The organism is Micromonospora sp. NPDC007208 (assembly GCF_042869175.1).
GTDB lineage: Bacteria > Actinomycetota > Actinomycetes > Mycobacteriales > Micromonosporaceae > Micromonospora > Micromonospora foliorum.
Window position 1 is genome coordinate 1 of sequence record NZ_JBIAFG010000005.1, and the last position, 55052, is coordinate 55052.

52 protein-coding genes, 1 tRNA gene, 2 pseudogenes and 1 riboswitch (1 of these 56 running past the window's edge) are annotated in these 55052 nt (G+C 71.1%); of the genes and pseudogenes, 28 read left to right on the forward strand and 27 right to left on the reverse strand.

Translation table 11 applies throughout. The features are described 5' to 3' along the window. Positions 1–167 precede the first annotated feature (167 nt). The 3 genes from ACFYL6_RS11800 to ACFYL6_RS11810 all read left to right on the forward strand — a co-directional run bounded on the left by ACFYL6_RS11800 (position 168) and on the right by ACFYL6_RS11810 (position 3668). Positions 168–1493, forward strand: a complete 1326-nt coding sequence (locus ACFYL6_RS11800; RefSeq protein WP_387170426.1) for a hemolysin family protein — start codon at positions 168–170, stop codon at positions 1491–1493. Then, a complete protein-coding gene (locus ACFYL6_RS11805) occupies positions 1486–2487 on the forward strand; it encodes a hemolysin family protein (RefSeq protein WP_238659890.1) in 1002 nt (333 codons plus the stop codon). The genes ACFYL6_RS11800 and ACFYL6_RS11805 overlap by 8 nt, the downstream gene beginning before the upstream one ends. A 167-nt stretch (positions 2488–2654) precedes the next feature. Next, entirely contained in the window at positions 2655–3668 is a 1014-nt protein-coding gene (locus tag ACFYL6_RS11810; protein ID WP_387170428.1) for an NlpC/P60 family protein, read from the forward strand. Between the two features lie 55 nt (positions 3669–3723). Here ACFYL6_RS11810 and ACFYL6_RS11815 read toward each other — a convergent pair whose 3' ends face one another. Next, positions 3724–5706: an N-acetylmuramoyl-L-alanine amidase gene (locus ACFYL6_RS11815; protein WP_387170430.1), complete on the reverse strand. Its 1983-nt coding sequence runs from the start codon at positions 5704–5706 to the stop codon at positions 3724–3726. Positions 5707–5941: 235 nt separating this feature from the next. Then, positions 5942–6077, forward strand: a riboswitch (cyclic di-AMP (ydaO/yuaA leader). A gap of 76 nt (positions 6078–6153) precedes the next feature. On the opposite strand from ACFYL6_RS11815, the gene ACFYL6_RS11820 reads away from it, so the two are divergent. Then, the gene (locus tag ACFYL6_RS11820; RefSeq protein ID WP_387170432.1) at positions 6154–7131 is read left to right on the forward strand and encodes an NlpC/P60 family protein; all 978 of its coding nucleotides are present in this window, start codon (positions 6154–6156) and stop codon (positions 7129–7131) included. Between the two features lie 101 nt (positions 7132–7232). On the opposite strand, the gene dcd is transcribed toward ACFYL6_RS11820, so the two are convergent. After that, positions 7233–7811 carry a dCTP deaminase gene (gene dcd / locus ACFYL6_RS11825; RefSeq protein WP_089018323.1) on the reverse strand — a complete coding sequence of 193 codons (579 nt, stop codon included), beginning with the start codon at positions 7809–7811 and terminating at the stop codon, positions 7233–7235. Positions 7812–7910: 99 nt separating this feature from the next. Here dcd and ACFYL6_RS11830 point away from each other — a divergent pair, with 99 nt between their 5' ends. The 4 genes and pseudogenes from ACFYL6_RS11830 to ACFYL6_RS11845 form a co-directional block, all read left to right on the forward strand. Beyond that, the gene (locus ACFYL6_RS11830) at positions 7911–8468 is read left to right on the forward strand and encodes a pyridoxamine 5'-phosphate oxidase family protein (protein WP_387170434.1); all 558 of its coding nucleotides are present in this window, start codon (positions 7911–7913) and stop codon (positions 8466–8468) included. Between the two features lie 276 nt (positions 8469–8744). Beyond that, positions 8745–8818, forward strand: a tRNA-Gly gene (locus ACFYL6_RS11835). A 530-nt stretch (positions 8819–9348) separates the two neighbouring features. Next, positions 9349–9654: a peptidase inhibitor family I36 protein gene (locus ACFYL6_RS11840; protein ID WP_387171139.1), complete on the forward strand. Its 306-nt coding sequence runs from the start codon at positions 9349–9351 to the stop codon at positions 9652–9654. Positions 9655–9956: 302 nt separating this feature from the next. After that, positions 9957–10043 (forward strand): annotated as a pseudogene (locus ACFYL6_RS11845) (transposase); the annotation flags it as partial. On the opposite strand, the gene ACFYL6_RS11850 reads toward ACFYL6_RS11845, so the two are convergent. Further along, positions 10039–10641, reverse strand: a complete 603-nt coding sequence (locus tag ACFYL6_RS11850; protein WP_387171196.1) for a hypothetical protein — start codon at positions 10639–10641, stop codon at positions 10039–10041. The pseudogene ACFYL6_RS11845 and the gene ACFYL6_RS11850 sit on opposite strands and share 5 nt — an antisense overlap. A gap of 35 nt (positions 10642–10676) precedes the next feature. Between ACFYL6_RS11850 and ACFYL6_RS11855 the strand changes: the two genes are divergently transcribed. Next, positions 10677–10928: a hypothetical protein gene (locus ACFYL6_RS11855; protein WP_387170436.1), complete on the forward strand. Its 252-nt coding sequence runs from the start codon at positions 10677–10679 to the stop codon at positions 10926–10928. 49 nt (positions 10929–10977) lie between these two features. Here ACFYL6_RS11855 and ACFYL6_RS11860 read toward each other — a convergent pair whose 3' ends face one another. From ACFYL6_RS11860 to ACFYL6_RS11875, 4 genes are all read right to left on the reverse strand, one after another. Further along, positions 10978–11190, reverse strand: a complete 213-nt coding sequence (locus ACFYL6_RS11860) for a hypothetical protein (RefSeq protein ID WP_387170438.1) — start codon at positions 11188–11190, stop codon at positions 10978–10980. Between the two features lie 944 nt (positions 11191–12134). Then, positions 12135–12386 (reverse strand): 2'-5' RNA ligase family protein, encoded by a 252-nt coding sequence (locus ACFYL6_RS11865; RefSeq protein WP_387170440.1) that lies wholly within the window; start codon positions 12384–12386, stop codon positions 12135–12137. Between the two features lie 223 nt (positions 12387–12609). Then, complete coding sequence (locus ACFYL6_RS11870; protein ID WP_387170441.1) at positions 12610–13203, reverse strand: class I SAM-dependent methyltransferase; 594 nt, start codon at positions 13201–13203, stop codon at positions 12610–12612. A gap of 166 nt (positions 13204–13369) precedes the next feature. Further along, entirely contained in the window at positions 13370–14308 is a 939-nt protein-coding gene (locus ACFYL6_RS11875; protein WP_387171141.1) for an LD-carboxypeptidase, read from the reverse strand. A gap of 241 nt (positions 14309–14549) precedes the next feature. Between ACFYL6_RS11875 and ACFYL6_RS11880 the strand changes: the two are divergent. Further along, positions 14550–17691: pseudogene (locus tag ACFYL6_RS11880) on the forward strand (BTAD domain-containing putative transcriptional regulator). On the opposite strand, the gene ACFYL6_RS11885 reads toward ACFYL6_RS11880, so the two are convergent. Together ACFYL6_RS11885 and ACFYL6_RS11890 are read right to left on the reverse strand one after the other, a co-directional pair. Then, positions 17675–18424, reverse strand: coding sequence for an ABC transporter permease (locus ACFYL6_RS11885; RefSeq protein ID WP_387170443.1), 750 nt, complete (start codon positions 18422–18424; stop codon positions 17675–17677). The pseudogene ACFYL6_RS11880 and the gene ACFYL6_RS11885 overlap by 17 nt on opposite strands. After that, entirely contained in the window at positions 18421–19365 is a 945-nt protein-coding gene (locus ACFYL6_RS11890) for an ATP-binding cassette domain-containing protein (RefSeq protein ID WP_387170444.1), read from the reverse strand. The genes ACFYL6_RS11885 and ACFYL6_RS11890 overlap by 4 nt, the downstream gene beginning before the upstream one ends. A 166-nt stretch (positions 19366–19531) precedes the next feature. Between ACFYL6_RS11890 and ACFYL6_RS11895 the strand changes: the two genes are divergently transcribed. Next, positions 19532–19873, forward strand: a complete 342-nt coding sequence (locus ACFYL6_RS11895; protein WP_387170446.1) for a VOC family protein — start codon at positions 19532–19534, stop codon at positions 19871–19873. Between the two features lie 24 nt (positions 19874–19897). On the opposite strand, the gene ACFYL6_RS11900 is transcribed toward ACFYL6_RS11895, so the two are convergent. From ACFYL6_RS11900 to ACFYL6_RS11910, 3 genes are all read right to left on the reverse strand, one after another. Then, entirely contained in the window at positions 19898–20542 is a 645-nt protein-coding gene (locus tag ACFYL6_RS11900; RefSeq protein WP_387170448.1) for a dihydrofolate reductase family protein, read from the reverse strand. Positions 20543–20646: 104 nt separating this feature from the next. Then, the gene (locus tag ACFYL6_RS11905; RefSeq protein ID WP_387170450.1) at positions 20647–21075 is read right to left on the reverse strand and encodes a hypothetical protein; all 429 of its coding nucleotides are present in this window, start codon (positions 21073–21075) and stop codon (positions 20647–20649) included. 34 nt (positions 21076–21109) lie between these two features. After that, entirely contained in the window at positions 21110–21247 is a 138-nt protein-coding gene (locus ACFYL6_RS11910; protein ID WP_387170452.1) for a hypothetical protein, read from the reverse strand. 229 nt (positions 21248–21476) lie between these two features. Between ACFYL6_RS11910 and ACFYL6_RS11915 the strand changes: the two genes are divergently transcribed. After that, entirely contained in the window at positions 21477–22358 is an 882-nt protein-coding gene (locus tag ACFYL6_RS11915; RefSeq protein ID WP_387170454.1) for an LLM class flavin-dependent oxidoreductase, read from the forward strand. 34 nt (positions 22359–22392) lie between these two features. On the opposite strand, the gene ACFYL6_RS11920 is transcribed toward ACFYL6_RS11915, so the two are convergent. Both ACFYL6_RS11920 and ACFYL6_RS11925 read right to left on the reverse strand, forming a co-directional pair. Then, positions 22393–22824 carry an ASCH domain-containing protein gene (locus ACFYL6_RS11920; protein WP_387170456.1) on the reverse strand — a complete coding sequence of 144 codons (432 nt, stop codon included), beginning with the start codon at positions 22822–22824 and terminating at the stop codon, positions 22393–22395. Between the two features lie 79 nt (positions 22825–22903). After that, positions 22904–23455 carry a phosphoribosyltransferase family protein gene (locus ACFYL6_RS11925; protein ID WP_387170458.1) on the reverse strand — a complete coding sequence of 184 codons (552 nt, stop codon included), beginning with the start codon at positions 23453–23455 and terminating at the stop codon, positions 22904–22906. Between the two features lie 187 nt (positions 23456–23642). On the opposite strand from ACFYL6_RS11925, the gene ACFYL6_RS11930 reads away from it, so the two are divergent. The 4 genes from ACFYL6_RS11930 to ACFYL6_RS11945 all read left to right on the forward strand — a co-directional run bounded on the left by ACFYL6_RS11930 (position 23643) and on the right by ACFYL6_RS11945 (position 27962). Then, entirely contained in the window at positions 23643–24281 is a 639-nt protein-coding gene (locus ACFYL6_RS11930) for a septal ring lytic transglycosylase RlpA family protein (RefSeq protein WP_387170460.1), read from the forward strand. A 104-nt stretch (positions 24282–24385) separates the two neighbouring features. Further along, positions 24386–25510 carry a PP2C family protein-serine/threonine phosphatase gene (locus tag ACFYL6_RS11935; protein ID WP_387171143.1) on the forward strand — a complete coding sequence of 375 codons (1125 nt, stop codon included), beginning with the start codon at positions 24386–24388 and terminating at the stop codon, positions 25508–25510. A gap of 129 nt (positions 25511–25639) precedes the next feature. Then, positions 25640–27496: an acyl-CoA dehydrogenase gene (locus ACFYL6_RS11940; RefSeq protein WP_387170462.1), complete on the forward strand. Its 1857-nt coding sequence runs from the start codon at positions 25640–25642 to the stop codon at positions 27494–27496. A 196-nt stretch (positions 27497–27692) separates the two neighbouring features. Beyond that, on the forward strand, positions 27693–27962 hold the full coding sequence (locus ACFYL6_RS11945) for a DUF6458 family protein (protein ID WP_030487564.1): 270 nt from the start codon (positions 27693–27695) through the stop codon (positions 27960–27962). Positions 27963–28019: 57 nt separating this feature from the next. Here ACFYL6_RS11945 and ACFYL6_RS11950 read toward each other — a convergent pair whose 3' ends face one another. Beyond that, a complete protein-coding gene (locus ACFYL6_RS11950) occupies positions 28020–28559 on the reverse strand; it encodes a SixA phosphatase family protein (protein WP_387170464.1) in 540 nt (179 codons plus the stop codon). 112 nt (positions 28560–28671) lie between these two features. Here ACFYL6_RS11950 and ACFYL6_RS11955 point away from each other — a divergent pair, with 112 nt between their 5' ends. Beyond that, complete coding sequence (locus tag ACFYL6_RS11955) at positions 28672–28959, forward strand: DUF6458 family protein (protein WP_238657100.1); 288 nt, start codon at positions 28672–28674, stop codon at positions 28957–28959. A gap of 184 nt (positions 28960–29143) precedes the next feature. On the opposite strand, the gene ACFYL6_RS11960 is transcribed toward ACFYL6_RS11955, so the two are convergent. Continuing rightward, positions 29144–29821, reverse strand: coding sequence for a hemolysin III family protein (locus tag ACFYL6_RS11960; RefSeq protein WP_387170466.1), 678 nt, complete (start codon positions 29819–29821; stop codon positions 29144–29146). A gap of 107 nt (positions 29822–29928) precedes the next feature. Here ACFYL6_RS11960 and ACFYL6_RS11965 point away from each other — a divergent pair, with 107 nt between their 5' ends. From ACFYL6_RS11965 to ACFYL6_RS11975, 3 genes are read left to right on the forward strand one after another with little or no spacing between them, the layout of a single operon-like run. Continuing rightward, entirely contained in the window at positions 29929–30738 is an 810-nt protein-coding gene (locus tag ACFYL6_RS11965; protein ID WP_387170468.1) for an allophanate hydrolase subunit 1, read from the forward strand. Further along, entirely contained in the window at positions 30636–31598 is a 963-nt protein-coding gene (locus ACFYL6_RS11970) for a biotin-dependent carboxyltransferase family protein (RefSeq protein WP_387171145.1), read from the forward strand. Before ACFYL6_RS11965 ends, ACFYL6_RS11970 begins: the two co-directional genes overlap by 103 nt. Beyond that, positions 31582–32331, forward strand: a complete 750-nt coding sequence (locus tag ACFYL6_RS11975; RefSeq protein WP_387170470.1) for a LamB/YcsF family protein — start codon at positions 31582–31584, stop codon at positions 32329–32331. Before ACFYL6_RS11970 ends, ACFYL6_RS11975 begins: the two co-directional genes overlap by 17 nt. Before the next feature lie 87 nt (positions 32332–32418). Here the strand turns inward: ACFYL6_RS11975 and ACFYL6_RS11980 are convergent, their stop codons facing one another. From ACFYL6_RS11980 to pdhA, 6 genes are all read right to left on the reverse strand, one after another. Further along, positions 32419–34251 carry an NHL domain-containing thioredoxin family protein gene (locus ACFYL6_RS11980; RefSeq protein ID WP_387170472.1) on the reverse strand — a complete coding sequence of 611 codons (1833 nt, stop codon included), beginning with the start codon at positions 34249–34251 and terminating at the stop codon, positions 32419–32421. Between the two features lie 127 nt (positions 34252–34378). After that, the gene (locus ACFYL6_RS11985; protein ID WP_387170474.1) at positions 34379–37111 is read right to left on the reverse strand and encodes a hypothetical protein; all 2733 of its coding nucleotides are present in this window, start codon (positions 37109–37111) and stop codon (positions 34379–34381) included. Positions 37112–37453: 342 nt separating this feature from the next. Further along, positions 37454–37591 carry a hypothetical protein gene (locus ACFYL6_RS11990; RefSeq protein WP_165435866.1) on the reverse strand — a complete coding sequence of 46 codons (138 nt, stop codon included), beginning with the start codon at positions 37589–37591 and terminating at the stop codon, positions 37454–37456. A gap of 218 nt (positions 37592–37809) precedes the next feature. After that, positions 37810–39309 carry a dihydrolipoamide acetyltransferase family protein gene (locus ACFYL6_RS11995; RefSeq protein WP_387171147.1) on the reverse strand — a complete coding sequence of 500 codons (1500 nt, stop codon included), beginning with the start codon at positions 39307–39309 and terminating at the stop codon, positions 37810–37812. Between the two features lie 5 nt (positions 39310–39314). Then, positions 39315–40304 carry an alpha-ketoacid dehydrogenase subunit beta gene (locus ACFYL6_RS12000; RefSeq protein WP_387170475.1) on the reverse strand — a complete coding sequence of 330 codons (990 nt, stop codon included), beginning with the start codon at positions 40302–40304 and terminating at the stop codon, positions 39315–39317. Beyond that, positions 40304–41479, reverse strand: a complete 1176-nt coding sequence (gene pdhA, locus ACFYL6_RS12005) for a pyruvate dehydrogenase (acetyl-transferring) E1 component subunit alpha (RefSeq protein WP_387170477.1) — start codon at positions 41477–41479, stop codon at positions 40304–40306. Before pdhA ends, ACFYL6_RS12000 begins: the two co-directional genes overlap by 1 nt. 523 nt (positions 41480–42002) lie before the next feature. On the opposite strand from pdhA, the gene ACFYL6_RS12010 reads away from it, so the two are divergent. Both ACFYL6_RS12010 and ACFYL6_RS12015 read left to right on the forward strand, forming a co-directional pair. Beyond that, positions 42003–42926: a hypothetical protein gene (locus tag ACFYL6_RS12010; RefSeq protein ID WP_387170479.1), complete on the forward strand. Its 924-nt coding sequence runs from the start codon at positions 42003–42005 to the stop codon at positions 42924–42926. 65 nt (positions 42927–42991) lie between these two features. Then, entirely contained in the window at positions 42992–43615 is a 624-nt protein-coding gene (locus tag ACFYL6_RS12015) for a phosphatase PAP2 family protein (RefSeq protein WP_387170481.1), read from the forward strand. 93 nt (positions 43616–43708) lie between these two features. On the opposite strand, the gene ACFYL6_RS12020 is transcribed toward ACFYL6_RS12015, so the two are convergent. The 3 genes from ACFYL6_RS12020 to ACFYL6_RS12030 are packed head-to-tail and all read right to left on the reverse strand — an operon-like array spanning position 43709 to position 48492. Beyond that, on the reverse strand, positions 43709–44932 hold the full coding sequence (locus ACFYL6_RS12020; protein WP_387170483.1) for a hypothetical protein: 1224 nt from the start codon (positions 44930–44932) through the stop codon (positions 43709–43711). 57 nt (positions 44933–44989) lie between these two features. Then, positions 44990–46675: a GTPase gene (locus ACFYL6_RS12025; protein ID WP_387170484.1), complete on the reverse strand. Its 1686-nt coding sequence runs from the start codon at positions 46673–46675 to the stop codon at positions 44990–44992. After that, positions 46672–48492: a GTPase domain-containing protein gene (locus ACFYL6_RS12030; protein WP_238659019.1), complete on the reverse strand. Its 1821-nt coding sequence runs from the start codon at positions 48490–48492 to the stop codon at positions 46672–46674. Before ACFYL6_RS12030 ends, ACFYL6_RS12025 begins: the two co-directional genes overlap by 4 nt. Positions 48493–48712: 220 nt before the next feature. Here ACFYL6_RS12030 and dnaK point away from each other — a divergent pair, with 220 nt between their 5' ends. From dnaK to ACFYL6_RS12055, 5 genes are all read left to right on the forward strand, one after another. Continuing rightward, positions 48713–50572 (forward strand): molecular chaperone DnaK, encoded by a 1860-nt coding sequence (gene dnaK, locus ACFYL6_RS12035; protein ID WP_238659018.1) that lies wholly within the window; start codon positions 48713–48715, stop codon positions 50570–50572. 48 nt (positions 50573–50620) lie between these two features. Beyond that, positions 50621–51382, forward strand: a complete 762-nt coding sequence (gene grpE / locus ACFYL6_RS12040; RefSeq protein ID WP_387170487.1) for a nucleotide exchange factor GrpE — start codon at positions 50621–50623, stop codon at positions 51380–51382. 85 nt (positions 51383–51467) lie between these two features. After that, positions 51468–52649 (forward strand): molecular chaperone DnaJ, encoded by a 1182-nt coding sequence (dnaJ, locus tag ACFYL6_RS12045; RefSeq protein WP_387170489.1) that lies wholly within the window; start codon positions 51468–51470, stop codon positions 52647–52649. 30 nt (positions 52650–52679) lie between these two features. Next, a complete protein-coding gene (locus tag ACFYL6_RS12050) occupies positions 52680–53120 on the forward strand; it encodes a heat shock protein transcriptional repressor HspR (RefSeq protein WP_088952117.1) in 441 nt (146 codons plus the stop codon). Positions 53121–53257: 137 nt separating this feature from the next. Further along, complete coding sequence (locus tag ACFYL6_RS12055) at positions 53258–53452, forward strand: hypothetical protein (RefSeq protein ID WP_387170491.1); 195 nt, start codon at positions 53258–53260, stop codon at positions 53450–53452. 188 nt (positions 53453–53640) lie between these two features. Here the strand turns inward: ACFYL6_RS12055 and ACFYL6_RS12060 are convergent, their stop codons facing one another. After that, a complete protein-coding gene (locus ACFYL6_RS12060) occupies positions 53641–54072 on the reverse strand; it encodes a hypothetical protein (RefSeq protein ID WP_030332093.1) in 432 nt (143 codons plus the stop codon). 172 nt (positions 54073–54244) lie between these two features. Here ACFYL6_RS12060 and ACFYL6_RS12065 point away from each other — a divergent pair, with 172 nt between their 5' ends. Further along, positions 54245–54703, forward strand: a complete 459-nt coding sequence (locus ACFYL6_RS12065; protein WP_387170493.1) for a GNAT family N-acetyltransferase — start codon at positions 54245–54247, stop codon at positions 54701–54703. Here the strand turns inward: ACFYL6_RS12065 and ACFYL6_RS12070 are convergent. Then, on the reverse strand, positions 54692–55052 hold the 3' portion of the coding sequence (locus ACFYL6_RS12070) for a cation:proton antiporter (protein ID WP_387170495.1). It continues 854 nt past the right edge of the window; 361 of the gene's 1215 nt are visible here — the last part of the coding sequence; the start codon falls outside the window, past its right edge — the gene reads right to left on this strand; the stop codon is at positions 54692–54694. The two genes, ACFYL6_RS12065 and ACFYL6_RS12070, sit on opposite strands and share 12 nt — an antisense overlap.

Here is a 55052-nt window from a genome sequence, read left to right on the forward strand (position 1 = left end):
GCGGGTTGGGTAAACGCCCTCGCGCCGGCGGGGGTTTGGGTTGCCGGGGCGTTGGGGGTGCTTTCCCGCTAACCCGTGGTTTTTTTACCCCGCGGGGGGGCCCCCCGGCGGCCCCCCGCCGTCGTGCAAGAATCTCGCCGAGGTGAGGCGACATCGACGGCCTACTCTTGACGACGCTGTTGCCCCTGGTCGGCTTCGTAGCCCTGACCGCGGGCAACGCGTTCTTCGTCGCGGCCGAGTTCGCCCTGGTCACGGTCGACCGGGCGGAGATCGACCGGCGGGCCGCCGCGGGCGACCAGGCCGCCCTGACGGTACGCACAGCGTTGCGCGAACTCTCCTTCCAGCTCTCCGGGGCACAGCTCGGCATCACCATCACCGCGCTGCTCACCGGCTACCTGGCCGAGCCGGCCCTGGCTCGGCTCTTCACCCCGCTGCTGCGCCCACTGGCCGGAGACAGCACCGAGCGGCTCACCCCGTTCATCGCGTTGGCCCTGGCCACGCTGATCTCCATGCTCTTCGGCGAGTTGGTGCCGAAGAACGCGGCGCTGGCCCGGCCCATGCCGGCGGCGCTGGCCACGGCCGGCCCGATGCACACCTTCTCCCGGACGTTCGGCTGGGTGATCCGAGGGTTGAACGGCTCGGCGAACCGACTGGTCCGGGCGCTCGGCGTGGAGCCGCAGGAGGAGTTGGCCAGCGCCCGCTCACCGGAGGAGCTGGGCCTGCTGGCGGGCATCTCGGCGCGGGCCGGTGCCCTGCCCACGGACACCGCGATGCTGCTGCGTCGCACCATCCGCTTCGGCGACAAGCGGGCCGCGGAGGCGATGACCCCCAGGGTGGACGTGGTCGCGCTGCGCGCCACCGCCACCGTGGCCGAGCTGCTGGAGGAGTCGCGGCGGACCGGGCGAACCCGGTTCCCCGTGTACGAGGAGACCCTGGATCTGGTGACCGGTGTGGCCGGCGTGCCCGACGCGCTGGGCGTGCCGCTGGCCGACCGCGCGTCGACCCGGGTCGCCTCGGTGGCCCGCGAGCCGGTGTACGTGCCGGAGAGCCTGAACCTGGACGGCGTCCTGGCCGCGCTGAAGGCGGCCGGGGCCGACCTGGCCATCGTGGTCGACGAGTACGGCGGCACGGACGGCGTGGTGACCGTGGAGGACCTCGTCGAGGAGTTGGTCGGTGAGATCGCCGACGAGTTCGACCCGGCGAGCGTGGACGACGACGGGTCGGCCGAGCTGACCGTGCCGGGCGGTGAGCGCACCGTGCTGGTCGACGGTGTGCTCCGCTCCGACGAGTTGGCCGAGCAGACCGGCTTCCGGCTGCCCGAGGGGCCGTACGAGACGTTGGCCGGGTTCCTGATGGCCCAGCTCGGGCACATCCCGCTCGCTGGCGAGACGGTCGAGGCGGACGACTGGGAGTTCACAGTGGTCGAGGTGGAGCGGCACCGGATCGAGCAGGTCCGGGTGTTGCGCCCGGCGGATCCGGACGACGATGACTGAGCTGTTGGTGACCGTGCTGTTGCTGCTCGGCAACGGGTTCTTCGTGGGCAGCGAGTTCGCGCTCATCGCGTCCCGCCGGACGGTGATCGAGCCGCTGGCCGCCGGGTCGAAACGCGCCCGCTGGGCGTTGTCGGCGATGAACCAGATCCCGTTGATGATCGCTGGCGCGCAGCTCGGCATCACGGTCTGCTCGTTGGGTCTGGGCGCGATCGCCGAGCCGGCGCTGGCGCACCTGCTGGAGCCGCCGTTCCACGCGGCCGGACTGCCGGAGCGGGCGGTGCACCCGGTCGCGTTCGTGCTGGCGCTGGGTGTGGTGGTCTTTCTGCACACGGTCGTCGGGGAAATGGTGCCGAAGAACATCACGCTGGCCGGTCCGGAGGTCTCTGCACTCTGGCTCGGCCCGGCGATGTTGGCGTTCTGCGTGGCCACCAAACCGTTGTTGCTCGCGATGAAATGGGCGGCCCGGCGGGTGCTCGCGTTCTGGCGGATCGAGGCGTCCGAGGCGGTGAAGACCGTCTTCACCGCCGAGGAGTTGGCCGGATTGGTCTCCCAGGCACGGACCGAGGGGCTGCTCGACGCGGAGCAGCACGCGCGGATCACCGGCGCGCTGGCCCTGCACGCGCGTACGGCGGCGGACGCGCTGCAACCGTGGTCGACGGTGGTGACGGTGGCCGAGGACGTCTCGCCGGCGTCGTTGGAGGTGCTGGCGACCCGGACCGGCCGGTCCCGGTTCCCGGTGGTGCAACGGTCGACCCGTCGCGTGCTCGGCTTCGTGCACGTCAAGGACGTGCTCGGGTACGCCGGACAGGGTCGCCGGTCCCCGGTGCCGGCCGACGTCTACCGGCCGCTGGCGGTGGTGCCGCCGGAGCGTACGTTGGCCGACCTGCTGCTGGCGATGCGCCGCGAGCGACGGCACATGGTGCTGGTCAGCGACGGGCGCCGGCCGCTCGGTGTGGTCACTCTCGACGATGTATTGACCGCAATCGTTGGTTGATGGACCAATACCCTTGGTGTGCAAGCGGTTGCACGACAGTGATGGTTACCGCGCTCGCCTTGATTACCGCCCCGAGCTTCCCTAATGTGGGGCACCGACCGCTGTGGGTCGTCTGCCTCGGCCCTTCCCTCACGCGAGGCGCCCGGCGGTCGGTTGCAAAGGAGTCGGTGCCGGTGGCAACCATGCCCCCTCATCGTCACGACCTGAATGCGTCTGCTCGCTCTGGTGGCCTGCGCCGCGCCGCGCACCGGGTGCTGATCCTGGTCGCCGCGGCGGCGGTCGGCGCCGGTCTGCTGACCGCGCCGGCACATGCCGCGCCCACGGTCGACGAGATCGAGGCGCAGATCGACAAGAAGTGGGAGCAGTTGGAGCCCACCATCGAGCAGTACAACAAGGTCCGGGCGCAGCTGAAGGTCAACCGACAGAAGTCGGCGAACCTCCAGAAGAAGATCGAGCCGCTGGCGCTACAGAGCGAGCTGGCGCTCAACCGGGTCGGCGACCTCGCCTCCCGCTACTACATCTCGGGCCCGTCGCACGACATCGGCGCGCTGCTGGTCAGCGCCAAGCCGGACACGCTCACCGAGCAGCTCACCATCCTCGACCGGCTCGCTTCGCAGGAGCGCAAGGAGGTCGAGGGTGTGCTGGCCGTCCGGGCCAAGTACGACGGCGAGAAGCAGAAGCTGGACGCGCTGATCGTCACCCAGACCCGGCAGCAGAACGAGCTGGCGGCGAAGAAGAAGCAGATCGACGGCGAGATCAAGCAGCTCGAGGCGTCGATGCCGAAGACCACGGTGGTGACCGCGGCCTGCCCGACCATCAACGGAGTGGTCAGCGCGGCGGCCCGCACCGCGATCAGGACCGCCTGCGGCAAGGTCGGCAAGCCGTACGTCTGGGGTGCCACCGGCCCGAACTCGTTCGACTGCTCGGGGCTGACCCAGTACGCCTACAAGGCGGCCGGGATCTACCTCACCCACCACACGGGTGACCAGTGGAACGAGGGCAAGGCCGTCTCGCGGGCCGACGCCCGCCCCGGCGACCTGGTCTTCTTCTTCTCCGGCCTGAGTCACGTCGGGCTGTATCTGGGCAACAACCAGATGGTGCACGCGCCACGTGCCGGCAAGCCGGTGCAGGTGTCCAGCATCACCACCATGCCGATCGCCGGTTTCCGCAGACCCGGCTGATCCACCTCGCGCAACACGACGGCCCCCGGTCACCGACCGGGGGCCGTCGTGGTTCTCAGCGGGGCGCGCCCACCGGGGACGGCAACAGCTGCACGTCGGCGAGGTCGACGTACATGATCCGGTGGCCGAACTGGATCTGCGCGTAGCGGTTCTTGCCGCGAATCACCGTCCAGTCGCCGGGCGAGGAGCCGTCGAACGTACTGGCCCGGTAGTACTCGCCGGCCAGCACCGCGCCGACGGCGTACCGCTGACCGGCGGCCAGGGTGTACTGCAGCGGCGAGATCGCCTGGTAGGGCACGCCCTCCGGGTACGCCGCCTGCTCCGGGTAGGCCCGTCCGTAGACCGGAATGGTGGTCCGTCCGGGCTTCGGCGTGGCCACGACGCCGACGGTCCAACTTGCGGTCGGCGCGGACGTCGGGTTGTGGAACCAGGCCCGCTGGCCGAGGTACCAGATGGCCGTCCAGTCACCCTGCCGCCCGGCCAGCGCGTACGTCTGCCCGGCGGATGCCCGGGCCCCGTGGTCCGACACGGTCATCGTGTTCGGGGTGCCGTCCGGACGGAGCGCGATGTCGTTGACCAGCGGCGCGTCCGCGGACGGTGCGCTGCGCAGCACCACCGCCGAGGAGCCGCGTGGCGCGCAGGGCACGCCCGCGGTGACACAGCCGGTGAACGCCGGCCGGTTGGTGGCGTAGTCCGGGTCGATCCGGACCAGCCCGGTGGCCGGGGTGCCGGTGTCCAGTCGAGGCGCGTGCAGCAGGTCGAAGTAGTGCGTCCAGTCCCAGTACGGGCCCGGATCCCAGTGCATTCCCCGCACGGTCGAGGCGATGGTGCCGGGCACGTTGTCGTGGCCGATGATGTGCTGGCGGTCCAGTGGGATGCCCAGCCGCAGCGCCAGGTGCCGCACCAGCTTCGCCGAGGTGCGGTACATCGCCTCGGTGTACCAGGTGCCCTGCGCCGCGAAGCCCTCGTGCTCCAGACCGATCGACTTCGCGTTGACGTACCAGTTACCGGCGTGCCAGCCGACGTCCTTGGTCTTCACGTGCTGGGCGATGTGCCCGTCGACCGAGCGCAGCGAGTAGTGCCAGCTCACGTAGGTCGGATCCTGGACGAGTTGCAGGGTCGTCGCCCAACTCGCCTCGGTGTCGTGGATGACGATGTACTCGATCTTCTGCCGGGCGGGGCGGTCGGAGAGGTCGTGGTTGCCGTAGTCCCCGTCGCCGAACGCCTCGTAGGGCGCCGGGATCCACTCGCAGGAGATGGTGCTGGGGCACTCCACCCCGTCCGGGCGGGCCAGCCGGCGCAGGCCCAGCCGGTCCAACCAGGAACGCTCGGGCCGCACCGCGCTGGCCGGCAGGGTGACCCGCTGGCCGTCGTCGGTCACCCGCGACGCGCCCGCGCCGACGGTGGTGAAGACCTCGTCGGCGAAGGCCGCCGCGGCGTCGGCGCTGTCCGCGCCCGAGTAGCGGGCCACCGCGCCGTACCAGGCCGCCGGGTCGGTGTCCGCGCCCACCGGCGCGCCCAGATCTCTCTGGTACGCGCTCAGCAGCGCGGCCCCACCCCGGATGTTGAGGCCCGCGTCGGTGCGCAGTGCCTCGGGGGTGGCGCCGGTCAGCGAGGCGGCGGCGTCCACGGTCTGCAACGCGGCGGTGGACGGCGCGGGGGCCTCGACCGGCCGGGGCGCGGGCACCCGGGCGGGACGGGAGTCGTCGCCGCGTGGGTCCTCGGCACCGGCGTCGTGGTGACCGCCCCCGGGGAGGGCGGCCACGTGCCGGGCGTCGGTCAGGTGCATCGGGCCGTAGCCGCCACTGGTGCTCGGTGTGCCGGCGTTGGTGTCCCAGCGCGACTCCAGGTAGGAGACGCCGAGCAGCACCACGGTCGGTACGCCGTACTCGGTGGCCGCGGCGGCGTACTGCTGCTGGCGGTCGGTGGTGGGTGCGGCGGCGGCCGGGCCGACGGAGAGTGGCACCGTGGTCGCGGCGGCGACCACGGTGGCGGCGAGCAGTGCGCGCCAGCCGGTCGACAGGGTTGGATGGTGCATCGAACCCCCTAGATTCTCTCGGAGTGAGGTCAGGTCACCATCGCGCCGCCCGGGAGGTCACGTCAATACCTTTCCATCTATCGAAGCGCGCGGAAAGAATTCTTCACACACGGTCCGTGGCCTCTTCCAATCGGTACGGAGTGTCACGGCCGCACGGGTTGCGGATCGGTAACAAGCGTCTCTACTCTGGTCATTCGTCGGCCCGACAGCAGCTCCGCCCAGCCCGGGCGGTAACGGACCGACACCGCCGAGTCGTTTCCGAGCGAACCGGGGACCCAGGTCCCTCGGGGTGAATCCGCAACCACTGCGGTAGGGCGCCGACTTCCCGCCCGAACCCGTCAGCTAACCCGGTAGGCGGTCAGGAAGAAGGAGTACGGAACCCCGGTGGCACTCCATGCCCCGCGGCCGTCGTCCGAGCGGTCGGCATCAGCCGGCCCGGCGTCGATCGTGCCGCGCCCACGCTGGTCCCGCTTCACCACCGCACTCGCCGCGTTGGCCAGCATCGCCGTCGTCCTGACCGGCAGTGCCACGGCGGCCCACGCCGACCCGTCCGTCGCCGAGATCGAGCGCCAGATCGACGCCGACTGGAACAAACTCGAACCGATCATCGAACGGCACAACGCCACCCGCACCGACCTCGCGGCGAAGCGCAGGCAGGCCGACGCGCTGGCCGCCCGGATCACTCCGCTGGAGCGCCAGGTCGACGCCGCGATGGACAAGGTCAGCGCCCTGGCCGTACGCGCCTACAAGGGCGAGAACGTCTCGACCGTCAACGCGGTGCTGGGCAGCAGGTCGCCCAGCGAGGTGGTCGGCCAACTGGAGATGCTCGACCGCTTCGCGCACAACCAGCAGAAGGACGTACGCCAGGTGGCCGACCTGCGCGACCAGCTGGCCGCGCAGAAGGCGCCGCTGGACGAGATGGTGGCCCAGCTGACCCGCACCGAAGCTCAGCTGGCGGCGAAGAAGAAGCAGATCAACGAGGAGATCGACCGCCTGCAGAAGCTGCGCCTCAAGGTGTACGGCAACGGTGGCGGCGGTCCGCTGCGCCCGGCGCCCTGCCCGGGCAGCTACCCCGGCGGCGCCGCGGGCACCGCGGTCAAGTTCGCCTGCGCCCAGATCGGCAAGCCCTACGTCTGGGGTGCCGAGGGTCCGAACTCGTACGACTGCTCCGGGCTCATGCTGGCCGCCTGGGCGAAGGCCGGCGTGTCGCTGCCGCACAACGCCGCCGCGCAGAGCCGCGTCACGAAGAACGTCAGCAGGGGCGACCTGCGCCCCGGCGACCTGGTCTTCTACTACAGCGACATCCACCACGTCGGCATGTACGTCGGCGGCGGCTGGGTGGTGCACGCCTCGCAGGCCGGTCAACCGGTCAAGATGAAGAAGGTCGACGACGGCCCGATCCACAGCTACGGCCGCCCAGGCTGACCCCGGGTGACCGAAGGGCCCGTCGCGATTCGTCGCGGCGGGCCCTCGTCGTTCTGTTTCTAGCGGATCGGCCTCAGCGGGTCGGCCTCAGCGGGTCGGCCTCAGCGGGTCGGCCAGGTGCGCCAGTGCTGCCAGGCGCGGCTTGGCGTCGGCCCCCGCTGGCCCTGGTAGCGCGAGCCGTAGACCACCGAGCCGTACGGGTGCTCGGCCGGCGAGGAGAGCCGGAAGATGCAGAGCTGCCCGATCTTCATGCCCGGCCAGAGCGTGATCGGCAGGTTCGCCACGTTCGAGAGCTCCAGCGTCACGTGGCCGGAGAAGCCCGGGTCGATGAAGCCGGCGGTGGAGTGCGTGAGCAGCCCGAGCCGGCCCAGGGAGCTCTTGCCCTCCAGCCGACCGGCGAGCTGGTCACCCAGCGAGATGACCTCCAGCGTCGAGGCGAGCACGAACTCCCCCGGGTGCAGCACGAACGGCTCGCCGTCGGGGACCTCGACCACCGACGTCAGGTCGTCCTGCTGCATGGCGGGGTCGATGTGGGTGTAGAGGTGGTTGTTGAAGACCCGGAACAGCCGGTCGAGTCGGACGTCGATGCTGGACGGTTGGACCAGGGTCGGCTCGAACGGCTCCAGGCCCAGCGTGCCAGCCTTGATCTCGGAGACCAGGTCGCGGTCGGAGAGCAGCATCGGACCACCATAGCCGCGCTGCCAAAAGTGGCCGGATTCGGTGCCGGTGACCAGCGCGTCGAGGTCGCTGCTCGTACATTTGTTCGATAGAATGCCCGCATGGCTTCCTGGTCCGAATTCGCCGCCGACGAGCCCCGACTCGCCGACGGGATCCGCGTTCTCCTCCAGCAGTACGGGCCGGGCTTCGGCTATCTGGCCACGGTCCGTGCCGACGGCGGGCCCCGCGTCCATCCGGTCTCCCCGGTCATCAGCGCGGAGGGGCTGTTCTGCTTCATCATCGACTCGCCCAAGCGCCGCGACCTCGAACGTGACGGCCGTTACGCGCTGCACTCGTTCCCCGCCGAGGAGAGCGACGACGAGGCGTACGTGGCGGGGCGCGCCCGTCCGGTGACCGATCCGGTCCGGGTGGCGCAGTTGGCGCAGAGCGCCCGGGCCGAGCCGCAGGTCGACTGGAGGCTCTTCGAGTTCACCGTCGACGTGGCGATGCTCACCCGCCGTGAGCAGCACATCGCTGGCATTCCGGGCCTCGCGCCGGGCCGGCCGGCCGTTCGGGTGTGGCTCGACCCAAACTCCCCGTCGGCGGCGGCCGCGCCCTTCGCCGTCCCGCAGGCGCGCCCGACCCGCCTCAGCCGTGACGTCCAGTGCACGGCCGCCTGACCACGACCGAAAGATCATCGGTGCCGGCCCCGTCGTGACGGGGCCGGCACCGATGCGCATGCCTGCCACACCCGCCACACCTGCCGGGCCGCCACTCCCGCATGATCCACTCGACTTCAGGGAAACTGCGCTATCCCGGCGCTCCGGATGCCCCGACTTTCAGGAAACCGAGTGGATCACCCCGGCCGACCCGGGCGACACGGTCCCCGGACACCTGCGGTCACCGGGGGTGCCTGGGTGCACGGGCTCGACGACTCAGGTACAGTGGTGCCGCTTGCGGGTGTAGTTCAATGGCAGAACATCAGCTTCCCAAGCTGACAGTGCGGGTTCGATTCCCGTCACCCGCTCCACCGCGAGGCCCCAACTCAGGACAGGTTCCCTGGCTGGGGGCCTCGATCGTTCCTACCGCTTCTTGCGCTGGCCGTGCCCGTTACGTGCCCGATCCTCGCCGCGATCATCCGCGACGGCACCGAAGACAACGTGGGAGACTGACACGAGCGGCTTTTCTTCGCAGACGACTATTGGCGCGAAGAACCTTCATCGTCTACGTAGTGATCCGCGGTAGTAGTAAGTGGAGCGCCCCTGGTGATGTACGCCTTCTCCGTCAGGCCCGGTCCGGGCGTCAGGGGCCGACCGCCGTCGAGGCAGGGCACCTGGATCCCCTTGAGTACCGCGATGAACTGCGGGTTGTCCGGAAGTGAGCACGATCTTATTCGTCGTCAATGGACGACTGCCCCCAACCTTACATGGCAGCGGGCCCAAAGCAAAGCCTTGCATGTCTCAATAGATGAGTTATAGTCATCGGTGCCTATAACTGATTGGGGAGGCTGTATTGAAGCTCAAGCCTTTGGCGCGGATTGTGCTTTCGTCGGCAATTGTAGTGGCCGCCACAACCGCAACTGTCGGAAGCCCTGCGGCTGCCAGTCGTTCACAGTGCAACTTAAATCATCTTGGGAAGCTCTGCCTCTGGACCGGTACAAATTACACCGGTAGTTTCTACGCCGATTCACTCGGTAAATACTGTACAACGGATGGTAGTGCTACGCACAGGTCTGCCGAAAACATGAATAATTGGGTCGTCGTCTTGTATAGCGGCGCGTCGTGCACTGGTACGGCCGTAACGTTGACTGCGGGGCAAGAGCGGAGCAACCTCGGCATTTCAGCCAGGAGTTGGCGGGCTGTGTGACGGCGGCTCGAGCGACTAGAGAAGAAGCGCCAGAACTTTAGCAATAAGCTACGTGTTCCTGCGTCGGCTTGTACTTGTAAGATCGGTGCGTAGAAGCGCCACTTGCCGACGACGGTAGGGCGGGCATGGCTAGTGTGATCAGTGAATTTCTGCAGCTCAACGATCGCCAAGGCGAGGCATGCCCGCCCTACTTCAATCGATTCGAGGTCGCGCAGATAGGTGAGGTGTCATGGTCGTCGGGTGGGGTGTATGGCCCACCGTTAGAGGGCCCATGCCTGCCGAATGTGGGCCGGCGGCGGCTAGGTGCCGCGTTCTGGCTCAGCGTCCTGAGCGAGCTCAAGAACCGTGGCGTCGGCGACGCGTGTACGGTGGTCTGCGACGGGCTCAAAGTGGGCTGCCATGGGTTTTCCGAACAGGCCGACCAAGTAGAATTGGTTGATCTGGGAAGGGAAACAGGTGCCAAGCGCAAAGAGAACCTTCTCCCCGCAGTTCCGGGAAGAAGCAGTGAAGATGGTTATCGAAGCCGGCACCCCGGTCATCGACTCGCCGAGCCGAACGACGTGGTGGCGGCGGCGCCTGACCCGCAGGGCCATTGCGTAAAACCGGTGACGTTACGTGACTGCGTCGATGAGTTGGGTTGATCGGCGGTTGGCGGTTCTGGTGGCGGGCGATGTTGATTGCGCCTCTGAGGCGGTGGTAGCCGATCGCGGTGTTACGCAGGGTGGCGAACACGGCGGGGCCGTTGCGGGTTCTCGCGCGGTGGGCGTCCTCGCGGAACGTCACATCGCGGACGTGGTGTAGGCCGTTCTCGATGAGCCACTCGTCTCGGGCGAACGCGCCCAGGTCGACCGGCTGGGCCAGGATGGCGGGCAGGCTCATGGTGTAGTAGGCGGTCTCCCGGCTGGTCTTGTCCTTGATTGTGCGGGTCCGGGTGATCCGCACCGCTTGCTGCGCGTGCGGGAACGCGAGGCCACCATCGGCGCGCACGTCAACGCTTTTGACGGTGCGGTTTCCTTGCGGCCGTGGCCAACCTCGCGCTGCTGGTCACCGGCTGGGACCTCATGCCACGGCAACGCTTTGAGCTGCGCGTACAGGGTCGGCTGGTTAGCCTTCGCCGTGACCATGAGGTCCCCACCCCGGGCGGCGACGGCGCGGGCGTGCCCGGTCTGCGCGTGGAGAGCATCCGCGACGATCACCACGCCGTGCTCTGGTTGATCTGTGAGCTGAGCGCGTCAATGATTCGCTCGTCACGCTCGTGGGCGGCGTGTTGGTAGATCATCGCGGCCCGGGTCGAGGCGTGGCCCATGCGAGCCATCAGGCCGGTCAGGCTTGCCCCGGTCCGCGATGCCAGGGTGTTGCCAGTGTGCCGCGGGTCGTGGAAGTCGAAATCGGCGGACCGGCCGCAGCCACGTAGTCACGCCACTTGCAGGCGGTCTGGAAGTTGGAGCGGGGCAGGACTGCACCCTTCGCGCCGTTGAAGACGAGCGCGTCCTGGTCCTCGTCGACGAAGCCGTCCAGGTGTGCGCGGCCGATCACCTCGTGAATGGTGACGGCCCGGGTGCCGACGGAGCCGCCCGCCTGGGTAGCTCTACCCCGGCTTGGCCGGTCCTAATTTGAGGACTGTTAGTTCCTTGGTTTATATCTTATCATTCTTCCTCTTTCCTCTTGTTGGCGCGGGTTACATGTTCACCCGTTTGTTTATGGCCGACTTGACCTTGATTGCGAATTGGTTAGTTCTGGCGGGGGCCCTTATCCTCTTCGTAATTGGCGGCTGGACGCTGGTTCAAAGCCTCTCCCGCGCGCGCAGTAGCGAGGGAGGATCAGGGTGGCCGGCTGAGTGGTGACCGGCAACACGAACCGCAGGACACCCTGCGGCTTAGGTTTCAGCCCCAGCCACACCGACTCGTATCCGCTCCGAGCCCGATACAGCGGTCAGTACAAGGCAGCGAGGGGCGGTCGCAGAGGGGTGCCGCGTCGCCCGCAGGTACACGACCGGCACGCGGCCCGGCAATTGCTTGCAACTCAATCCGATTCCCAAGCTGACAGGGCGGGTTCGATTCCCCTCACCCGCTCCACCATGAAGGCACAGGCCAGACATGTTTCCGACCTGAGCCTTCATCCGTTCCGATCACTTCTTGCGCTTGTCGTGCCCGCTACGACCCTGACTCTTCCTGATCGGCGAGCTGGGTGCGTGGCTCTCTGCTCTGGCTCGCCGGCGTGCTGGTGTGGAAAGCGGGGTGCTCCCGTCGCCCGTCGCCCGCTCCCCGATCGAGGCCCTGGCCAGGACGCTGCGACTGCCGTACCAGCCGGAGCAGGTGGTGTGGTGCCTAGCGGGAATTCGCAGACGGTGCGCCAAGGGCTGATGTCCGGTGTTCCGGCGATGAGCCTGACTCTGTCGATGGCCGCGTTGATCGGCAGGTGCGTGGAGATGGTTTCTGCGGCGTGGCTCAGCGTGGGCTTGGCGGCGTCGTGACCGATGGTCAGGTGCGGCACCACATCGCTGTGCGCCCCGGCATAGGGGGCGCCTCGGGAAACTGCTGCCACACGGCCGAAGTGAGCTCCCGGAACGGGCGAGATGGCTGCGGAGCAAGCCAGACGACCGTGTCACCAAACCACCCGACGTCCGTCAGTGCGACGTCGAACCGCGGGGTCCCGGCAATGGTCTCGCGCAGTACGGCCAAGACCTGCTCATCGATCTGCTGCGGAGACAGGAACGCGTAGAGGACGGTCACGTGCGCTGGCACCCCCACCCGGCGGCCCGGTCGAGCGATGCCCGGAACGGGCCCACCGCCTCCTCGGCCTCGGGTATCGGCACGATGAGCGCCGTGTGTGTCGGTTCCATCCCGACAGCTTTCAGCCACGGTCGGTGCCGGTCCACTGAATTCGCCATCCGCCAGGCGGCCCGCACCCACCAGAGACCAGGCAGCAGGAGGCGTGGTGTGTAAGCGCCCGTTCTCAGTCCCGGGACCGCATTCGGGCAGCGAGGATGGACGGCCGCTCGGTGAGGCGGGCGTAGGCGTCCTCGTTGACCTCGCGGAGTTCGGCGCGCGGCCGTGGCTCGACGAGCTTCTCCAGTAGGAAGCCGGCGTCCAGGAGTTTGCCGAGGAATGTTTCCAGCGTCATCCGCTGGAAGTGAAGGGCACCCGGCCCGTGCGGCAGATCGACCCAGGAGTCGTCGTAGTAGGAGCCGCCGAAGTGTCGCCAGTCAGCCGTCGGATGGGTGGTCGAGATGACGAGCCAGCCGGCGGGACGGAGCACCCGATGCATCTCGGCGAGCAACTGCCGCCGGTTTGTCAGATGGTTTATGACCAGCGCGCAGATCACCCCGTCGAAGGACGCGTCAGCGGCAAAGTCCAACGGCCGCTCCAGGTCATGCAGGCGCAACTGTGCCTGAGCGGCACGTGCGTGTGCATGGCGGAGCACCGTGGCGCTTGCGTCGATGCCGGTCACTCGGGCGCCCCGCGCCAACAGTTCGGCCGCATAGTGACCGGCACCGCAGCCGATATCGAGGATGTCCGTACTGGTGATATCGCCAGTGAGCGCCAACATCGCACGTCGATCGGTTTACGCGTTGTAGGGGCTGACGTCGGCGTTCTGTGCGAAGAACTCGCCGAGTTCGTCGTGGTACCTGGTCTCGGTCTGCATCCGAGCACGATCCCGACCGCTGAGGGCATCCGCAAGCGTGTTCGCGCGACGGCGCGCTTCCGAGCGGCCTCTACCGGTAGTCGGCGAAGATTCGGCGTTCCACGCCGTCGACGGTTACCGGGCCGCCGTGGGGAAGGATCCACTGCGGTCTGGTGTGGCCGAGCGGGACGCCGACGCAGACGACTGCCTCCGGGTTGTAGCGGGTCACCACGTCGACGACCGTGTCGCGTTGCTGCTCGCGTAGCCGCGCCCGATCCGCGGCCGCGGGTCGGCGGGTGTGGTCGGAGACCGGCGGACGGGCGACCAGGACCGCGTCGACGGCGCTGAGGAGACCGCGTTCACCCAGTGATCGGACGATCCAGCCGACCTCACGGGCGGGGAGAAGCTCCTCCGACGTCTCGATGAGCAGCACACCACCCCGCAGCACCTCCGGGGGGAACGGGAAGCGTCCCGCCGTCAGGATCCACTGGATGACCTCCAGGCAGCCACCCCAGGTGGGACCGGTGACTGTGCGGGGCGGCCCGTACCAGCTCCACGGCTCCGTTGGCTCGCGCTCTCCGAAGGACTTCAACGCCTGCGGATCTGCCCAGTCGATCCCGACATCCTCGGACTCACCCGGATCGGTGATCTCCAGGCGCTCCCCGGTGAGTAACGCCGCTCGCAGCGACCGGACGTGGATGTCGTCGACGGCGGGCCCGGGGCCAAGGTGCACCTGGGAGGACCCGCCGTAGAAGCTGGCGATGCCGAGGCCCCACAGCCAGTGGTGCAGGTTGGTGTTGTCGCTGGTGCCGAGGAACGGCTTCGGATCGGCTCGGGCAAGGTCGGCGTCCAGGTGGGGGATGACGGTGATCTGGTCCTCGCCTCCGACGACGGCGAGTATGCCGCGTACCTGGGGATCCGCGAAAGCGGCGTTGATGTCTGCCGCCCGTGCTGCCGCGCTCGCACCCACCTGGCGGGTGGTGGGGTATTCGACCGGTACGAGGCCGGTCAGGTCGGCGAGCCGTCGCATGGCCTGCTCGTGGATTCCGGGGTAGGCACCGGCCGCGGCGAAGGACGGCGAGAGAACCGCGAGGCGGTCCCCCGGGCGCGCCTTGCGAGGACGAACAAGCTCATGCTCCATGTCGAGATCCAACAGGTGCGCCAGCCCGTACGCATCTCATTTCGGGGCAGGTTCCAGGAGCACCACGGGGATCGGCGGAGCGGGCATCGGCGACACGGATGCTTCTCACGTTCATGGCAAGATCTGCCAGGTGCAGGTCGGGATGCTTGGTCCATTCGAGGTTCGCACTGACGACGGCACCTCCATCGACGTGCCGGGTGCGCGGCTGCGCGGGCTCTTGACCGCTCTCGCACTCAACCCGGGTCACGTGGTCTCGAAGGGGACCCTCGTCGACTGGATCTGGGGCGAACACCCGCCCACTGACGCGGCGAACGCCCTGCACCGCCTGGTTTCCCGGCTGCGGAAGGCGCTGCCGGAGGGTGCGATCGAGGGGCAGACGGACGGCTACCGGTTGGCTGTCGAACCCGACGTCGTCGACGCCGTACGGTTCGAACGCCTCGTCGGCCAGGCTCGCGAGGACGAGGGCCCGCAGCGGGTACGGCGGCTGCGCGAGGCGCTCGACCTGTGGCGCGGTGCGGCGATGCAGGACGTCGGCTTGGTTGACAGCACGGCGCTCGACGCGGCGGTCACCCGACTCGACAGGCTGCGTCTGAGCGCCCTGGAGGATCGCTTCGACGTGGAGATCAACCTCGGCCACGGTCCGGAGTTGGTCGCGGAGCTGACCGACCTGGTGGCCGAGCACCCGGTGCGGGAACGGCTGGTTCTCGCGCTGATGCGGGTCCTGGCCGCGAGCGGCCGGGACAACGAGGCGCTGCTCGTGTATCAGCGCACGAGCGAAGCCCTGGCCGACGCGCTGGGCGTCGACCCCTCGCCGGAACTGTCGGCGTTGCACGTCGCGCTCCTGCGGGGCGAGGTGCGACGGCGCGAGGAGAACCGGAAGACCAACCTCCGGGCCGAGTTGAGCAGCTTCATCGGCAAGGACGAGACGGTTGCCAAGGTCGGCGCGCTCGTCGCCGAACACCGGCTCACGACCCTGATCGGGCCGGGTGGTTCCGGGAAGACCCGGCTGGCCACGGAAACGGCGCGCAGGATGCTCGACGACCTGCCGGACGGCGCCTGGTTGGTCGAGTTCGCCGCCATCGGCGCGGACGGTGACGTGGTGCAGGCGACGCTCGCAGGGCTCGGACTCCGGGACGCTCTGCTCGGCGAGGCACCGAGCATGGAGTTGGTCGAACGGCTCGTCGCCGCGATCCGCGACCGGGAGGCGTTGCTGGTCCTGGACAACTGCGAGCACGTGATCGAGTCGGCGGCGGTGCTCGCTGACCGGCTGCTCGGGGAGTGTCGACGGCTGCGGATCCTCGCGACGAGCAGGGAACCGCTCGGCATCACCGGTGAGGCGCTCTGGCCGGTCGCGCCACTGGGCCTGCCGGCCGTCGACGCCGACCCCAGCGAGATCGAAACGTCGCCGGCCGTCCGGTTGTTGCGGGATCGAGCGGGCGCGGTGCGGAGGGATCTGGCGGTCGACGCCCCCACGTTGGCGACGATGGCGCGGATCTGTCGAGCGCTGGACGGGATGCCGCTGGCGATCGAGCTGGCCGCTGCCAGGTTGCGCACCATGTCCATCGACCAGCTCGCCAGGCGGCTCGACGATCGGTTCCGCCTGCTGACCGGCGGCAGCCGTACCGCGTTGCCCCGGCACCGGACGCTGCGCGCGGTGGTCGACTGGAGTTGGGAGCTGCTGACCGACGCCGAACGGGCGGTCCTGCGCCGGCTCTCGGTGTTTTCCGGCGGGGTGAGCCTGGAAGCGGCCGAACGGGTCTGCGCCGGCGACGAGGTCGAGCAGGACGATGTGCTCGAGTTGGTCACCGCGCTGGCCGAGAAGTCGCTGTTGGTCGCCGAGGGCGACGAGGCACCGCGCTACCGGATGCTTTTTTGGCACGATCAAGGAGTACGCCGCGCACCGCCTCGTCGAGGCGGGAGAATCGGACCTGGCGCGCCACGCGCATCTGACGTACTTCACCGAACTGACCGCGACCGCGGAGCCGCAGCTTCGCCGCGCGGACCAGGTGAGATGGCTCGCCACTCTCGAAGTCGAGCACGACAACATCGGTTCGGCGATGCGCGGTGCCCTCGCGGCCGGCGAGGCGGACGCGGTCATGCGGTTGGCCGCGAGCGCCGGCTGGTACTGGTGGCTCGGTGGCCACCGAACCGAGGGCATGGAACTGATCACGGCCGCCACCGAGACGCCTGGTGAGGTCAGCGACGAGATCCGGGCCACGGTGTACGCGCTCGTCGTGCTCTTCGTGAACTCGGGACCGGGCGACGAACACCAGGCCGCGGAGTGGATCCACAAGGCGTACGAGTTGAGCCAGCGCAGTCACGGCAGCCACCCGGGGATGGCGCTCGTCGTCCCGCTGGAGCGTATGTTGCGAGCCCCGGACGCGATCCTGTCCGCATGGGAACCACTGCTGGACGACGAGGATCCCTGGGTACGCGCGCTGGCCCGGTTGCAACTCGGCAAGATGCGGATCATCCTCGGCCAGGACGGCCGGGAGGTGGACGCGCATCTCCGGGCGGCGCTCGCCGAGTTCCGGGCACTCGGTGAACGGTTCGGGATCTCCTTCGCCCTGACCGAGCTGGCGGAGCTGATCGCCGTACGCGGTGAGTTCGCCGGTGCGTGCGAGCACTACGAAGAGGCGATCGCGGTCGTCACCGAGGTCGGCACCGTCGAGGACATCATCCGGATGCGATCCCGGCAGGCTCAGCTGTACTGGTTGCTTGGCGACGTTGAGTCCAGCGCGGCTGCGTTGGCCGAGGCGCGGCGATGTGCGACGCGGGTCACGTGGCCGAGTGCGTTGGCCATGCTGGCCCTGTCGCAGGCGGAACTCGCTCGCTGGCGCGGTGATGCCGAGGAGGTAGCCCGGCAGATCGGTGTCGCGACGACCCTGTTGCGCGACGAAGCGAAGCAGGCGCACATCCGCGCGATCACACACGACCTGCTCGGTTACGTGGCGAACGATCTCGGTGAGGCGCGCGAACACCATTCCCTGGCCATTGGGGCGGCCGCCGAGTCGGGGCACGCACCCTCGATCGCGCGGGTCCTCGTCGGAGTCGCGGACCTGGCGCTGCGCCGCGAGCAGTATGCGCAGGCCGCGCGGCTGCTCGCCGCGAGCGCGGCGGTGCGAGGGCGGCGGGATCACTCCCAGCCGGACGTGGCCCGAGTCGAGGGGGAAGTACGGCGCCGCCTCGGCGAAGTGAACTTCGCAGAGGCGGCGCGGGAAGGCAGTCGGACGGACTGGAATCGGTTGGTCGCGGTCACGCTCGCTTCGTGAACGTGGAACGCGCCCACAGGTAGCCGACGAGAGCGATGCCGACGCACCAGACGAGGGCGGGGATCACGTCACCGCTGGACGGCGTTCCGTTGAGGAACCCGCGCAGGGTTTCGATGATCGGCGTGAAGGGCTGGTATTCCGCGAACTCCCGCAGCCCGGGGCCCATCTTGTCCGCCGGCACGATCGCGCTGCTGAAGAACGGCAGCATGACCAGCGGTACGGAGGCCAGCCCCGCCGTTTCCGGAGACTTCGCCGAAAGCCCCAGTGCGACCGTGAGCCAGCCGGCAGCGAAGCCGAGCAGCACGATGATGCCGATCGCACCGAGCCAGCCGAGGAGGCTCGCCGACGGGCTGAATCCGAGCAGGAGGGCCACCCCGACGAGGGCCGCGATGGCGACCAGGTTGGTCAGCACGCTGGCGACAACGTGACCGGTCAGCACCGCACCGCGGGAGACGTGCATGACTTTGAACCGGTTGATGATGCCCTTGGTCATGTCGGAGTTCACCGCGGTCGCGGTGGCCCCCAGGCCGTAGCAGACCGCCAACAGCATCAGCCCGGGAGTCGCGTAGTCGATGTAGTCGACGCCGACGCTGAAGGCGTCGCCGAACATGTACACGAACATCAACATGATCACGATTGGCATCAGCACCGCGTTGAACACGGAGGTCGGGTTCCGGGCGATGTGCTTGAAGTTGCGACGCAGCATGACGATCGAGTGGGACTTGGTGCTCATTTCGCGGAAACCTCCTGGGTGCGGCTGCCCGTCAGGGCGAGGAAAACGTCGTCGAGATCCGGCGTCTGCACGGAGAACCCTTCGGCGCTGATGGCGTACTCGTCGAGCCGGTCCAGCAGGGCCCGCAGCGAGGCCGTGCCGCCATCGCTGGGGACCCGCAGGGCGAGTGCCTCGTCGTCCCGCGTGGAGTCGTTGAGCACCAGGGCGGCCGCGTCGAGTTCGGCGACGGTGGTGAACCGGAGCCGGACGTGGGTGCCGGGGATCTGGCGCTTCAGCTCGTCGGGTGTGCCCTGGGCGACCAGCCGCCCCTGGTCGAGTACGGCGATCCGGTCGGCGAGTTGATCAGCCTCCTCCAGGTACTGGGTGGTGAGGAAGATCGTCACGCCGTCGGCCACCAGATCGCGGATGATCGACCACATCGTGCGGCGGCTACGTGGGTCCAGGCCCGTCGTCGGCTCGTCGAGGAAGATGATCCGAGGGTCGCCGACGAGCGTCATCGCCAGATCCAGCTTGCGGCGCATACCACCGGAATAGGTCGACACCGGCTTCTGTGCCGACTCCACCAGATCGAACCGCTCCAGCAACTCCGTGACGACCCGCCGGCCGTCCTTGCCGGGCACCTGGCTGAGATCGACCATCAGCTGCAGGTTCTCTCGGCCGGTCAGCAGCTCGTCCACCGCCGCGAACTGACCCGTGACACCGATCGCCGCGCGTACCGCCTTGGCCTCGGTGGCAGCGTCGTGCCCTGCGATGCGTACGGTCCCACCGTCGGCCTTCACCAACGTGGTCAGCACGTTCACCGTCGTCGTCTTGCCCGCCCCGTTGGGACCGAGCAGGGAGAAGATCGTGCCCGCAGGGACATCCAGATCGATGCCGTCGAGCACGACCTTGTCCTTGTAGGCCTTCCGCAGCCCGGAGACTGCAATCGCTGAACTCGTCATGCAACCACCATCGGCGGCGGGACTGTCACCCCCCTGACACGGCCCTGACACGGCCACTGACACCGCGTTTCTCCTTGTCGCGCCCCCGTGGTAGTTCCTGCTGAACCTCGACACCGGCTAGGGTCCGGCTTGGAGGTGGTCCGTGTTCACCGAAGCCTTTCCGATCGTGACGACACCTGACCTGCCACGACTGATCGCGTTCTACCGGGACGTGGTCGGCTTCGAGCTGACCTACCGGTTCCCGGACCAGGGTGCCCCGGAGTTCGTCGCCCTCCGACTGGGCAGCAGCGAGCTCGGCCTGGCCGCCAACCCGGAGGCTGGCGAACCGGCCGACTCGCACCGCTGGGAGTTGTGCGTCTACGCCGACGACTGCGACGCAGCCGTGGGCGCGCTGCGCACGGGTGGAGCGACGGTCACCGAGGAGCCGGTCGACCAGCCCTGGGGTGAACGCTCCGCGCGGGTCACGGACCCCGACGGCAACCGGTTGCTGGTGCTGGCCCGGCTCTAGACGTCCGTGCCGGGGAGGGCTCGGTCATCGTCGCCAGAACAGGAGATGGGTGACTCCGCTGGGGCTGGGCACCGACTCGAGGTGGAAGCGGTCGAGCAGTTCGGTGTGGCTGTCCCACAAACGCTCGCCCCGGTGAAGGTCGACGGGCGCGACGGCGATGTGCATCGTGTCGACCAGATCGGCCTCGATGAACTCGCGGATGGTGGCGACCCCACCACCGAGGCGTACGTCCCGACCGTCGGCTGCCTGCTTCGCCTCGGCCAGTGCCTCGGCCGGGCTGACATCGCGGAAGTGGAACGTGGTGTCGGACAGGCTGAACGACGGGCGCACGTGGTGGGTGAGCACGAAGACGGGCGTGTGGAAGGGCGGATTGTCTCCCCACCATCCCTGCCACTCGTGGTCCTCCCAGGGGCCACGCTGCGGGCCGAACTTGTTGCGACCCATGATCTCCGCGCCGATGTTGCACTCGGCGTCGCGGGTCAGGTAGTCGTCCAGGCCACGAGTGCCACCCGGTTCGGTGCGATACACGAAGCTGGCGGTGGCGGCGCGCCAGGAGAAGAGCGGGGTGGGGTCCGCGTGACCGAAGGGCCGCTCCAGGCTCTGCCCCTCTCCGGTGCCGAACCCGTCGCGCGAAACGATGAAGCACTGCACCCGTAGTAGTTGCGGCACGGTGTCTCCTACCTCCTTCGATGGACCGAATTTTCAGTCATCTACTCGGGCGACACCCTCTCCGGGTGCCGCTCGCCGAGGGGTCGGAGCCGAATGCGCTGCCCCTACCGGGAAGCAGTGTGACGCGTGTCACCTGCCGGCTCGGTCAGCTGCCACGTTCCGGCGTGTTCCGGGTCGCGTGACCAGCGCATCCGGGGTTTCTCCTCCGGGCGGGGGCTCCAGTCCCGGTGGGGCGCGAGGGCCACCCGCCAGGCGATCACCGTGAAGACGTAGATGCCCGGGCCGACCAGCCAGAGCAGGGCGTCGCGTCGCCGGTAGGAGGCGTACGGCGCGAGCCAGGCGGTCGCCGCCATCGGCACCGCGACCGCACTCAGGTCGGCCAGCGGCCCGCGGCCCAACCGGGCCTCGACCAACTCGCGGAGGATGAGCGACGGGACGACCACCCCGACCAGCAACGCCACCGTGCGGATCATGCGGACCCGGCGCGTCCGGCGATCCGGGGACGCGCGAACAGCGGCTGCTTCGGTGGGCATCCCCGGAGGGTACGGGCTGGCCGCAGCCGTGGATCTAGGGCTTCCGGTCGGCGATCGCGGCCTCGATCCGCAAGCCGAGACCGGTCAGGATGAGGAACGCGGCCAGGATGTGCGGCCTCAGCCACTCGGCGCCGGACGGCATGCTGAGCAGCGAGATCGCGAACCCCGCCACCAGTGCCAGGGTGCCAAACGCTCGTACCGTGTCGGACCGTTGTGCCCGTATCTCCACAGCGGAACGGTAGCCAAGTTCGGACGGCGACGGTGTCCCGGACGCTGGCCCTAACCGGCCGGTCGCCTGCCCCACGAGGTGCCGGACGGTGCGTAGCCGTGGCGGCGGTAGAAGCGCACGGCGCTGGCGCGATGCTAGGGCGCGGGTGTCCGGCCCGGCTAGGGTGGCGATCATGCGCATTGGCATCGTGATCCTGCCGGACCAGCGGTGGACGGAGTCGCAGCGTCGCTGGCGGCAGGTCGACGAGTGGGGCTTCGACCACGCCTGGACGTACGACCACCTGGGTTGGCGCGACCTCGTCGACGGCCCGTGGTTCGACTCGATGGCCACGCTTACCGCCGCCGCCACGGTGACCTCGCGGATTCGCCTGGGCACTCTGGTGGCGTCGCCGAACTTCCGGCACCCGGCCGCGTTCGCCCGGCAGATCACCACGGTGGACGACGTCTCCGCCGGCCGGCTGCTGCTCGGCCTGGGCGCGGGCGGCATCGGCTTCGACTCTGCGGTGCTGGGCGGTGAGACGCTGCCACCGCGTCAGCGGGTCGACCGGTTCGCCGAGTTCACCGAGTTGTTGGACCTGATCCTGCGGGAGGACGGCACCACCTGGCGTGGCGACTGGTTCGCCGCGGTGGACGCCCGCAACAACCCGGGTTGCGTGCAGCAGCCCCGGGTGCCGTTCGTGGTGGCTGCCAACGGGCCACGGTCGATGCGGTTGGTGGCCCGCTTCGGGCAGGGGTGGGTGACCACCGGCACCGGTGACGACAACGACCTGGCGGGTTGGTGGGCCAGCGTGTCGACGCTGTCCGCCCGGATGGATCGAACCCTGGACGAGGCCGGCCGCGACCCGGCCAGCCTGGACCGCTACCTCTCGCTGGACGCGGCACCGACCTTCTCGCTCAGCAGCGCACAGTTCTTCGCCGATCAGGTCGGCCGGGCCGCCGAGCTGGGCTTCACCGACGTGGTGACGCACTGGCCGCGGGCCAGCAGTTGGTACGCCGGTGACGAGGCCGTCCTGGTGGACGTGGCGACGCGGTTGCTGCCACAACTACGCGGCTGACGTCGGCGGCATTCGCCCGGTCGGAGCCGCCGGGTCAGGTGCCGAGGTCGCCGCTGGCCACACCGCCCTCGCCGCCGGAGACCAGCCGGAAGCGCAGGCAGACGATCGGGGTGTCGCCGTCGACCGGCGTGCCGAGCCTCGCCCAGTAGGCCGAGTGCCCGGCCCGCCACTCCTCGATCGAGCGGTCACCCTCGCCCTCGGCGTGGGCGAAGTCCCACGGCACGTCGGCGAAGCGAACCACGTCGACGCCGGTGATCTCCACGACGCCGGCCAGTGCGTTGTCGTCGTCGACCAGGGCCAGGCGTTCGCCGATGTACTCCAGCTCCTCGCCCTCCTCCGCGTACTCGGCGAGCCGCCCTGCCGTCGCGGTCTTCACACCGGCCAGTACCAGGGTGTTGAGGGTTGCCCGCAGCTCGCCGGGGGTGCCGAGGGCGAGGGCGCGAAGGTCACCGATCCGAGGCCACATCCTGCCGAGGCTAGGCCAGCACGGCCCCGGCCGCCGCCGCAATACGTGTCGCCGCCTTCAGATCGGCTGAATGGCCGCATCAGGCCGGCAGGTCCGCGGCATCGATCAGGCCGGTGATCCGTAGCTCGGCCGCGACCTCGGGCGGGCAGTCCACGGCCACCACGGCGGTGCCCAGCACCTCGGCACCCAGTGCGGCGCAGATGTCGTAGAGGGCGCGTAGCTGCGCGCCGGTACGCACCCAGTCGTCGACCACCAGCACCCGGTCGTCGGGGCCGAGGTGCCGGTTCCGTACGGCGAGGTCCACCCGTCGGCCCCGGTAGTCCGGTGGGCTCTGCGCCCAGGTGAGCGGCCCGGCCGGCAGTCGCCCGTCACCGGGTTTGTGGGCAGCCACGAAGCCGACCCCGAGGGCGGTGGCGGCCAACGGCCCGAGCAGCAGCCCGGTGACGGCCGGCGCGAGCACCACCGTGGGCCGGACGGCCCGGTACGGCGCCACCAGGGCCGGCCCCAGCTCGGCCAGCACCCCGGGGTCCCGCCACCAACCGGAGATGTCGCTGACCAGATGACTGGTGCCGGGGCCGGGGTCGATCCACCGGAACAGGGTGGCCAGGCGTTCGGTCAGATCGGCGGGCATCCGCCCATCCTGCGGCACGGGCGGTGGGCGTGGCGGCACCCGGGCCACCCGGCCCACCCGGGGTCGGATGATCGGCTACACGTACTTGTGCAAATACGGGCATACCACCATGATCACGTTGACTTCGGAAGTGCTTCTCTCGTTACGGTCCGACCCGGTTTGTTCAGACGACGAAAGGACCGGGCCGGTGGCAGGCAAGCACTCCCGTACCCGCATCTTCTCCTCCCCGGCGGGCATCGTCGCCACCGCGGCGGTCGGCGTCGCCCTCGCCGTCGGGGGCACGGTCGGTGCCGTGCAGCTGACCTCCGGCTCCGACCAGTCGGCGCAGACGGCGCTCGACCTCACCCCGACCACCGCCGCGAGCAGCCTCACCCCCAGCTCCCCGGCGTTCTCCCCGAGCGTCAGCGCCTCGCCGAGCGCGACCGCCAGCCCGTCGGCGACCCGGTCGCAGCAGGCCGCCTCCCGGAGCAAGGAGCGCACCGCGTCCCCGAAGCCGAAGCCGAAGCCGACTGCCAGGAAGACCACGGCCGCCGCGAAGGTGCTGGAGAGCGGCTCGTGCGGCGCCTCGTTCTACTCCGACGGGCAGCTCACCGCCAACGGTGAGTCCTTCAACCCCGACGCGCTGACCGCCGCCCACAAGACACTGCCGTTCAACACCAAGGTCCGAGTCACCAACCCGGCCAACGGCAAGTCGGTGACGGTGCGGATCAACGACCGCGGCCCGTTCATCGACGGCCGCTGCCTGGACCTCTCCCGGGCCGCCTTCGCCACCATCGCCTCGGTCGACGTGGGCGCGCTCACCGTCCGTTACGAGGTCCTCGGCTGACCGGAACTGGCGACGCCGATTCGGCCGGCCGACTGGGCCGGCCGGACAGAACCTTCTCGGACGACGGGTCAGGTTCATTCACCGGTTCACGTGGATCAGGCAAACTGTCCCTCGTACCCACGCGACTCCTCCAGTCGGGCCGTCGCCCGCTGAGCCCCGGATCCCGCGCCGGCCTCGGCGCGGCCCTCGTTCTGCTCGCGCTCGTGTCGGCGGTGGAGGCGGCGGACGGCCGGAAGGTGCACTACGTCGCGCTCCTGGCGGCCGCGCCGGTTCTCGCCGCCGCCCTGGCGTCCTGGCTGGTGGTCCTGGGGGTGGGCGTCGCGGCGACACTGATCGGCGCCGGCTTCGCGCTGGTCGCGCCGACGGTCTCGTTGGTCACCTCGGTCAACGTTGTCGCGGTCGCGCTCGCCACCGGGTTGGCGGTGGCGGTGGCGTGGGTTCGGCAGCGGCAGGCCGAGCGGATCGTCGAGCTGACCAAGCTCGCCTCGGTGGCCCAGCAGGCGGTGTTGCGCCCGCTGGGGCCGCAGGTCGGCACGCTCTCGGTCGCCGGACGCTACATCTCCTCCACGGCGACGGCCGAGATCGGCGGCGACCTGTACGAGGCGATCGACACGCCCTACGGCGTACGCATGATCATCGGTGATGTGCGGGGCAAGGGCCTGGACGCGGTCCGGCTGGCCAGCATCGTCCTCGGTTCCTACCGGCACGTGGCGTACGAGCGGGCCGACCTGCGAGCCGTCGTCGCCGACCTGGACCGCGCGGTGGCCCGCAACGTCGGCGACGAGGACTTCGTCACGGCGGCACTGGTCGAGGAGCGTGGCGGCACCCTCACGATCGTCAACTGTGGCCATCCGCCCCCGCTGTTGCTGCGCCGGGGTGCGGTGATCCCGCTGGAACCGCCGGCTCCGGCGCCTCCGCTCGGGTTCATGCCGGTGGTCCGCCCCCGGGTCGAACGCCTGGAGCCCGGGGACCGGCTGCTGTTGTTCACCGACGGCCTCGGCGAGGCGCGGCGGGACGGCGAGTTCTTCCCCACCGCCGACCGGGCCTGGCGACTGCTCGGCCACGGCACGGTCGCCGACGGGCTGGCGTCACTGGAGACCGCCCTGGTCGAGTGGGTCCACGGTCGGCTCGACGACGACATCGCGCTGGTTCTCATGGAGTACGTCGGTGCCCGTACCGGCGCGGCCGTGGCCGTCCCGAGCTGGGAGGTCGGCGCCGCCGAGAGCTGAACCGGCCGACCGCGCCAACAGGTGTGTAATCGCCGTCACTTGGGTGATCCGCTTGTCGCTGCCTACCCACGAGTAATACAGTCGGGGTTACTGATCGGTAACACCTGTCCGGAAGCGGGGCCAGCGAGCATGACCCACTACAAGAGCAACCTCCGGGATCTCGAGTTCAACCTGTTCGAGGTCTTCGGGGCGGACCGGGCGTTCGGCCAGGAGCCGTACTCGGATCTCGACACCGACACCGCCCGCAGCTTCCTCGCTGAGGTCGACCGCCTCGCCCGCGAGGATCTGGCCGCCAGCTACACGGACAGTGACCGCAATCCGCCGGTCTTCGACCCGGCGACGCACACCGCGCCGCTGCCGGAGTCGTTCAAGAAGTCCTACCAGGCATTCATGGACTCCGAGTTCTGGCGCCTGGACCTGCCGCCGGCACTGGGCGGCACCAACGCGCCGCGCGCCCTCTGGTGGGCGCTCGCCGAGCTGGTGCTCGGCTCGAACGCGCCGGTCTGGATGTACGCCTCCGGCCCGTCCTTCGCGCACGTGCTGCACGTCGAGGGCAACGAGCGGCAGAAGCAGTGGGCCAAGCTCTTCATCGACAAGCAGTGGGGCTCCACGATGGTGCTCACCGAGCCGGATGCCGGCTCGGACGTGGGCGCGGGCCGCACCCGAGCGATCCAGCAGCCCGACGGCAGCTGGCACATCGAGGGTGTGAAGCGCTTCATCACCTCGGGTGAGCACGACCTGAGCGACAACATCGTGCACTACGTGCTGGCCCGCCCGGTCGGTGTGGAGGGCGTCGGTGGCCCCGGCACCAAGGGCCTGTCGCTCTTCGTGGTGCCGAAGTTCCACTTCGACGAGACCACCGGTGAGCTGGGCGAGCGCAACGGCGTCTACGCCACCAACGTCGAGCACAAGATGGGCCTGAAGGTCTCCAACACCTGCGAGGTGACCTTCGGCGAGCACGGCGTACCGGCCAAGGGTTGGCTGCTGGGCGACCGGCACGACGGCATCCGGCAGATGTTCATGATCATCGAGTACGCCCGGATGATGGTCGGCACCAAGGCCATCGCCACCCTCTCCACCGGCTACCTCAACGCCCTCGAGTACGCGAAGAATCGGGTGCAGGGCGCCGACCTGATCCAGCAGGCAGACAAGACCGCCCCCCGGGTAACCATCACCCACCACCCGGACGTGCGTCGCTCGCTGCTGCTGCAGAAGTCGTACGCCGAGGGCCTTCGTGCTCTGGTCCTCTACACCGCCACCTGGCAGGACAAGGTCGCGCTGGCCGAGGCCGCCGGCGACGAGAAGGCCACCAAGCTGGCCAAGCGGGTCAACGACCTGCTGCTGCCGCTGGTCAAGGGCGTCGGTTCGGAGCGGGCGTACGAGATGCTCGGGCACGAGGCCCTCCAGACCTTCGGCGGCTCCGGGTTCCTCCAGGACTACCCGCTGGAGCAGTACGTCCGCGACGCCAAGATCGACACCCTGTACGAGGGCACCACCGCCATCCAGAGCCTCGACCTGATCTTCCGCAAGATCGTTCGGGACAACGGCAGGGCACTGCTTGCGGTCTCCGGCGAGATCCAGGAGTTCATCTCCTCCGAGGCGGGCAACGGCCAGCTCAAGGAGGAGCGGCAGGCGCTCGGCAAGGCGCTGGCCGAGATCCAGAACATCCTCGGCGTGCTGACCGGCTGGCTGGGCGAGGCGCAGGGCGGTGACACCCGCGCGCTCTACAAGGTCGGGCTGAGCAGCCGGCGGTTCCTGCTGGCGATCGGCGATCTGGTGGTCGGCTGGCTGCTCCAGCGGCAGGCCGACGTGGCGCTGAAGGCGCTGGCCGGCGATGTCTCTGCCACCGACAAGGCGTTCTACACCGGCAAGGTGGCCGCCGCCCGTTTCTTCGCCCGTGAGGTGCTGCCCCGCATCGGCGCCGACCGGCGGATCATCGAGGGTGCCGACCTCGACATCATGGACCTCCCGGAGGAGGCCTTCTAGATCCTTTGCTGGGTCGCACCACCCGGCACTTGCCACGGCCGGTGGGGCTTCTGCCCCGCCGGCCGTCGCCGTCTCACCCCGGCGGCGGGCACGTATTGGCCGAGCCCGGTCGGGTATGCCGCTGGTGTGGCGGGTAACCGTCGCGTGACCTCGAAAGGGAACGCCCAGAGCCACCGCACGGGGGAGTGCAGCGCACATGGGTGTAGGAAGCGGCATTTTTCTCATCGCGATCGGCGCGATTCTGACCTTCGCGCTGAGAGCCAACGTCTGGTGGATCGACGTACGCGCGGTCGGCTGGGTGTTCATCCTGGCCGGGCTGGCCGTACTGCTGACCACGGTCTGGTTCTGGCAGGACCGGCGCAAGCGGGCCCGAACCCTCATCGTGGAGGAGAACCGGCTGTCTCATCCGACGGCGATGATGCCGCCGCCGCCGGACCCGCCGCCGCCGACCGCGCCACCGTCCTGATCTCCGGACAACCTGGACGCGTACCCCTGAGCCACCCGCCGACCGACAGCGGGTGGCTCAGTCGCGTGCCGTGTGTCGGGCCGTGAGCGGCGCTCCCGCCCTGCTCAGGTCCGCCCAACCGACCGGGAAGCGGTGCACTGCCAGTTCGGCGGTGCGCAGCCCCTCATCGTCGACTCCCTCGGGGTCGAGGAGTACGGAGAGCAGCGATATGCCCGGGTTGTGGGCAATGAGCAGCGCCGTGCGGGCCGTCGGGTCCACCGTGCGAACCAGCGACAACAACTCCTCGGGGTGCGCGTCGTACGCGCCCGGCTCATAACGGACAGTCGGGCGAGGACCCGTCGGGCCACCCTCCGGCGGCGAACCCGTCATCCCCATCGCCACCCCGTGCCAGGTCTGCCGGGTGCGGCGGGCCGTCGAGCAGATCACCACGTCGGGCAGCAGCCCATGGTGCGCCAACCAGGCCCCAGCCGCAGCCGCGTCGGCGTTCCCGTGTGCGCTCAGCGGCCGCTCGGCGTCGTCCGCCGCGTCGCTGCCCTGCTCGGCCTTCGCGTGCCGCAGCAACACCAGTGTCCGTGTGTCGGGGTCGGCGTCCGTCATGCCCCCAGCTTGCCCGATTGGCGATCTCCGTGCCGGGGTAAGTCGATGGATGCCGCACCCCTACCGACGGCCGCGGCGCGAGGTACGCCAGGTTAGAGCCGAGGAGCGAGACATGGGCATTGGTGGCAGCATCTTCTTGATCGCGTTAGGCGCGATCTTCGCGTTCGCAGTGGAAGCCGACCTGGGCTGGCTGGACCTGGCCGTGGTCGGCTGGGTGCTGATGCTCGCCGGCGTCGCCGGCCTGCTCGCCACCCTCTACTTCTGGAGCAGCCGCCGCCGCACGGTGGTCGCCGCGCCGGTACGCGAGGAGCGCGTGGTGGCCGACCGGGTCGTGCCGGTCCAGGACGACCAGGTCATGCGGGAGTACCGCGAGGTGCGTCGGCCGGGCCGACCGGTCTGATCCTCGCCCGCACACTCCGGGGTCCCGCAGCGTCGCGGGGCCCCGGCTCGCGTCTGTACCTACCACCCCGCCACCCCTGCCGAGATCCGCCCACTTTCGGGGAAACTGCTGCCTCACCGCGCCCTGAGGCAGCAGTTTCCCCGAAGTTGCGCGGATCTCGAGGTGCCGGCCCGATCCGGTTGGGTCAGGCGAACAGTGCGAAGTAGATCGCGATGTGGTGACAGAGCGCCGCCAGCAGGGTGCTTGCGTGGAAGAACTCGTGGTGGCCGAAGACGGTTGGCCACGGATTGGGCCGGCGCAACGCGTAGAAGACCGCGCCGATGCTGTAGATCGCACCACCGACGATCAGCAGCACCAGCGCCGCGACGCCGCCCCCGTGCAGGATCTCCGGCAGCATGGCCACCGCCACCCAGCCCAGCGCCAGGTAGAGCGGCGCGGACACCCAGCGCGGCGCGTGCGGCCAGACCACCTTGACCGCCACGCCGGCCAGCGCGCCGCCCCAGACCAGGGCCAGCATCACGGTGGCCGGCCGGGGCGCGAGCAGCATCGCGCAGAGCGGTGTGTACGTGCCGGCGATGAACACGAAGATCATCGAGTGGTCCATCCGGCGCATCACCTGGTAGCCGCGCTCTGACCACACACGACGGTGGTACAGCGCGCTCGTGCCGAAGAGCCCGCAGACCGTCAGGCTGTAGATGAGGCAGCTCACCAGGGGTGCCCACCCCGGCCGGGTGGCGGCGATCGAGCAGAGCACGATGCCGCAGACCAGGGCGACGAAGAAGGCGTACGTGTGTAGCCAGCCGCGCATCCGGGGCTTACCGATGTCGACCGGCTTCAGGCGAAGCGGGGCGGAGGTGGTCACCCAGTCAGGTTACGGCACCGTAGGTTACTTGTAAGTAGTGGCGTTGGTGACACCCGGCACCGTCAACGTGAACACCGGATCGGCACGACATCGGCGAGGATGAGCGGATGCGGATCCGACCCGTCGGGGCGCACGCCCTGCTACTCGACTGCGCCGCCCCCGCCGACATTCCCGAGGCCGAGGCCGACATCCCCGAGGCCGTGCTGGTCGAAGCGTGGCGGGCCGAGCTGTGGCGGCGTCGGGAGCGGGGCGACCTGGTCGCCGTCGAGATCGTGCCGGCGGCCCGGACCGTCCTGCTCGACGGCCTGCCCGACCCGACCACCACGGCCGAGCAACTGATCCGATGGGCACACGCCGTCACCGCCGCGACCACCCGCCCCGACCAAGCCAACGCCGACGCCAAGACCGAGGCCAAAGCCGACCCCGACGCTCATGCCCAAGCCGAAGACCACGATGTCACAGCCAGCACCAACGCCGACGCCAGCACCAGCACCAGCACCAGCACCAACGCCGGAGCCATAGACGGAGCCGACGACGGGGCGGACGTGGTCGTACCGGTCTGCTTTGACGGACCGGACCTGCCGGCGGTGGCGGAGCACTGGGGTGTGGACGTGTCGGCGGTGCGGCACCGGTTGACCAGCACCCGGTTCCGGGTCGCCTTCTGCGGCTTCGCCCCCGGTTTCCCCTACCTGACCGGGCTGCCCGCCGAGTTGGCGCTGCCCCGGCTGGCGACGCCCCGTCCCCGGGTGCCGGCCGGCTCGGTCGCGCTGGCCGGCCCGTACGCCGGCATCTATCCGGGCGCGTCGCCGGGCGGCTGGCTGCTGGTCGGTCGGACCGATCTGGTGCTGTTCGACGTGGCCGCCGACCCGCCGGCCCGACTCGGCCCGGGCACCACGGTCCGGATGGTGGCGGCGTGACCCACCCGGGCGCCATCGAGGTGCTCCGCGCCGGAGCGCTCACCACCGTGCAGGACCTGGGCCGGCACGGCTGGGCGCACCTGGGCGTACCCCGGTCGGGTGCCCTCGACCCGGCCGCCCTGCGGCTGGCCAACCGACTGGTCGGCAATCCGGAGCACGCGGCCGGCCTGGAGATCACCCTGACCGGCTGCACCCTGCGGCTGACCCGGGCCGGCACGGTGGCGGTCACCGGCGCCGAGGTCCCGGTCCAGGCGGGCGTTCGGCCCGGTGACATCGGGCGTCCGCTCAGCGTGCCGGCCGGGACGGTGCTGCGGGTCGGTCCGGCCCGACGGGGCGTACGGAGTTGGCTGGCGGTGGCTGGCGGCATCGACGTGGCACCGGTGCTGGGCAGCCGGGCCACCGACACCCTCTCCGGGCTCGGCCCGCCCCCGCTGCGGGACGGCGACAAACTGCTCCTGGGCACGCCGGTCGGCACTCCCGCACCGGTGGACCTGACCGTGTGCTCCACGCCGCCTGAGGAGCTGCACCTGACGCTGGGCCCGGGCCCTCGCGAGGACTGGTTCACGCCGACCGCGTTCGACCGGCTGTTCGGCAGCGCGTACACCATCAGCCCGGTGAGCAACCGGGTCGGCGCGCGGCTCGCCGGCGCGGCGCTGCCCCGCGCGGTCGCCGGCGAACTCCCCAGCGAGGGCATCGTGCTCGGCGCGGTGCAGGTGCCGGCGGACGGACAACCCCTGATCTTCCTCGCCGACCATCCGACCACCGGTGGATACCCCGTCATCGGGGTGGTCACCGACGTGACCCCGCTCGCGCAGGCCCGGCCAGGTACTACCGTCAGATTCCATGGACCTCAACGCTGACCTGGGCGAGGGATTCGGCATCTGGCGACTCGGCGACGACGAGGCGCTGTTGAGCCTCGTCACCTCCGCCAACGTCGCCTGCGGCTTCCACGGCGGCGACCCGTCCACCATGCGGCGGGTCTGCGAGGGCGCCGCGCGACGCGGGGTCGCGGTGGGCGCGCAGGTCGGCTACCGGGACCTGGCCGGCTTCGGCCGGCGGTACATCGCGTACGACTTCGCCGAGCTACGCGACGAGGTGACCTACCAGTTGGGGGCGCTCGATGCGTTCTGCCGGCTGTTCCGCACCCGGGTCCGCTACCTCAAGCCGCACGGCGCGCTCTACCACGCGGCCAGCACCGACGAGTCGCAGGCGGCGGCGGTGGTCGCCGCCGTCAGCGGTTACGACCCCGAGTTGCCCGTGCTCTGCCTGCCCGGCTCGACGCTCGCCCAACTCGCCGTCGGCGCGGGCCTGCCGGTGGTCGCCGAGGCGTTCGCCGACCGCGCCTACCTGCCGAACGGGGCGCTGGTGCCGCGCGGCACCCCCGGTGCGGTGATCACCGACCCCGAGCAGGTGGCCGAACGGGCGGCGCGGATGGCCACCGAACGCAGCGTGGTGGCGGTCGACGGCACGGTCATCCCCTGCTCGGTCGACTCGATCTGCGTGCACGGCGACACCCCGGGCGCGGTCTCCGCCGCCGAACTCGTCCGCGCCACTCTTATCGACGCCGACATCACCCTGGCCCCGTTCGCCTGACCGGAGGGGCCCCGGCGGGCCCCTCCGATCACGTCAGGCGTCCAGGCCGCGAAGCACGCGTCAGGCGTCCAGGCCGCGAAGCACGCGTCAGGCGTCCAGGCCGCGGAGCACCAGCGGCAGCCGGGTCACGGCGCCGTCGACCACCCGGACCGGTACGCCCCAGTCCTGCCGGGTCAGGTGGCACGCCGCGTGCTCGACGTCCGCGTCACAGGTCGCCGCCTGGGCGGTCACCTGGAGAACCCCCGCCGTCACCTCGCCGTTGAGCACCAGCCGGCGGGACAGCTCGGTGCCCGTGCCGGCCCCGTCCACCAGCAGCTCCGGCGGGGACGCGGAGACCACCAACCGGGTCGACGGCCCGTACGTCTCGTCCAGCTTCTGCCCCGGCGCCGGGGTGAAGACGATGTCCAGGGTGACCTCGCCGGCCGCGACGTCGGTCGGCTTGCGCTCGGTGCGGTGCCGAGGCCCGTCCACCGTGCTGGCACCCGCCGCCGACAGGGCACCGGGCGCGAGCCGGGTCAACCGGTGCGCGGCGGACTCCACCACCAGCACCTCACCGGACGGGGTGAGCACCAGGTCGCTCGGCTCGGCCAACCCGTCGGCGACGGTGGAGACCTGGTTGCTGGCCGGGTCGAAGCGGCGCACGGCGCCGTTGTACGTGTCCGCGATCAGCACCGACCCGTCCGGCAGCGCGCACACGCCCAGCGGGTGCTGGAGCAGCGCCGACTCCGCTGGGCCGTCCACGTGCCCGAAGTCGAACAGGCCCTGCCCGACGGCCGTGCCCAGCACACCGTTCTCGACGTACCGGATCGAGCTGGTCTCGCTGTCGGCCACCCAGAGCCGGGTGCCGTCCGCGGAGACGGAGAGCCCGGACGGCTGGGCCATCCACGCCTCGGCCAGTGGGCCGTCACGCAGCGCCTCGACCGTGGTGCCGGCGTACATGCCGGCGGTCCGCTTGATCGGGTCGAACCACCAGAGCTGGTGGATGCCGGCCATCGCGATGATCAGCTTGTCGTCGTACCAGGCCAGGCCCCACGGGGAGGAGAGGTCGACGGCGAACGCGTCGTGGGCGTGGTCGTCGACCTCGGCGCGCCACTGCCGCCCACTGCCGGCCACGGTGACCACCTCACCGGACTCCAGCCGTACGCCGCGCAGCAGGTGGTTGACCGTGTCGGCCACCACCAGGTCGTAGCCGGCCACCTCGGCGACATGCGTGGGCAGCAGGCACACCCCCTGCGGCTCGGAGAACGTCGCCGCGGCGGCGGGCCCGTCCGCCCGGCCCCGCTCACCCGAGCCGATCCGACGCACCGGGGTCTCGCCGTCCGGGTCGATCTCGACCAGGGAGTGCCGGGCCGAGTCCGAGACCAGCAGGTTGCCGTTCGGCAGCAGCGCCGCCTTACCCGGGAAGCGCAGCGCGGTCTCCGGTGCCGGCGGCGGGACGTACGGGCCGCTGCCCCGGTGCAGGGTGCCCTTGGCCTCGTGGGTGGCGATCAGCTCGTCGATCAGTCGGGCCAGCCCTTCGGCGTGCCCCTCGCCGGCCATGGTGGCCACCACGTAACCCTCGGGGTCGATCACCGACAGGGTCGGCCAGGCCCGGGCCGCGTACTGCTGCCACATGTCCAGCTCAGGATCGTCGAGTACGGGGTGGTGCACCCCGTACCGCTCCACGGCGGCGGCGAGCGCGTCGGCGTCCTTCTCGTGCTCGAACTTCGGCGAGTGCACGCCGATCACGACGAGCACGTCGCCGTACTTCTCTTCCAGCGGGCGCAGCTCATCGAGCACGTGCAGGCAGTTGATACAGCAGAACGTCCAAAAATCCGCGATTACGATCTTGCCGCGAAGGTCGGCGAGCTTGAGGTCGCGTCCACCGGTGTTCAGCCAGCCCCGACCGCGCAGTTCGGGAGCCCGTACTCGTGCGCTCATGCACCCATCGTGCCTGACCATTGGCCCGAGCCCGGCCGGAGGGGGCGAGATTCGGTTGTCGCCGACACCACCTGCGGGTACGACGACGGCGGGGCCACGGTTGCCCGTGACCCCGCCGTCGGTGGAGCTACTTCGTGGCCGGCTTCAGGCAGAGCACCCGGTTGGTGCCCTCACCCGGCAGCACCACGTGGGGCTGCGTCGTGTCGGCGCACTTCTCCTTGGCGTCCACCTTCGAGACGATCGTGAACGCGCCCGCCTCACCGCAGTCCGCCGCCGAGGCACCGCCCTGCCCGGACTGCTTCACGCAGGTGCCGACCGCCGGGTCGAAGGCCGGCGTGTCGTCCCCGCCGACCTTGCCGAGCAGCAGCAGCAGGCCGAGTGGCACCGCCAGGATGAGCACCGCGGCGATCAGCACCGCGGCCAGCACCCGGCCGTTGCGTACCTTCGGCGTCGGTGGTTCCACCTTCGGCGCGTCGGCGTCCGGCTTGAACGCGTCGAACCGGCCCTGGTCCGACTGGCCGGCGTCCTGGCCCCAGGACGGCGCGGGGTGCGGCGGTGGCGGGAATGACGGCGGGAAGCCGCCGCCCGGAACCGGTTCGGTCGCCGGCCCGCCGAAGCCCGGCCCGCCGGAGCCCGGACCACCGAAGTTCGGCGCACCGAAGGTCGCCGTCCCGTTCGCGGTGCCGGCGGCAGGCGACCCGGGGCCGCCGAACTGGTCCGCCGGCGGCTCGGCACCGGCGTGCGGCCGAGTGCCGTTCACCGGCCTGTTGTTGCCCGGGGCGTCGACGAAGGACGGCACACCGGGTGGGAACGCCGGCGGAGCCGACGGTGCCTCGTTGAACACGTTCGGTGCGGGCTGCCGGTCGTCGAAGCGCGGATCGGCCGGGGACTCCCCGCCCCAGCCGGGCCCAACCTGCCGCTGCGCGTCGCTCTGCCAGTCGGGCGCGGCCTGCTGCCGCTGCGCCTCGTTCTGCCAGTCGGGGGCGATCTGACGCTGCCCCTCGTTCTGCCAGTCGGGCGCGGACTGCCGCGGCGCGTCGTTCTGCCACTCCGGAGCACCCTGGCGGTCGGCGCCCGGGTCGCCCTGGAACGCCTCCGGCTCCGGCTCGGCGTCCGGCTCCGGTCGAGCCGGGCGGCCGTACACCCGGGGTTGCGGTGTGGCCGTGCCGGTCGGTCGGATGGCCTGGTCGGTCGGGGGCATCACCCGGCTGGCCAGCGGCACCGAAGCGCTCGCCGTGGCCCGGGCCGCCGCGCCGGCTGCCGACTCGGCATCCGGCACCGGTACGACCGCGCGGCCCGCTCCGGACTCCGGAGAGGTACGCGGGGCGGGCACCACCGCGCCGCTCGACGAGACGTCCTCGGGGCGGCCACCGTACTGCGCGGCGGCGTCCGGGGTCTCCCGCTCGGCGTAGGCGGGCTGCTCGGGGATCGGCGCGAACTGGGCCTGCTGCGGGTAGTCGGCCGGCGGGACGGCGGCCAGGCTGGCACCCGGAACGCGCTGCTCCTGTGGAGGCAGCGGCACCGCGTTGGCCGGTGAGATGCCCGGGGCGGGCCCGGGCTGGTAGGCCGGTGCCTCGTCGCCCCGGTCCGCCTCCCAACCGCCACGGGACTGGGCGGAAGCTTCGGCCTCGGCGCGACCCCACACCTCACCGGGCGCCCACGGCTCGACCTCGGCCACGCCGCCGGAGTTGCCCTGCGCGGCGTTGTCCGGGCCGGCGGCCCAGTTGGGCGCGCCGTCGCTGGTGGGCACGCTGGCGCTGGCACGGGCGGGGAGGTTGCTCGGCTCCGCGGGGGTCCACCCCGCCTGCTCCGGCCGCTCGGTCGGCTGCTCCGGCTGGGAGAGCACCCAGTCGGGCTGCTGTGGGCGGCCCTCGTTGCCGCCCCAGGCGGTCGGCTGCGCGGGCTGGTCCTGCCGCGCGTCGCTGCCCTCGTTCCACCCTGCGGGCTGCGCCTGCTGCTGCTGCGCGGCCCACCCGCCGGAGTGGGCCGGGTCGTCCTGCGCGGGCCAGGTCGTCGTCGGGGCCGGGACCTGGGCGGCGCCACGGGCCGCGTTCGGCTGGGCGGCCTGACCCCAGCCTGGGGCGGGCTGCTCGGTCGCCTCGGCGGGCTGACCCCAGGCCGGCGGCGACTGCTCCGCCGGCGTCCACACCGGCTGGTCGTCCTGGGCGCCGCCGGCGGGCCAGCCACCGTTGCCGGCGGCCTGGTCCTGCTGAGCGCCGCCGGACCAGCCGGCGGCCTGCGGTGAGTCGGATTGCGGAGACTCGGCCCCGCGCCAGTCAGCGGCGGGCGGGTTGGCCTGCGCCGCGCCGCCCCAACCGCTGGCGCTGGCCGGGTCTTCCTGGGCGGGCCACGCGGCGGTGGCCGGGGGAACCTGCGCGGCACCTCGCGCGGCCGGCTGGGCCTGCACCCAGTCGGGCTGCTCAGCGGGGGCGTTCGGGGTCCAGGTCGGCGCGGGTGGGCTCTGCTCGGGTGGCGTCCAGCCCTGCTGCTGCGCTGCCCAGGGGGCGGGCTGTGCCGGAGCCGGTGCGCCATCGTTGCCGGACCACGCGCCGGGCTGCTGCTGCGGCGGCTCGCTCGCGCCACCGCCCGCGGCCCAGGCGGGCTGCGCCGGGTCGTTGGGCTGCGGAGCAGCGGCAGCACCCCAGGCGGGGGCCGGCGGCTGCTCGGGCTGGGTCGCCCATGCCGGCGCCGACGGGTTGGGCCGTGTCGGGGGCGGGGGTGCCCAGCCCAGGTCGGGGCCGGCGGCGTTCTGGCCGTTGTCCGGCTGCGCCGGGCGGTCGCCGTACGGCGCCGGTCCGCCGGCGCCCGGTGACACCTCGTCCGGCTCTTGGCCGGGGCGGTGCGGGCCCTCGGACGTCATGGGTGCGCCTCCTCCATCACATGTCGGCTCGCCGGTGCCGATCGGTCTCCTCGGCGTGGCTGCCGGCGTCACCGGCGTACCGCTGTGCCGGCTCCCCGCACGGTATCGGGTGGTGGCACGACACGTCCAAGGAGCACTGGCCGTCACTCACCGTGGCCGGTTGGTGTCGAGCAGCTTCTGTCGGCTCGGCCTCTGCCGGTCGGCGGGCGGCGACCGAAGCCCACCGTACCGGGCGCTGCGGCAGGGCGGAATCCCGGTGGTGGGTGGCTGGGAAACGCCGATGGCCCACCCGGTGGGCCGGGTGGGCCATCGATCTGGAGGAGGTGAGGAAGTCGTGGAGCGTCAGCTCATGTGACGCTGGGCGATGACGAGGATCTCCTCGCGAACTGCCGGCGAGTTCGCCGAGCGCAGCGCGTGCTCGATGGCACGGGCGCGGCGGGTGGCGTCGCGGTGGTTGCGGATTCGCTCGATCATGCTCATTGGTGGGTCCCCCTAGCTATTCGGTTGTCAGCCCCTGATGCGTCTATTCAACCGCAGAAGCCGGCGAACTTCCATCGATTATTAGGTGAGCTGAGACACTTGCCTAACAATCAAAGGTCAACTGGCACTCTGGCCGACGGTTCCGTCGCCCAACGGACACGGCCGGTGTGCCGGGCGTTAACCCGTGGCACACCGGCCGTGGCTGGCGTTTCGGACGATCAGGTCCAGGCGAGCAGCGCCGCCTCCGGATCCGTGAGGAAGTCGCCGACGTCGCGCAGGAACTTCGAACCCAGCTCACCGTCGATGATCCGGTGGTCGAAGCTCAGCCCCAGCGTGGTGACCTGGCGAACCTTGACCTTGCCCTTGTGCACCCAGGGCATCTCCCGGACCGCGCCGAAGGCCAGGATCGCGGACTCACCCGGCGGCAGGATCGGGGTGCCGGTGTCCACGCCGAACACGCCGACGTTGGTGATGGTCAGGGTGCCGCCGGACATCGCCGCCGGCGAGGTACGGCCGGACTTCGCCGTCTGCACCAGGTCGGTCAGCGCGTCCGCCAGCTCCCGCAGCGAGAGTCGGCCGGCGTCCTTGACGTTCGGCACGATCAGGCCGCGCTCGGTGGCTGCCGCGATGCCGAGGTTGACGTACTCCTTGACCACGATCTCGTCGCCCGCCCAGGTCGAGTTGACCATCGGGTGCCGTTGCACCGCCAGCAGCACCGCCTTCGCCACCAGCAGCAGCGGCGAGACCCGTACGTCGCGCCACTCCCGCCGGCCGCGCAGCCGGTCCAGGGCCTTCATCGCCCGGGTCACGTCGACGGTCAGGAACTCCGTCACGTGCGGGGCGGTGAACGCCGAGCGGGACATGTTCTCGGCCGTCAGCTTGCGGACGCCCTTGACCGGGATGCGCTGCTCCCGGTCGGTGCCGAAGCTGGGCGCCTTCGTCGTCGCCGCGATCGGCTCGGCAACCACCACGTTCGCACCGCTCGCCGCCTGCTGCACGTCCTCCCGGGTGATCGAGCCAAGCGGCCCCGACCCGGTCAACGTGGTGAGGTCGACCCCGAGATCCTTGGCGAGCTTGCGCACCGGCGGCTTGGCCAGCACCGCGCCGCCGCTCGCCCCGCCGCTCGCCCCGCCGCGTCGATCATGGACCTGTGGTGCCGGAATCGTGGAGGTCGCGGCTGGTTTGTCACCCACCACAACTCCATGATCGACCCCAGCGGGGGCGGCGGGAGCCGCCACGGCCTGTGCGGGCACCGCGCCCTTGCGGGGGCGGCGCTTCGCGGCGGTCGTACGCGGGCCGTAGCCGACCAGCACCGCCGTCCGCCCACCCGGGGCCACTCCGCCGATCAGGCCGGGCTCGATCATGCCCTCGGCCGGTGCCACCTCCACCGCCGCCAGCGAGGCCGCCGACGGGGTGGGCAGGTCACCGCTGGGCGTGGCCGTGGTCGACGGCGTCTCCAGCGGGCCGGCTCCCGGGTCGGTGTCGATCGCGATGATCGGCGTACCGACCTCGACCGTGGTGCCCTCCGGGTGGTGGATCGCCTGCACCTGCCCGGCCCACTTCGCCGGGATCTCCACGGCCGCCTTCGCCGTCTCCACCTCGACGATCGGCTGGTTCAGCTCGATGGTGTCGCCGACCTTGACCAGCCAGGCCAGGATCTCGCCCTCGGTCAGCCCCTCACCCAGGTCGGGCAGGTTGAACGTCTTGATCCGGGACATGTCGCTCACCAGCCGAAGGTGCGGTCGACGGCGTCGAGCACCCGGTCGAGGTCGGGCAGGAACTCCTCCTCCACCCGGGCGGCCGGGTAGGGGATGTCGAAGCCGGTCACCCGCAGCACGGGCGACTCCAGGGAGTAGAAGCACTCCTCGGTGATCCGGGCGGCCAGCTCGGCGCCGAGGCCGATGTTGGACGGCGCCTCGTGCACCACGACCGCGCGGCCGGTGCGCTTCACCGACTCGTACGCCGCGGTCAGGTCCAGCGGCGAGAGCGAGCGCAGGTCGATGACCTCCAGCTCCCGGCCGTCCTCGGCGGCGGCGGTCGCCGCCTCCAGGCAGGTCCGCACCATCGGGCCGTAGGCCAGCACGGTGACGTCGGTGCCGGGCCGCACGACCCGGGCCGAGTGCAGGGGGTACGCGTCGGACAGCGGCGCGTCCAGGTCGACCTGGCCCTTCTCCCAGTAGCGCCGCTTGGGCTCCAGGAAGACGATCGGGTCGTCCGAGGCGATGGCCTGCTGGATCATCACGTACGCGTCCTGCGGGTTGGAGCAGGTCACGACCTTCAGGCCGGCGGTGTGCGCGAAGTACGCCTCCGGTGACTCGGAGTGGTGCTCGACCGCGCCGATGCCGCCGCCGAACGGGATCCGGATCACCATGGGGATGCTGAGCCGGCCGCCCGAGCGGTAGTGCATCTTCGCCACCTGCGACACGATCTGGTCGTACGCGGGGTAGACGAAGCCGTCGAACTGGATCTCGCAGACCGGCCGGTAACCGCGGATGGCCAGACCGACAGCGGTGCCGATGATGCCGGACTCGGCCAGCGGGGTGTCGATCACCCGCTGGTCGCCGAAGTCCTTCTGGAGACCGTCGGTGATCCGGAAGACGCCGCCGAGCTTGCCGACGTCCTCGCCCATGATGATGACCTTGGGGTCGTTCTCCAGGGCGCGGCGCAGACCGGTGTTGAGGGCCTTGCCGATGGTGAGCGTCTCCGTGGCCATCAGTGGGCGCTCCCCTCGAACGACTCCATGTAGCGGCTGAACTTCGCGCGCTGCTCGTCGAGCAGCGGAGACCCGTTGGGGTAGACGTGGTCGAACATCGTCACCGGCTCCGGGTTCGGCATCTCGAGCACCCGCTCGCGCAGGTGCACCGACTCGCGGCGGGCCTGCTCGTCGACCTCGGCGAAGAAGCCCGCGTCGGCGATCTGCTGCTTCTCCAGGAAGGCCTTGACCCGGGCGATCGGGTCCTTGGCCTGCCACGCCTCGACCTCGCTGGCGATGCGGTAGCGGGTCGGGTCGTCGGAGGTGGTGTGCGCGCCCATCCGGTAGGTGTACGCCTCGATGAGGCTCGGGCCCTGGCCGAGGCGGGCGTTGTCCAGCGCGGTGCGGGTGACCGCGTACGTGGCGAGGACGTCGTTGCCGTCCACTCGTACGCCGGGGAAGCCGAAGCCGGCGGCCCGCTGGTAGAGCGGGACGCGGGTCTGCCGCTCCAGCGGCTCGGAGATCGCGTACTGGTTGTTCTGGCAGAAGAAGACCAGCGGCGCGTTGAACACGCTGGCCCAGACGAACGCCTCGTTCACGTCGCCCTGGCTGGTGGCGCCGTCGCCGAAGTAGGCGATGGCCGCCTCGCCGTCGTCGGTGCCGGTCTTGCCGTCGATGGTGATGCCCATCGCGTAGCCGGTCGCGTGCAGGGTCTGCGCGCCGATGACGATCGTGTACATGTTGAACTTGAACTCGTTCGGGTCCCAGCCGCCCTGGTCGACACCGCGGAACAGGCCGAGCGGCATGATCGGGTCGATGCCCCGGCAGTAGAGGACGCCGTGCTCCCGGTAGGTCGGGAAGGCCATGTCCTGGGTGCGCAGCGCCCGCCCGGAACCGACCTGGGCGGCCTCCTGGCCGAGCAGGCTGGCCCAGAGGCCCAGCTCGCCCTGGCGCTGCAGAGCGGTCGCCTCGGCGTCCAGCTTCCGAACCAGCACCAGGTCGCGGTAGAGCCCGCGGTACTCCTCGTCGGTGAAGTCGACGCGGTACTCGGTGCCGTCCGGCCCGGTGGCGCTGTCGATCCGCTCGCCTTCGGGGGTGAGTAGCTGCACCAGCGCGGGGTCGCCGACCGCGCCCTTCCTGGAGCGGGATGCAGCCCGCCTGCTGCGGGTGGTGCCCCCGGGGTCGCCCTTTGCCATCGGTCTCTCCCTGTCGTGTCTGCGTCGGCACCGGGGGGTCACCCGGCCGCGCAACTCGTGCGCCTGTCCGGCTGCTGCCGGACCGGTTCCTGGCGGCCGCGCCTAGCCCCGGTGGGGGTTGCCGCACGGCGTGACCCGGGTTCTGGCCGAACCCGGATCGGGAGCGCCGGCGCTCAACCGCGCCTGCCGCGAGGGTGCGCGGAGGTCACGGCTGCGTTGCCGTCGTGGTCCATATTCGCAGAGCAGGTGAGCGCGCCCACAGTACGCCTGCCCCCGCATTCCAGCCGCCCTTGCTTTGACGCCGTTTGTCGCCATCATGCCGGCCTGCGTTTCCCATGCGTTGCGGCACGATTCGTCACCGTTCGGTCAGCACCGCGTGTCGACACGCGGTGGAGGTTGGCTGACCCAGGGTGACTGCGCGAGGCTGATTCCCGCAGGATCGCGCCTATCGGGTTATTTGTCGGGCTTTTGCCTCCGGCGGCGTCCATCCATGTCTCCGACGGTCGACGACAAGGGGTGTGCGGTGTACGAGCCAGGTGACGGTCCCGGCACACCAGCGCTCGGTCGACACCGGTCGGTCGGCGGCTATCGCCGGATGGTCGGCGTGCACCGCGCCCCCGGCGCCGGTGGCCCCACCCGCGGTTACCTGCTCACGGTCGCGCTGCTGGCCGGCACCGCGTCGATGCCCATCCTCGCCGCGATCAGTGCGGGCTCGGCCACCCCGGGCAGCACCGCCCTGCCGGACAGCAGCACCCCGTTCATGCCGACCCCGTCCGTCGGGCCGGTGGTGATCCCGCTGCCGATGACCAGCCAACCGCCGCTCCCACCGCTCGGCACACCCAGCGTCGTTCCGACCAGCGGCTGGCTGCCCGCCGCACCGCGACGGCCACTGGAAGGGCCCGCCGCGGCCGATCCCAGGCCCGCCTGGCGGACGACCGCTCCGCCGGCGGCACCGAAGCCCACCCGGGGCACCTCGCCGCCCGTACCCCCGCCTGTCGTTCCGCCGCCGAGCGACCCGGACCCGACCGACCCGCCGGACGCGACCGACCCGCCGGACCCGGACCCCACCGACCCCGACCCGACCGACCCGCCAGACCCGGACCCGACCGATCCGGACCCGACCGACTCGCCGGACCCGGACCCCACCGACCCGGACCCGACCGGCTCGGCCGATCCCGATCCGACCCCGACCCTGACGGTGGACCCGACGCCCACACCGGACCCGACGCTGGCGCCGACACCCACGCCTACCGACGAGGCGACCGCGACCGCCGTGCCGACCAGCACCCGGTCGGTGCCCGCCCCCACATCTCCGCCGCCCGCAGCACCGACCCGCCGGCCCAGCCCGGCGATCCCGTCGCCGTCGGCCGTCGCCTCGCCGCCCAGCGTCGGCCCGGCGCCGCTGGCCCGACCGACGCACCCCGCGGTGTTCCCGGCGGTACGGTGACGATCAGGCGCGGCCCGTCCGGCGTCGGCGGTGTTCGGGGGTAGGCGCGTACCGGAGGGGGTGGCGTGGGCGGCGGTGCGGAACTCCGCCCGGTGACCACCCGACCCGGCCCGGCGTTGCGGATCGCACGGCTGGTCACCGAGGTGACCGCCCCGGCGGTGCTCGTGTCGCTGCTGATCCTCACGGTGAGCTGGCACAGCGCACGCCGCCCCGGTCAGGGCCTCGTGTGGGGTCTGCTCGCCACCCTCTTCGTCACCGGCATTCCGTTCGCCTACATCGTCGGCGGGGTACGCCGTGGCCGGCTCACCGACCACCACGTCGGCCGCCGGGAGCAGCGTCGGGCGCCGCTGCTGGTCGGCCTCGGTTCGGTCGCGGCAGGGCTCGCCCTGCTCGCCGTGTTCGGCGCGCCCCGCCCGGTGCTGGCGCTGGCGGTGGCCGGGCTGGTGGGCCTCGTCGTCGCCGTGTCGCTCAGCCACTGGTGGAAGATGTCGATCCACTCGGCGGTGGCCGCCGGCACGCTTGTCATCCTGATGCTGACCTTCGGGACCTGGCTGGTCGTCACCGCACCGCTGCTGGCCGTGGTCGGCTGGTCCCGGGTACGGCTGAGGGACCACACGGTGGCGCAGGTGCTCGCCGGAGGTGCGCTCGGTGCCCTGATCGCCGCGGTGGTCTTCGGCCCGCTGCGCTAGCCCGGCTCATGCCCGCTGCGCTAGCCCGGCTCATGCCCACTGCGCTGGCCCGGCCGGGGCGGGCGGCGCGGAGCCGCCCACCCTCGGACGCTGTCAGGCCCCGTCGTCGGCGAGGCGGTGCCGGTTCGCCTCGATCCACGCGTCCAGTGCGGCCGGGTCGTCCGGGTCCACCCCGTCGGCCATCAGCTGCGCCACCGCGGCGGTGGCCGCGCTGCGCCGCTCACCTGTCGAGTAGAGGCGGGCGAACTCCGGCACCATCTCCTCGATCGCCTCGTCGGTGCGCGTGGTCGCCGCCTCGGGCAGCCCGCGCTGGCGCGACGCGTACCGCGCCCAGGCCCGCAGCACCCGGGGCAGCATCGCCGCGTCGTCCATGTCCAGCACGGCCCGGCGGTGCACCCAGTCGAGCAGGAAGAGCCCGGACACCGCGGGGCTCCAGCGCATCGGGTCGGCGTCCGGGAAGCTCGCCGAGTGGTCCAGCAGCAGGCTCAGGCAGAAGTGCAGGGAGGCCAACTCGGGGCCGTCGACGGCGTCCAGCCCGAAGCGGACGGCCTCCGGCGCGGCGAGGAACCGTCGGACCAGGTCGGTGCGCTCGGCTGCGGAGAGCGGCTCGACCTCCGCCGGACCGGTCGGGTCGGCCGCGGTGGGCAGCATCGCCAGCCGGGCCCCGACCAACGCCCGGTCGGTGGCGAGCGACCCCTCGGCGGGCAACTCGCCCAGGTCGTCGGTGACCGCCAGATGGCGGGCCACCTCGCCCCGGAGCCGGGACGGATCTTCGGTACGGAACCAGGTCAGCTCGTCGTCGGCGCACATCTGCCGGACCTGGTCCAGGATTCGCTCGGCCGGCCCGCCCACGAAGATGTCCTTGGTGATCCCGATGTTGTGGTCCACCAGGGCCACCAGCGCGTGCTCCGAGCCGCCGGACTCGTCGTCGTAGGCGAAGGTCGCGAGGTAGGAGGTCTGGTCGCCGTACACGTCGCCGTACGCCCACGTGCCGGTGAGGTGCACCCGGCCGAGCTGGGCCGTCCAGGTGGGCGCCTGGCTGCCCGGACGCACCCGCTCGGTGCCCACGGCGGTCGGGACGAGCGTGGCGAAGACCTGCCGGATGGTGGTGGCCGCCGCGATCCTGCGGCGGGCGGTGGCGGCGAGGAAGCCTGTGACGAACTCCCGTACGGCGGCGTCGCGGTCGGTCTCCGCGATCGCGTAGACACTGCCCAGCAGGGCGCTGCCGAGCATCTCGGCGTCGAGGGCGGACTCCAGCTTGGTCACGTCGCGTGCGGCGTGCAGCACCGCGTCGTAGGGGGTCTGAGGCGTGGCCATGCTCCGACCCTACGCCGCCCGAGGCGTACGCAGAGCGGTAGCGAGCCGTGCGGAATGTCAGCGGCGTGCGGCGTCCCGCAGCGCGTCGCGTGCCTGCGCGTACGAGCCGAGTACGATCCGGACCGGTGTCAGCACGTACTCGTCGCCCACCTGGGCGACCCGCGCCGTCAGGCGCTGTTCGGCGCGGGCCCGTGCGCGCCGGGCGGCCCAGCGCAGCACCGGGCGGGTCAGCGCCGCCACTAGCAGCCCGGCCAGCAGGCCGCCGAGCAGCAGCAGGGTCGGCAGCGGCACCTGACCGACCATCGGGTTGTCCAGCGCGGGCAGGCCGAGCGCCCGCAGCGCGTAGCCGAGCGCCAGCCAGCCCAGCCCGACCACGGCGGCGAGGGTGACCAACCACTGCACCCCGCCGACGATCCGCCACCACAGCGGTCGGCGGTCGAGGCCGAGGTCGGTGCCGGCGATCGCGCGGTCCAGCGCGTCCGGCAGGTCGCCGAGGCGGGACCGGGCGGCGGAGGTCACCGCGGCGGGCCAGGCGGCCGGCAGGTCGGCGGCGGCCCGGTCGGCCACCGCGCGGATGGCGAGGCCCAGCGCCGAGCGCTGGGCGGCCGTCGGGTCCGGTACCGAGGTGGCCGCGACCAGGCTCTCCGCCGGGTCGGCCTGGTCGCCGGTCGGGCCGGGCAGGTGCAGCCGACGCAGCGGGTCGGGTCGCAGCCGCCGCCAGCCCCGGACCACCGGCCAGCCGGTGGCCGCGCCGGCCCGGTGCCGGTACGCCCGCTCCACGGCCTCGGTCACCGCGGGCACCCCGGCCGCCCCGGCCAACGCCCGGTTCAGCCCGTTGCTGGCGGCGTCGTCCGGCCCACCCGCCGGCCGGGCCGAGCCGACCAGCTCGTCCAAGCCGGCGACGACCGTGTCGACGTCACCCGCGAGCCGGCGCAACGCGGCCTGCCGCTCGGCGACCGTGCGCTCCAGGGCGTCGCGCAGCCCGACCATCCCGGCCGGATCGATGGCGGTGGTGGCCAGCAGGGGCACACCGGTCAGCCCGTCCGTGTCGAGCAGCCGACGCAGGTCGTCCAGGACCCGGGGCACCTCTGCCGGGGGCAACCGGTCGGCCTGGTTGAGCACGACCAGGGTGACGTCCCGGTGTCTGTGGAACTCGCGTAGGTAACTGTCGTGGATGACCCGGTCGGCGTACTTCTGCGGGTCGACCACCCAGACCACCTGGTCGACCAGGCCGAGGAGTCGGTCCACCTCGAGCCGGTGGGATCGCTGCACCGAGTCGAAGTCGGGCAGGTCGAGCAGGATCAGGCCGTGCAGGGCCGTCTCGTCGTCCGCGTCCAGGGCGCTCTCCCGGACGAAGCGGTGCCGGGGCAGCACGCCGATCCAGTCGAGCAGCCGGTTGGCGCCCTCCAGCGGCCCCCACACGCAGGCGTGGGTGACGCCGGTGGTCGGCCGGCGGACCCCGACCGGCGAGAGTTCCAGCTGGGCCAGCGCGTTGAAGAGGCTGGACTTGCCGCTGCCCGTGGCACCGGCCAGGGCGACCACCGTGTGGTCCCGGGACAGCGCGAGCCGGGTGCCGGCCCGCTCGACCAGGGTGTGCGCGGGCACCAGCTCGGCGTCCGGCAGCAGGCCGTCCACGGCGGTCAGGAACCGGCGTACCGCCTCCAGTCGGGCGATCAGCGCGTCGGCGTCGACCCGCTGGTCCCCGCGGAACACCTCACGTACCCGGCCGGCGATGTTGCTCACCGGAAACCCTCCTCGTCGCCGGCGGACAGCCCGCTGCGATGCCGGGCCAACTCGACCCGGCCGGCGGCCCGGCGCAACCCGTCGCCGGCGTCCGCGGCGGGACGGGCGTCGGCGGTGCGGCTCAGGAAGCGGTCGGCCTCCGCGTCGAGCAGCGTCCGCACCCGGTCCAGCAGGTCGGTGCGGGCCTTGGCGGCGAGGGTACGCACCGCCTGGTCGCCGAAGATCGCCTGGAGGACGGCCTGCGCGGCGACAGTGGTGCCGGCCCCGGTGGCCAACTCCAGCCCGGTCGGGATGAACGCGGTGGAGGCGAAGACGGCGATCATCACGGCCAGCCCGGTGGCGTTCACCGCGTACGCGGCGGTGCGGGCCACGAACCGCTTGTCGCCGCCCTCGACCCGGACCAGTTCCAGCACGCCGCGCTGCCAGTCCCGGACCATCCGCTCGGCACGTTCGGGTAGGTCGTCGCTGGGATGGGCGAGCGCCGGGTCGAGCAGCCCGGCACCGGCCGGGTGTGCCTTCCACCCGGTGTACGCGGACTCGGCGGCCTCCGAGGCCACCCCGCGCAGCAACGTCACCAGCTGGGACTCGATGGCGTTGCGCAACTCGACGGAGGGCGCCGGTCGACCGGTGACGGCGGCCACGACCCGGTCCCGTAGGCGGCCGATCCGGGCCTCCAGCGTGCGGAACAGCTCACCGGTGCCGACGAACTCCTGCCAGCGGGCGAGCACCTCACCGCGGAGCAACCGGCCGTCCTGGAGCCCCTGCTCGACGGTGCGTTCGGCACCCCGGTACGCGGCCCGGACCCGTTCGTCCAGCCCGTCGGCGGCGGCGAGCTGCTCGTCGGCGGCGTCGGCCAGCTCCTCCACGGCGGGGTGGAGTGCGGCCAGCGCCCCGTCGAGGGTCTGGCGGACCACCGCCGCCCGCGCGTCCACGTCGGCGGCCAACCGGGCGAACCAGTCGGCCAGCGGCGCGGTCACCCCCTCGGGCAGCAGCCCCTGACCGTCGACCCAGGTCTCGGGCAACACGAACAGCGGCGCCCGGCCGAGGTCCTGCTCGGCGAGCATCTCGGTCAGGTGCGCGGCGATCTCGTCGGTGGCCTCGGCGGGCACCCGGTCCAGCACCATGGCGATCACCGCGCCGCGCGCCCGGGCACTGCGCAGCAGCTCCCAGGGCACCGCGTCGGCGTACCGGGCGGCGGTGGTGACGAAGAGCCACAGGTCGGCGGCGGCCAGCAGTTGGGTGGCGAGCGCCCGGTTGGCGTCGACGACCGAGTCGATGTCGGGCGCGTCGAGGAACGCCAGCCCGGCGGGCAGGGCCGGGGCGGTGACGAGGTGCAGGGCGCGCGGGTCGTCGCTCGGCTCGGTGGTGCGGGTCAGCCCGGGCAGGAGGTCACCCTGCCGGAACCAGGCCGCGTCGGACGGGTTGCAGACCAGTACCGGGGAACGGGTGGTCGGCCGGAGCACGCCGGCGGCGCTGACCCGGGCCTTGACCAGGCTGTTGACCAGGGTCGACTTTCCCGCGCCGGTGGAGCCGCCGACCACCACGAGCAGTGGGGCGTCCAGCCGGGCGAGCCGGGGCAGCAGGTAGTCGTCGAGCTGGTCGGTGAGGGCGGTGGCGGTGTGCCGGGCGGAGCTGGCAGAGGGCAGTGCGAGGGGATACCGGGTCGCGCCGATCGCCTCCCGGAGGCCCGACAGCGCCCCGGGGAGGCCGTCGTCCCCGGTGGTGGCGGGCGGCTCCTCCGCGGCGTCCGACGGGTCGGTGCGGGCTGCGACGGCGGGCGCGCCGGAACGGGTGGCGGGATCGCCGTGCGTCGTCACCGCTAAAGCGTGCCCGACCGATGCAAGGGAAGACAACCGGACGGTAATAACGGGTGGGTTGCGTCGGGTTGACTCAAGTCAACTTGACGATTGGCCAACGCGTGGCACTATTGAGTCAAGTTCACTCAACTTGTGGTGGGGCCCGCTGCGGGCGGTGCTCGCCAGCAGCCCACGGGCGACGCCCGTCACCTGCACAACCTTACGAAGCGAGGAAGCGAAGATGGCACGTGCGGTCGGTATCGACCTCGGCACGACGAACTCCTGCGTCAGCGTTCTCGAGGGCGGTGAGCCCACCGTCATCGCCAACGCTGAGGGGTCGCGGACGACTCCGTCGATCGTCGCGTTCGCCCGCAACGGCGAGGTGCTCGTCGGTGAGGTCGCCAAGCGCCAAGCGGTGACCAACCCGGACCGGACGATCCGGTCGGTCAAGCGCGAGGTCGGCACGAACTGGTCCGTCGACATCGACGGCAAGAAGTACACCCCGCAGGAGATCTCGGCCCGGACGCTGATGAAGCTCAAGCGGGACGCCGAGGCGTACCTGGGCGAGCAGATCACCGACGCGGTGATCACCGTCCCGGCCTACTTCAACGACAGCCAGCGCCAGGCCACCAAGGAGGCCGGTGAGATCGCCGGCTTCAACGTGCTGCGGATCGTCAACGAGCCGACCGCGGCCGCCCTGGCGTACGGGCTGGACAAGGGCTCCAAGGAGCAGACCGTCCTGGTCTTCGACCTCGGCGGCGGCACCTTCGACGTGTCGCTGCTCGAGCTGGCCGAGGGCGTCATCGAGGTCAAGTCGACAAGCGGTGACAACCACCTCGGTGGCGACGACTGGGACCAGCGGATCATCGACCACCTGGTCAAGACGTTCCGCGGTGAGCACGGCATCGACCTCGGTCAGGACAAGATGGCCCTCCAGCGGCTCCGTGAGGCCGCCGAGAAGGCCAAGATCGAGCTGTCCGCCGCCACCACCACCAACATCAACCTGCCGTACATCACCGCCGGCGCGGCCGGCCCGCTGCACCTCGACGTGACGCTCAGCCGCGCCGAGTTCCAGCGGATGACGCAGGACCTGCTGGACCGGTGCAAGGGCCCGTTCGAGCAGGCCGTGAAGGACGCCGGGATCAAGATCTCCGACGTCGAGCACGTCATCCTGGTCGGCGGTTCGACCCGGATGCCCGCCGTGACCGACCTGGTCAAGCAGCTCACCGGTCGCGACCCCAACAAGGGCGTCAACCCGGACGAGGTGGTCGCCGTCGGCGCCGCCCTCCAGGCCGGTGTGCTCAAGGGTGAGGTCAAGGACGTCCTGCTGCTCGACGTGACCCCGCTGAGCCTGGGCATCGAGACCAAGGGCGGCATCTTCACCAAGCTGATCGAGCGCAACACCACCATCCCGACCAAGCGTTCCGAGGTCTTCACCACGGCGGACGACAACCAGCCGTCGGTGCTGATCCAGGTGTTCCAGGGTGAGCGGGAGATCGCGGCCTACAACAAGAAGCTCGGGACCTTCGAGCTGACCGGCCTCCCGCCGGCGCCGCGCGGCGTGCCGCAGATCGAGGTCGCCTTCGACATCGACGCCAACGGCATCGTCAACGTGCACGCCAAGGACCTGGGCACCGGCAAGGAACAGAAGATGACGATCACCGGCGGCTCCTCGCTGCCGAAGGACGACATCGAGCGGATGCGCCGGGACGCCGAGGAGCACGCGGAGGAGGACAAGCGCCGCCGCGACGACGCCGAGACCCGCAACGTGGCCGAGGCGCTCCAGTGGCAGACCGAGAAGTTCCTCGCCGAGAGCGGCGACAAGCTGCCCAGTGAGAACCGCGAGCAGCTCAACGAGGCGCTCGGCGAGCTGCGTGGCGCCCTCGGCGGTCAGGACATCGAGAAGATCAAGTCGGCGCACGAGAAGCTGGCGCAGGTCTCCCAGCAGGCCGGCTCGCTGCTCTACTCGCAGCAGGCCGAGCAGGGTCAGCAGCCGGGTGGCGAGCCCGGCCCGGGTGCGACCGGCGCGACCGGCGCGCAGGCCGGCGGCGCCGACGACGTGGTCGACGCGGAAATCGTGGACGAGGACGGCAAGAAGTGACCGTCGCCCTCCGACACGTTTCCACCGCGAAGGGGATGAGGTAGCCGCATGACGCAGAAGCCACGAGCCGCCGACCCGGGCGACACCGGGTCGACGCCGGGTGGCTCCGCGCCCACGGAGCCGACCACCGGCGACGGGGAGCGGGTCGTCATCCGCAACAACCGCAAGCTCGTCGACACCGCCGAGCCGGCGGGGACCGCCGCGGACGCGGAGACCGGCGTACCGGCCGAGGGTCTGGTCGAGGACGCCGAGGTCGTGGTCGACGAGATCGAGGTCGAGGTCAACTCCACCGACGGGCCGGAGCCGTCCGGTCCGCCGGTGGTGGACGCCCCGGCGCAGCCGGTGGACGGCAGCGGCGGCACGAGCACCTCGCTCGGCGCCGAGCTGGAGGCGCTCCGGGCCGAGCTCGACGAGCGGACCAGGGACCTGCAGCGGGTGTCGGCGGAGTACGCCAACTACCGCAAGCGGGTCGACCGTGACCGCAGCCTCGTGCAGGAGCAGGCGACCGGCTCGGTGCTGGCCGCGCTGCTGCCGATCCTGGACGACCTGGACCGGGCCCGGGAACATGGCGACCTGGTTGGGCCGTTCGGCACGGTGGCGGAACAGCTCACCACCGCGCTGGGCAAGTTCGGCCTGAACGCCTTCGGCGAGCAGGGCGACCCGTTCGACCCGACCCGGCACGAGGCGGTCGCGCACCAGACCTCGGCCGACGTCAGCGAGCCGACCTGCGTACAGGTCATGCGACGCGGCTACCAGCTCGGTGAGCGGCTGCTGCGCCCCGCGCTGGTCGCGGTCGCGGATCCGGAATAGTGCCAGACAGTGACCGGGCCGTCCCGCCCACCGCACAGCGGTGGGCGGGACGGCCGGGCCACCAGGGTCGGAAGGAGGTGGACCGGTGAGTTCGAAGGACTGGATCGAGAAGGACTTCTACGCCGTGCTCGGCGTGGACAAGGCCGCCTCCGCGGATGACATCAAGAAGGCGTACCGCAAGGTGGCCCGGGAGTCGCACCCGGACCACAACCCGGGCGACCCGAAGGCCGAGGAGCGGTTCAAGGCCGCGTCCGAGGCGTACAACGTCCTGTCGGACAGCGGCCGCCGTCGCGAGTACGACGAGATGCGTTCGCTCTTCGGCTCGGGCGCGTTCCGGCGCAACGCCCGAGGTGGGGGTCAGCCGGGCGGCATGCCGTTCGACGTCTCCGACATGTTCGGCGGCGGCGCAGGCGGCGATCGCCGCTTCGGAGGCGCCGGCTTCCAGGACCTGTTCAGCTCGATCTTCAGCGGGGGGCAGGCCGGTGGGCAGGCCGCGCCACGCGGTCCGGCCCGTGGCCGGGACGTGGAGACCGAGGTGGCGCTGGACTTCGGCGACGCGGTACGCGGAGTGACTCTTCCCCTGACGCTGCGCGCGCCGGGAGTCTGTGACACCTGCCATGGCAATGGGGCCAAGCCCGGCACCCAACCGCGTACCTGCCCGGTCTGTCATGGTGCCGGCGTGACCACCCGCAACCAGGGGTCGTTCAGCTTCTCCGAGCCGTGCCGCAACTGCCAGGGCGTCGGCACCGTGGTCGAGGAGAAGTGCCCGGAGTGCCACGGCAGCGGCGGTGTCACCAAGACCCGCACCATGAACGTGCGCTTCCCGGCCGGTGTGGCCGACGGCCAACGCATCCGGTTGGCCGGGCGCGGCGAGCCGGGCGAGCGCGGTGGGTCGGCCGGTGACCTCTTCGTGCACGTCAAGGTTCGGCCGGACGAGCTGTTTGGGCGTACCGGAGACGACCTGACGCTGACCGTGCCGGTCACCTTCGCGGAGGCCGTGCTCGGCACGGACCTGCGGGTGCCCACGCTCGACGGCGCGGTGACCCTGCGGGTGCCACCGGGGACGCCGAGCGGGCGGGTGCTGCGGGCCCGGGGCAAGGGTGTGGTTCGCCGCGACGGGCAGGCCGGTGATCTGCTGGTCACGCTGGACGTGGTGGTGCCGGCCCGGTTGTCGGACGAGGCGCGCACGGCGCTGGAGTCGTTCGCCGAGCAGACCCCGCCTGCGGCTCGGGAACATCTCGACGCGCGGGTGCGTCGAGTCGGTTAGTCCGGTGGAATGGACGCGGAGGTGAGCGGGATGTCGGGCGAGTTCCTCGGTTCGGGTGACCCTGCCTACGAGGCCAAGGTGCTGATGATCTCGGTGGCGGCGCGGATGGCGGGGATGCACCCACAGACCCTGCGCCAGTACGACCGACTGGGGCTCGTGCAGCCCGGCCGGGCCGCCGGTGGCGGGCGTCGCTACAGCGTCCGCGACGTGGTGCTGCTGCGCGAGGTGCAGCGGCTCAGCCAGGACGACGGAATCAACCTGGCCGGCGTCAAGCGGATCATCGGGCTGGAGCGGCTGCTGGAGCAGGCACAGCAGCGGGTGGCCCGGCTGGAGGCGGAGCTGGACGCCGCGTACCGCCGGGTGGCCGAGCTGGAGTCGCTGGCCCGCTTCCCGGGCCGGGATCTGGTGCCGACCAACCGCACGTCCACCGCCCTGGTGGTGTGGCGTCCCCGCCGCATGCCCGATCGCTGACCCGCCGCTCACCCGGATCTGTCTTCTCGGCCCGGACCACGCTGGATTCCCGGCGCGGTCCGGGCCGCTTCGGTTAGCCTGTCGATAAGGGTCCAATCGGCTTAATCCGGACCTACCGGCATGGCGAGGGGGAAGCGATGGCGGAGCCGGCGAAGAATGTGGCCCAGCAGACGGAGGACCGGTTGGAAGACCTGGCCGAGACCGTCCGCAAGAAGTTCGACAAGGTGACCGAGGGGACCTACCGGGACCGGATCATCGCGGGCCGGTTCGCCGAAGACGGCGACCACGCCGGCGAACGGGGCCGAGCCGAGACGGAACGCAAGCAGGACTGACCGGTGACCGACGTGCGGGCCGGGACCCACGGGGGGTCCCGGCCCGTTCGCCGTAACCAGTGCCGGGCCGGGACGCTGGGATGCCGTAGCGGGGGTCCCGGCCCGTTCGCCGTAACCAGTGCGGGCCGGGACGCTGGGATGCCGTAGCGGGGGTCCGGCCCGTTCGCCGTAAATCAGTGCGGCCTACCTCAGCCGAGGCGGCGGTTTTCGCGGACCAGGCCGCCTTCGCACCAGTCCCGGTAGACGAAGAGATCCGGTCGGGCCAGCAGCACCCGGCCGTTGTGCGCCCAGATCTTCATCAGCTCGTCGCCGTCGCGCTCGGCCTGTTCGACGAGCTTGCGGAAGCGGCGCTTGGGGTGGGCGCGGAAGTTCGTCCGGATGCCGTCGGCCGCGTAGATGTACAGGCAGTGCAGCGCGAAACGCCGGGCCGGGCAGGTCGGATCCATGGCTAACTCGAAGAGCGTCAGCACCAGTCGATCGCCGGAGACCAGCAGGTCCCAGTCGGGTGGCATCGAGGCCAACGGCACCGAATCGGGCTTGTACGCCCAAGCTCGCAACTCCGCCGGAGTCGGATCGACGGGGTTGGCGAAGCCGTGGAACGTCGACTCCTGCACGCTCACCGGCCAACCTTCCGCTCTCGCCCGCGTTTGGCAACGCTGCCTGCGGACCCTGGCTGCTGGGGCGAAACGGTAACCCGCCCACGGTTGCTGCGGTAGTCCCCATGAGGAGCAATTCCGCAACCGTTGGCATGGGCGGGTCCACTGCATCGATATCGCGGCCGATGATGCTCCTATGACAATCCACGTTCGACGGTTCCAGCGGGGTGCCGAAGCCCAGTTCGTCATGGGGCTGGAGTGGCTTTTCGCCCCTCCCGGTAGCCGTCCCGTGGATTGGGACGGCGACCGCGCGGTCGAGCGGACCGCGCAATTGCTCGCCCACGAAGACGTCGCACTCTTCGAGGCGCGATCCGATGAAGATCAGTTGGTCGGCGTGGCCAGCGTCTACCTGGACATCCTCTCCGTGCGCTTCGGCCGTCGGGCCTCGATCGAGGACCTCGCGGTGCACCCCGACTGGCGCTCCCGAGGTGTCGGCTCCGACCTCCTGGCGGCGGCCAGGGCATGGGCGCAGGAACAGGGCGCCGACTACGTCTTCCTGGAGTCCGGCCTGGGCCGGACCGAGGCGCACCGCTTCTACCTGCGCGAGGGTGCGACCCACGCCGCCGCGGCGTTCAGGTGGACGTCAGTGAAGTGAGTCGGCGACCGGAATCCGCTCCTGCCGCTGGGCCGCCGCGCGGTTGCGCAGCCACCGCTTGAACCACGGGAAGTCCGGCAGCCGGGCCAGGATCGGCCCGGTCACCACAGTGATCAGGACGTACGTCGCGGCCAGCGCTGCCAACTGCGGCTCGACGCTCCCGGCGGCCACCGCGAGCCCGGCGATGACGATGGAGAACTCACCTCGGGGTACGAGTGCCAGGCCGGCCCGCCATCGACCGGGTTCCGCGATGCCGACCCGGCGGGCGGCGAGGTAACCGGTGAGCGTCTTCGTCGCCATGGTGACCACGGCCAACGCGAGCGCCGGCAGCAGCACCGGCGGAATGTCC

Bases quoted from the DNA above. Each gene is read 5' to 3' on its own strand.
- grpE (WP_387170487.1), top strand. From the start codon at position 50,621: ATGACGCAGAAGCCACGAGCCGCCGACCCGGGCGACACCGGGTCGACG.
- ACFYL6_RS11815 (WP_387170430.1), bottom strand. From the start codon at position 5,706: ATGCACCATCCAACCCTGTCGACCGGCTGGCGCGCACTGCTCGCCGCC.
- pdhA (WP_387170477.1), bottom strand. From the start codon at position 41,479: ATGGCAAAGGGCGACCCCGGGGGCACCACCCGCAGCAGGCGGGCTGCA.
- ACFYL6_RS11905 (WP_387170450.1), bottom strand. From the start codon at position 21,075: ATGCCCACCGAAGCAGCCGCTGTTCGCGCGTCCCCGGATCGCCGGACG.
- ACFYL6_RS11940 (WP_387170462.1), top strand. From the start codon at position 25,640: ATGACCCACTACAAGAGCAACCTCCGGGATCTCGAGTTCAACCTGTTC.
- ACFYL6_RS11995 (WP_387171147.1), bottom strand. From the start codon at position 39,309: ATGTCCCGGATCAAGACGTTCAACCTGCCCGACCTGGGTGAGGGGCTG.
- ACFYL6_RS11920 (WP_387170456.1), bottom strand. From the start codon at position 22,824: ATGTGGCCTCGGATCGGTGACCTTCGCGCCCTCGCCCTCGGCACCCCC.
- ACFYL6_RS11805 (WP_238659890.1), top strand. From the start codon at position 1,486: ATGACTGAGCTGTTGGTGACCGTGCTGTTGCTGCTCGGCAACGGGTTC.
- ACFYL6_RS11890 (WP_387170444.1), bottom strand. From the start codon at position 19,365: ATGACGAGTTCAGCGATTGCAGTCTCCGGGCTGCGGAAGGCCTACAAG.
- ACFYL6_RS11955 (WP_238657100.1), top strand. From the start codon at position 28,672: ATGGGCATTGGTGGCAGCATCTTCTTGATCGCGTTAGGCGCGATCTTC.
- ACFYL6_RS11990 (WP_165435866.1), bottom strand. From the start codon at position 37,591: ATGAGCATGATCGAGCGAATCCGCAACCACCGCGACGCCACCCGCCGC.
- ACFYL6_RS11875 (WP_387171141.1), bottom strand. From the start codon at position 14,308: ATGCGACGGCTCGCCGACCTGACCGGCCTCGTACCGGTCGAATACCCC.
- ACFYL6_RS11830 (WP_387170434.1), top strand. From the start codon at position 7,911: ATGGCTTCCTGGTCCGAATTCGCCGCCGACGAGCCCCGACTCGCCGAC.
- ACFYL6_RS12020 (WP_387170483.1), bottom strand. From the start codon at position 44,932: ATGGCCACGCCTCAGACCCCCTACGACGCGGTGCTGCACGCCGCACGC.
- ACFYL6_RS11915 (WP_387170454.1), top strand. From the start codon at position 21,477: ATGCGCATTGGCATCGTGATCCTGCCGGACCAGCGGTGGACGGAGTCG.
- ACFYL6_RS12000 (WP_387170475.1), bottom strand. From the start codon at position 40,304: ATGGCCACGGAGACGCTCACCATCGGCAAGGCCCTCAACACCGGTCTG.
- ACFYL6_RS12065 (WP_387170493.1), top strand. From the start codon at position 54,245: ATGACAATCCACGTTCGACGGTTCCAGCGGGGTGCCGAAGCCCAGTTC.
- ACFYL6_RS11975 (WP_387170470.1), top strand. From the start codon at position 31,582: ATGGACCTCAACGCTGACCTGGGCGAGGGATTCGGCATCTGGCGACTC.
- ACFYL6_RS11870 (WP_387170441.1), bottom strand. From the start codon at position 13,203: ATGTTGGCGCTCACTGGCGATATCACCAGTACGGACATCCTCGATATC.
- dnaK (WP_238659018.1), top strand. From the start codon at position 48,713: ATGGCACGTGCGGTCGGTATCGACCTCGGCACGACGAACTCCTGCGTC.
- ACFYL6_RS11965 (WP_387170468.1), top strand. From the start codon at position 29,929: ATGCGGATCCGACCCGTCGGGGCGCACGCCCTGCTACTCGACTGCGCC.
- ACFYL6_RS12050 (WP_088952117.1), top strand. From the start codon at position 52,680: ATGTCGGGCGAGTTCCTCGGTTCGGGTGACCCTGCCTACGAGGCCAAG.
- ACFYL6_RS11985 (WP_387170474.1), bottom strand. From the start codon at position 37,111: ATGACGTCCGAGGGCCCGCACCGCCCCGGCCAAGAGCCGGACGAGGTG.
- dcd (WP_089018323.1), bottom strand. From the start codon at position 7,811: ATGCTGCTCTCCGACCGCGACCTGGTCTCCGAGATCAAGGCTGGCACG.
- ACFYL6_RS11950 (WP_387170464.1), bottom strand. From the start codon at position 28,559: ATGACGGACGCCGACCCCGACACACGGACACTGGTGTTGCTGCGGCAC.
- ACFYL6_RS11945 (WP_030487564.1), top strand. From the start codon at position 27,693: ATGGGTGTAGGAAGCGGCATTTTTCTCATCGCGATCGGCGCGATTCTG.
- ACFYL6_RS11980 (WP_387170472.1), bottom strand. From the start codon at position 34,251: ATGAGCGCACGAGTACGGGCTCCCGAACTGCGCGGTCGGGGCTGGCTG.
- ACFYL6_RS12055 (WP_387170491.1), top strand. From the start codon at position 53,258: ATGGCGGAGCCGGCGAAGAATGTGGCCCAGCAGACGGAGGACCGGTTG.
- ACFYL6_RS11925 (WP_387170458.1), bottom strand. From the start codon at position 23,455: ATGCCCGCCGATCTGACCGAACGCCTGGCCACCCTGTTCCGGTGGATC.
- ACFYL6_RS11885 (WP_387170443.1), bottom strand. From the start codon at position 18,424: ATGAGCACCAAGTCCCACTCGATCGTCATGCTGCGTCGCAACTTCAAG.